Raw genomic sequence first — 57,671 nt, forward strand, 5'->3', positions numbered from 1 at the left:
TGTATTTTCTCCCCACAAATTTCTCGGCGGCCCCGGAACAAGCGGTGTTCTCATTATGGATTCGAAACTAAGCCTCAACCATGCCCCGGATCAGCCAGGAGGCGGTACGGTAAGCTGGACCAATCCTTGGGGTGGGTACGAATATAAAGACAATATCGAAGCACGCGAGGATGGGGGGACTCCTGCTTTTCTACAGGCCATACGAACGGCGCTCTGCATTCAACTGAAAGAACAGATGGGCCAAAACCGCATTTTGGAGCGCGAAAAGGAGTTAACGTCATCACTCTTAAAAGGGTTGAAAGGAATACCACACTTGCACGTTTTAGGTGGAAGAAGCCAAGAACGACTCGGAATCGTTTCTTTCGTTGTCGACCATATCCACTACAATCTGATCGTAAAATTACTGAATGATCGGTTCGGAATTCAGGTCCGCGGCGGTTGCTCCTGTGCAGGAACGTATGGACACTATTTGCTGGGCATCGATCAACAAACCTCTAATGAGATGTCAGACCTCATCCATGCGGGAGACTTATCGAGAAAACCCGGCTGGGTGCGCCTGTCCCTCCATCCCATGATGACGAATCAGGAAGTCTCCTATCTTACCTCTTCCATACGAGCGGTTGTAGGAAATATCATAGCGTGGCAAAAGGATTATACGTATCAGCCCGAATCCAACGAGTGGCGATATAGGTATGAACATAAAAAAATAGATGTCAGCAAATGGTTCAATTTTAGCGATTAAGAAACCTTTGTCCAATCCCTTCTCTTAAGTGCCCTTTGTTGAATACTCGATAACTCTCAAAAAAGAAAGGAGCCACCTTGTACCAAAGGCCTGCTCCTTTCTTATTTATCCATCCATTTAGAAGAAAAACGTTTATTTACTCTCAGCTTCCCACTTGGATATCTCTTCGCGCACCCGTGGCGCTACCTCTGTTCCCAATAACTCAATGGCTCTCATGACATCCTCGTGCGGCATCGTGCCTACAGGTACGTGCAACAGAAAGCGTGTAATGCCTACCTGCTTACGCAGGTGAATGATTTTCTGAGCAACCGTATCGGGATCGCCTACATACAATGCACCTTCAAAGCTGCGTGCGGCATCGAAGCTGGAACGGGTGTAAGGACCCCATCCACGCTCACGCCCAAGGACGTTCATGCTTTGCTGGGTGGAAGGGAAAAACTTTTCCGCTGCAAGCTCGGTACTTTCCGCAATAAAACCATGCGAGTGGGATGCAACCGGAAGTAATGATGCATCATGACCTGCGTGCGTAGCGGCTTTTTTATACAGCTCCACAAGCGGCGCAAACTGCACAGGACTACCGCCAATGATCGCCAGAACCAATGGTAACCCGAGCAAGCCCGCGCGAACCACAGATTCCTGATTGCCTCCGCTACCAATCCATACGGGCAACGGGTCCTGAACCGGACGTGGATACACGCCCAGATTATTGATCGCAGGCCGATGTCCACCTTTCCAGGTGACTTTTTCAGAATCCCGTATTTTCAATAACAGTTCGAGTTTTTCATCAAACAGTTCGTCATAGTTATCCAAATCATAGCCAAACAACGGGAACGATTCGATAAAAGAACCCCGGCCTGCCATAATCTCAGCTCGTCCATTCGAGATGCCGTCCAATGTGGCAAAATCCTGAAATACACGTACCGGATCATCCGAGGAAAGCACCGTAACCGCGCTGGTCAGCCGAATCCGCTGGGTCTGTGAAGCAGCAGCAGCTAGTATTACCGCAGGAGCAGATGCCGCATAGTCTTTACGATGATGCTCTCCCACGCCATATACATCCAGTCCTACCCGATCTGCAAGCACAATCTCCTCGACAACTTCACGTATTCGTTGTGCATGACTGATGACCTCACCCGTCTGTGTATCCGGCGTTGTTTCTACAAATGTGCTGATACCTATCTCCACTTGCCCTACCCCCTGCTTCAATGTCTCGTTCTCATCGGCTGCTTTGTGAGCAAACCATTTTAAAAACCGATATCTTTATTTTGAACCTTTTCCGCGTTTTTTTCAAGCTCTGCTTTCTAAATATGGAATCGGCTTAAGAGAACCTGAGGATTTTCCGCAGGAAACGAAATCTTTCTGTCGAATATTTTATGGAATAAAAGAGATTTCAATCCTCACAGCGTGAATACAACAAGGGGGCTCATACATCCATGGCTTTTGTCATCAATAACCTAAAGGATAACAGCAATGTTGCCATCGCAGACCAATTAGGTGGATTTACCGTATTGGAATACATATCGGATTTAAGCTGCACCTCGGTTGCGGCTGCGGAAGCCAATTACTATATGAGCAAAAGTAACATGCGCCGCAAGCAGCTCATGATCGAAATCAACAATAGTGAAATTATGATGAAGGCGGGCGCCATGCAATATACGGTGGGCAGTATGGAGATGACTACCGGCGTAAAAGGCGTAGGGGGCTTAATGCGAAATTTGGTGTCCGGTGCTGTAACGGGAACAAGTGCCATCAAACCTCTCTATAAAGGCACGGGTACGATTATGCTGGAACCTACTTATAGTTACATTTGGCTCATTGATGTCGATAATGATCACATTGCTATCGAAGACGGCTTATTTTTAGCTTGTGAAACTACGCTGGACATATCCGTTGTTGCCCGTAGCAACCTTTCCTCGGCCGCTCTGGGTGGAGAAGGATTATTTAATTTAAGCGCTCGGGGAAAAGGAGTTCTTGCCCTGCAAGCGCCTATCCCTTCCGAGGAAGCGGTCGTTATAGAATTGCAAAACGATGTGCTGAAGGTGGATGGTAACTTTGCCCTCATGTGGTCCAATACCTTACAGTTCACCGTCGAGAAATCCGGGAAAACCAAAATGGGCTCGGCTGCTTCCGGCGAAGGGCTGGTCAATGTGTACAGGGGAACCGGAACCGTTTGGCTGGCACCGCTGTAAACGATGTATAATCCAAGGAGAAGCGCCTAGCTTCTCCTTTTCTAAATCCTCATTGAACTGAAAAGTGTCTCTGAAATACGTTGAGATAAACAGCATATTTCTTTTTCCAATTCAAGTTTCAGGGCTGTTGCTGTTGGTCCATCTATGACTATGATTCTACCTCCTGAAGCTGTCCGAATATAAAGAAAAACCCCTCTTATATCAAAGGGTTTTTCCAGTACAAACTCCAAACTCGTTGGGTTGCATTAACATAGCTTTTAGTTCTTTTTCACAAACTCCGATTTTAATTTCATCGCTCCGAAGCCATCAATTTTGCAATCAATATCATGATCGCCTTCCACCAGACGGATATTCTTTACTTTTGTGCCGATTTTCAGGACGGATGAGCTTCCTTTGACTTTAAGGTCTTTAATGACGGTTACAGAATCACCGTCCTGCAGAACGTTACCATTGGCATCTTTGATGACTTTTACATCTTCATTGTTTGCTGCTTCTGATTCGGAAGACCACTCATGAGCGCATTCCGGGCAAATGAAAAGACTCCGATCCTCGTACGTGTATTCTGAATTACATTCCGGGCAATTTGGCAAATTAGACATATTTGTATGTACTCCATTCATTATCAATTCTACACCTGTGATCGTCCTATGAAACAAACCTTGCTCCAAGCCCTCCTTGGAGTTCCTTACAAGTATATTGGATAATCAGCAACGATTCCACTAATAGAGGAAATTAGTTTAGGATTTCCCTTTCCTTTTGAAATGATTATGATGATTAAAAAAGGATGCCCGCCTTGTTAGGGTAGCATCCTTCATCATGAGCAGAATCATATTTTGAAAATGTGCTCTACGGCGATTTTATGCCTTTGTTTGCTCAACCAGCTCACGAATTCCTTGGCTAAGCGGCGTAAGCGGGCGTTTCAGAAGCTTCTCGAAATCGTTGCTTACAACATCCAAAGCTCCTTCACGAATCGCTTTTTGAATACCGACCACAATAGGGATTGCGGCTTCCGGTACGCCCGCACCAAGCATAATGTCGGCATACGCAGTATCGTCTACCTGCTGTACAGGCACATCCTTACCCAGCACCTCAGCAAGAATCGCCGCAAACTCTTCTTGGGTAATCGGCTTGCCTGAAAGCTCGTATATCGTATTCTCATGCCCTTCGCTGGACAAAACGACTGCCGCCGCTTGCGCATAATCTGCACGGGCAGCCCAACCTACTTTACCGGAACCTGCTGAGGTCAGCCAAGGAGCCCCGGCCAGCACGGATTGAATCGTGCCTGCTTCATTCTCAAGATACCAGTTATTACGCAGGAAGGAGTAAGGAATGCCCGATTCGCGAATGAACTCCTCCGTTATACGATGTACAGGTGCAAGGAACAGAGTGCTGTCAGCCGCATTGGCAGCGCTGGTATAAGCGATGAAGCCTACTCCCGCACGTACAGCAGCATCCACAGCAGCCTTATGCTGGCGGATTCTCGTATCATTATCGCCGTCTGCGGATATAATCAGCAATCGGTCTACACCAGTAAACGCTTGGTCCAGCGTCTCCGGTTTATCAAAATCGCCAAGACGAACGTCAACGCCACGGGCACGCAAGTTTTCTGCTTTTTCCGGATTTCTCACGCTAACAATAAGGTCTTCTGCCGATACGGATGCAAGCAACGCCTCTACCACGATGGAACCCAGTTGCCCGGTTGCTCCTGTTAATGCGATTTTCATATGAAATCCTCCATTCAGATTTTATTTACCTTTCTATAGTAGCTATAAATATGATGCTTGTCTAATTTGGAGTTGATGAAAACACAGCTGCTGTCAGCGAATTAAATGTTAGGCAGATTGATGCATTAAAGCGAATTGTTAAAGAGGTACGCGGGGCGTTTGAATAAAAGGGGCGCTCGCGGCTCTCCAGCTTAGGATTGAGGCTCGTAGTCACTCAATTTTCCTTCATAAATCAAATGCAGTCGGTCGCTTTGCCGAAAATCGTCCGGCGTAATAAGAGCGGGCAACTTGTTCCATATTTTTATGCCGGATCGCTGTAAAATTTCTGCAACGAATTGCGAACAAAAATAGGAATTACTGAACTCGACGGGTTCTTTGAGTGCAATACCAATCAAACCCAGTAAGTTATACATATATTTTTGACGACTTCTGATAAAGACGTGTAGGACCCGTTTCATTTTCTCGACTTCACGCTCGGTTACTTGAAGCTCGTAGATGACACATGTTGTATTCGGAAATCTGCTGTATGTACCTGTCTTAATATCCTCTTTCACGAAACCACCATCCAGAGGGTTATTAGGGGTCTTTCTCCCGAAGCTGTATAACTCCGAAAGTTCCCGGTTGAAGGAAATGGAGGCGTGATTGTATGGTGCCCTCGTATAGCTCTTAATGACTCTCGTAAGAAACGTTCCCATATTCGTAAGTAAGATAAAGACGGATTGATCAGCTACCATTTACAAAATTTCTCCTTATCAAGTTTGGGTTATTCCTTCATAATAACATAGGAATCCTATAATGGACTCCTACCTCGCGATAAGTTGGTGATTGGCAATGGACAGCTCGCTATTAACGTTAATCCTTATTTTCACAGCCTTATTGGCTATCCAATTGATTTATGTTGTGATCGTCAAAACACAGCCCAACAAAGACTATGCAGCCATCGGACTTCGCATCAAAACCTGGTGGGGCATGTTCTTTATCTTTTGCTTGGCAACTCTTTTTAATCCGATTGTTTCACTGCTTTCCCTGATGGCACTCACTTTCTTTGCGCTGAAAGAATATTTCTCCATGATCAAATCCAGAAAAGCCGATCGCAGACTTTTTTTGTGGGCGTACTTGGCGATTCCTGTGCAGTTTTATTGGATTTATATCGGGTGGTACGGGATGTTTATTGTCTTTATCCCTATTTATGTATTCTTGCTCCTGCCGCTCCCGCGATTGATTAACAAAGGAACGGTCGGTTTTCTGCGCAGTGTCAGCTCAACCCAGTGGGGGCTTATGCTGATGGTTTTCGGGCTTAGTCACTTGGCCTACTTTCAATTCGCTACACCGCAATACGGGGCGAAACTCGTACTTTTTCTAGTGGTATTGACACAACTCAATGATGTTGCACACTATCTGGCATCTCTCTATTTCGGTAAGCGGAAAGTCGTCCCAACCTCCAACCCGAATTTAACTTGGGAAGGCTTTGCATTCGCGTTTATCGTGACGATAGGAGCTTCGTATCTGATCTATCCCTACCTGACGCCATTTGACCTGAAATTTGGAATTATTTTCGGCATGCTGATCAGCTTGAGCGGTTTCTTCGGCAGCTTAACGGTTTCCGTGCTGAAGCGGGATTTATTAATCGGCGATGATGACAAGTTCGATGCTTTGAAAAAAAGCTACTTAAGCCGGGTCGATAGTTTGACCTACACCTCGCCCGTCTTTTTTCATGTAATCCGTTATTTTTTTGACTTTATGTAGCAATTACATTGCTCAAACCTCGTATGAATAGTGATCATGGAACACGATATCTTGCTATGAAAAGGGCATCCTATCCTCACTTAAGGATAGGATGCTTTTGCGTGTACTACCGTTGCAGGGCATTCCTAATCCTGCTAACCCCTTCACGAATTTCGTTTTCCTTTAGATGCCCGTAGCCCATTAGCAGTCGGTTTCCTTCGAGCTGTGCTGCAAATACATTTTCGCTACGGAGATGTTCTAGCAGATTCTCTCGGAGTGGGAACTGAAACTCTGCTACCAAATGTAAACCAGCTGATCGGCCACATACCCGGTATTGCCCTGTAAAATGCTGCTCCAGGCTATCAAGCAGGACCTGACGACGCTTGGCGTACACTTTTTTCATCTTATGTACATGCTTATGAAGGAGTCGCTTCCTGATATACCGACTCAACACAATTTGCTCCAAGCTCGCCGTCTGGTAATCCGCCAGTTGCTTTAAACGGATAAAATCAGCGACTCGTGATGGGGGAAGAACAATATAGCCGATCCGCAGTGCGGGGAACAAAATTTTGCTAAACGTCCCGACATATAGCACCCGGTCTGGGTCCAGACTCTGCAAGGAGTGGACAGGCGCCCCATCATACCGGAACTCACTGTCATAATCATCTTCGAGCAGAAGGCATCCTGTCCGGGCTGCATACTGGATAAGCTCGATCCGCCTTTGGATCGGCAAGATACCTCCCAGCGGGAACTGGTGCGAGGGTGTAAGATATGCCAGCTTGGGGTGTTTCTTTTGCGGCAGATCGGCTGTTATAACTCCCGAATCATCAACAGGCATGCTCCGCAGTGTGGCCCCTGTAGCCGACAGAATGCTTTTTAAATCTTCATTTGTCGGTTCCTCTACCAGAGCTTCGTCCCCAACTGACAGCAACAGACGGGTGACAAGCTGAATCGCTTGTACTGCTCCGCTAGTGATTACAATATGTTCCGGTCTGGCTTTCACTCCCCTGGTGTGAACCAAATAGTCGGCCAGCTCCCTTCGTAACTCAGGCTCTCCAGCAGGGTCGCCATAACCCAGTGCCAGATCAGGAGCCTCTTTGCATACGCTCTGAAGCAAGTCGGCCCATGATTTGCGCGGAAATAATTCCAATGCGGGGAGGCCTGTCCGGAAGGAAATTACCGACACCTCATTTGAATATGGAGTATCCATTGCAGACACAGACGCCTCGATAGGCGGTGCGGATACATAACCTGGAAGAACGGCCCCCTCGGCTACATAGGTACCTGAACCCGGGCGCGCAATGGCTAAGCCTTCGGCTAGCAGCATTTCATAAGCTTCGAGAATAACATTCCGGGAAACGTTCAACTGTAAGGCCAGCACCCGGGTCGAAGGAAGTTTATATCCTGCTTGCAGTTCTCCGGCTAAAATACGGTCCCGTATCGCTTGATACACCTGACGCAGCATCGGAACTGTCACATTCTTATCGATAGATACCCACATAGGCTGCCCCCTCAAGCGGTACTGTCAAAAACCTCTTCAACTGGATCTACAAGTGCCCAGTTTCTATTGGTACAGTATATATCAATATCTGTACAAGAGGTGAGATGAAATGAACAAACCAACCTTTTCGACTTACATGGAATTAGTGATCGCAACCTCCATTGTCGGCAGTTCTGTGGTAGTCGGTAAACTGGTCGTGATGCGGCTGCCTGTTTTTTTATCGCAATCTGCCAGTCTGGCCGTTGCCCTTCTGTTCTTGATACCCATTGTATTCATCAAGAAATATTCACTAAGGATCAGCAAACGGGATGCATTAATCCTGTTCATTCAGGCTCTGATCGGCATGTTTCTCTTCCGCGTCCTAATGCTGTACGGGCTGGCCTACGCCTCTGCTTCCGAAAGTGGAATTTTAACAAGCTTGACCCCAGCTATCGTTGCACTTCTTTCGTATGTACTGCTGAGAGAAAAGATTACGCTACGCCCCGGTCTCGGGATCGCCTGTTCACTGCTCGGTGTTTTGGCACTGCAAGTACCTCACATATCGGCGCTCTGGTTCAATGCTCCCAACGCAACCTCGTTCATTGGCCTGCTGCTTGTTCTGTCTGCTGTGTTTGGAGAAGCGGCACTGACAGTGTTACGCAAGATGCTATCCAGCCATGTCTCTTCCCTGCTTGGAACCATGTATATAACACTCTTTTCATTCTTCATGTTTCTGGCTTGTTCCTTTGGGGAGGCCCAACAGTTCAACTTTAACCACGTTGGTGCAGGGGAGATTGGGCTAGTCTTATATTATGGTATCTTTGTCACAGCATTAGCCTACGTATTATGGTTTCGGGGCGTGTCAAGAGTACCGGCTAGTACAGCAGCTGTATACACGGGTTGTATTCCCGTCAGCACACTGCTGCTGTCCTATATCATCCTCCGTGAATCCTTCTCATTTGCTCATCTAGCTGGTGCAGGCTTTGTATTTCTGGGCATCATGCTCATGTCACGCGGTGAACGCCGCTGACTCACGCAATGACCTTCTCAAAAAAGAGGCTCCCGACTGAAACTTCGGGAGTCTCTCTTCTTTGATTCAAGTTCTTAGCGCATTGAATTAATGCACCTGATCCAGCAATTGATATACTTCTTCCTTCGTTGTAGCTGCCAGAAGCGACTCCTTACTTGAAAAACATAATCAGAAGATTCAACAAGAAATTTCCAGGCTTATGGAAACCCAAAAAATTATTGAATATAAGCTCAACCATTATCGTGACATCTCTGCAAATCCCGATCTTGGCGACACGAATTGCACCCCTACAACACCCAGCACCAATCCCCTTTTTTAAGGGGTTATTTTCATTTTCAGTGGGAGATTGATGGAGCCCCCTTAATTCCCTATAATCCAAATATAGCATGAATTTCTAGGGGGGAATAACGGTGATCACCTATATGAGATGCAATGACGTCAGCATGGAACACATTTTTCAAGCATTTTCGCTTGGGTTCTCGGATTATTCCATTCGCCTGACCACGGATCAGGACGATTTCGCAGCACGTTTTTTTGGTCCAGAGGGTAATAAACGGAATCACTCTTTCCTTGCCATGGATGAGGATCAACCGATCGGCTTAATTCTCGGCGGTGTCCGGCAGTTCGACGGGTACAAGACCATGCGTTGCGGCACGCTATGCATCGCTCCGGCTTATCGTGGTCAGGGGATTAGCAACAAGTTGCTGGAATTACATAAACAAACAGGCATCTCCGCGGACTGCCAGCAGCTATGGCTCGAAGTCATCAAGGATAATCATCGGGCAGTCAAATTATATGAAAAGCAAGGCTACCAGGCACGCTATACGCTGAAATACTACAACGGCACTCTGCCCTCCACCCCAGCCGCTGCCCCCTCATCTTCGTATATTCTTAAGGAAGTTACATTTGATGACGTCGCAGCTTTTCGTAAGACCCTCACCGACTGTCACATCCATTGGCAAAGTGACACACCTTATTACGCCACCAGTACACAGGAAGCTTTTCTTGGCATCTACGAAGTGAATCAAACGTGCCTCCTATTTAGCCCCTATTTGAACTTGGACAGTACACCCCTTACTCCGATACAATAATATTGAGGCGGAGGGGAACGAAATGAAGAAGAAACAGTATGATCTAAATTTCAAGAAGATGGTGGTTGCCAAGGGGAAGGAAATCGGCAACATGACCGCTATATCAAGACAACATGAGCTTGATCCAAAGATGGTATTGCGATGGGCCAGAGAATTAAATCGTAAGGATCTAGATACACTGGATGGTTCTAGTATTAAGCAAGCGAAATTTGTACCGACTTCAGAAGATTATGCAGAGCTTGTGAAAGAGAATGAGAAACTTAAGAAGCTCTTTGCAGAGCAAGCCTTAGAGAGGGATATTCTCAAAGACCTACTAAAAAAACGAACCCGTACTTGCGGATAAAATAGAAATCGCCCAGAAGTATATTACACGAGGGCATAGCATCAGCTTTGTACTGCGTGTGCTAGAGGTAGAACGCTCAACGTATTATGCATACGTGAATAGGCCAGAGCAAGCCCAAGAAACAATCCACAGGGCCGGTCGCCCTGCACCTGGTTTATCTTATACACAAGATGGTGAGCCAATCAGTGATGAGCAGATTTGTGAATGGATCATGGAGTTCTTAGCAGGCGAAGGCGCGAACTACGGCTATCGTAAACTGACCGTGCTTTTAAGCCGCCGCCATCAACTGAAAATTAACAAGAAGAAAGTTTACCGTCTATGCAAGCGGATGGATGTGCTTCGTCCACAGCGGAAACTCAAGATTAAGCATCCCAAGCGACTTGCCAACAATCGCGTCATAACGGCCTCTAATCAACTGTGGGAGACTGACATTAAGTATGGATGGGTCCAAGGCGAGCAACGGTTCTTCTTCCTAATGAGCATCTTAGATGTGTTTGATCGCGCCGTAGTTACTTATCACATTGGATTGACGTGCGAAGCGAAGCATCTCGTTCAGATCATGCAGGAAGCACTGATGAAACGTCAGCTCTTTGACAAGGCAGAAAAGCCCGTCATTCGTTCGGACAATGGTCCGCAATTTATTAGCAACCTGTTTGAGGAAGCTTGTAACGAGTTTGTCATGATTCACGAGCGCATCCCGCCAAAAACGCCGAATAAAAACGCGCATATCGAATCGTATCATTCGATCATAGAGGCGGAGTGCTATCAGCGGCATGAGTTTGAAACATATCCACAGGCCTATGAAGTCGTAAGTCAGTTTATACAAGATTATAATCGTATCCGCATCCACGGCAGCATTTACGATTTGTCCCCGTATGAATATATGGAAGCGGTGAAACAAGGCACTGTGAAGCCAAAGCAGATTAAGGTTTAATCTTAAGCCGCTATAAGTAAAGAAAGGAGCAACACGCATGAACGAGTACAGCCAACAACTACAAGACGGAATCGACGAGATGGAAGCAACCATCGAACGTCTGCGTGAAGAGATTCAACACCTTAAAGAGCAACGCGATGCCCTAGAGAAGGGCAATTTAGAACTTTATCGAAATCTAACCGAGCCTGACTTTTGATTGCGGGTCTCCCCCGAAGTGTGGAGAAGAACGTCAATTCGGGCGAAAAACAAAGCAAATTAACGAAATTCTACATCTGATATCGAATAAGAGGTGTATTGTCCTGTCCAGCCTGTCCATAGCGATGGCGAAACCAGGAGGGGCCACAATTGTCGCGAAGTCCGATTTCTGAGTTTCTCTGCCGCGCGGTGATTCGGCTGTGACCGTCTTCCGTCTTTCCCCATCTCTCCTTAGGCATGTCCGAGTCATCCTGAGCGAGAGCCTTTATAAACGGCCAGCTCGCTGAGATGATAGCGATTCCCATCACCAGGCCACGCATCATTTTCTCCTGAAGTCGGCAGGGCACAAATGCTGGCGCGAGCTATCTATGCAGAATCGGAGCGCTCTCGCTTGCTGTACGTTAGGTGAGGCTCCGTCACAACGCAATCCCGCGCCTTGTGTCGCGCGCGCCAATGTCCCGTCCGGGTCCGACAGCGGCTATGGGCGGGCTTCGCAAGTTTCCGACAGAAATGTAATCCAGTGTAACTGTTACGCAACAGTTTAGCCTAGGCGACATGCTGAGCCGACTTTCGCCCCCGATGTGAAGGCGAGCTTCCGGTGTCGGCCAGGAGCGGCCAATCGATCGAGTGCGGTAATGACCTTCGAGTGTCGGCTCCAGTCAGCTTTCCGCCGTCTGGTTCGAATCCCCGGGGCTTCCCTGGTAGGAAAGTATGCGTCGGCAAATCTGATTCAACACGTTGCCTTCTTGACACCGTTGCTAGGCCGATTTATCAGGATGGCGCTCGTAATAACGTGAAAGAGATGATCCCCCCGTGGCGCGAATCCGGGCTGGCCGACGAGCCAGCCGAGCGCCGACATCAGGGCGAACAGGTCGACCCCATCCATATCGGCGCGCGCAGTTCCCTCGGCCTGAGCGCGGAGCAGTAGTCGCGCGCCCGCTGACCGCACCGCTGAGCTTGAAGCGTGAAGCGCGGAGTCCGGGTCCGCGTGGGCGCTCGCCAACAAGGCGCAAACGCCGCTATAGCTATGAACGAATGCCACCCCTTCGCGAAACCAGGACACCAGCGCTTCGTCAGGTGGATTCGACGTTTCGAGTTCGGCTGCCTGCTGCATCAGTGCGTCCACATTCATACGCAGCAACGCTTCGAACAAGGCTTCTCGCGTCGGGAAATGGCGAAGCAGTGTGGCCAACCCGACGTCGGCCCGGCGGGCGATATCTCGCATGGACGCGTCGGCACCATGCTCGGTGACGACGTCACGCGCGACTGCAAGTAGATGGCTGTAATTTTTTCTGGCGTCGGCTCGCATAAATCGCCTTGACAATGGCTGCTCGGTAATCTCGCCCAGTGGGCCGGCTTCGCCCGTGACAGCGCTCGCTCGGAAATATTTTCTAGAATCTGAGTACTGGCCGCTGTATTCTTCGTTAATGCGACCTAATAAAAAGTCTATAGAAACCCCAAAAAGAGTGGCAATCTTATCGATCGTTTCCTTCCTTGGTGTTCTGCCTTTTTTGTCAGACTCGTATCCAGCTATGGTAGATCTAGATATTTTCAATCGTTCTGCAGCTTGCTCCTGCGTCCATCCTCGCTCTTCACGAAGCATTTTAAATCTCTCGGCGAATGTAGCCACCTAAATCACCCCTATTAATATATTACATTATAAATGTTCCTTTTGGAAACATTCTATCAAATATTATTGCTAATGTTCCGAAAGGGAACTATAATCAAATTGGATGTAATTTTTTATGGCGTAGTCTCGCATAAATCGCCTTGACAATGGATCACTGATCCATATATGATGAACCTGTATCTGAATCAGTGATCCACAAGATACAGCACATTTGTGCAAATGGGAACCGAGACACTGTCGGACATCACGAAAGGGGAAAGAAGTCATGGGAAAACTTGAAGGTAAGGTTGCAGTCATCACGGGTGGATCGAGCGGCATGGCGCTGGCGAGCGCCATGCGGTTCGTTGAAGAAGGCGCCTATGTTTTCATCACGGGCCGGAGGCAGGAGGCGCTCGACGAGGCCGTCAAGCTGATTGGCCGGAACGTGACCGGCGTGCGCGGCGACTCGGCCAATCTCGACGACCTCGACCGCCTGTTCGATACAGTAAAGCGGGAAAAGGGCAAGATCGATGTCCTATTCGCGAGCGCTGGCACGGGCGAAGCCGGCCCACTGGGCGAGATTAGCGAGCAGCACTTCGATGCGACCTTCGGCCTGAATACGCGCGGAACGCTGTTTGCGGTCCAGAAGGCGTTGCCGCTGTTCAACGATGGCGGATCGATCATCATGACCGGGTCAGTTACTTCGGTGAAAGGTTTTCCTGGTTTCGGCGTGTATGCGGCGAGCAAGGCGGCGTTGCGCTCATTCGCACGCACTTGGCTCAACGAACTGAAGGGCAGGAATATCCGGGTGAACGTGCTGAGCCCGGGGCCGATCGCCACACCGATGCAGGACCAAGCTATCGACGAGGAGACGAAGCGGATGTTCGAATCCCTGATCCCGCGGGGAAAGATGGGCCGTCCTGAGGAAATTGCGACGGCCGCGCTGTTTCTTGCTTCAGACGATTCGAGCTTCGTGAATGGGGTGGATTTGTCTGTCGACGGCGGCTTATCAGCCATCTGAGATCACGCCGAAAAGCGTGTGGGGGGTCTGTCAACTTGACGAAGATGATCCGAGTTGTGTCGATAAGTATGGAATCCTGATTAATAAGCGGGATTTATTTCGGTGATTGTCCAGCGGGTATTGTCTCGCGTGGCGCATCGCGGGCAACGGTCCCTCACGCCCGGTTACCAATTAACATGGGTCCGTGGTTGATCAAAACGTCCCCTGAATGGAGAGTTAACATGAGCTATTCGATTATTGGCTTTGGCGCGGTAGGCCAAGCACTCGCCCGAGCATTTGCAAGAAAGAACATCGATGTGACCGTCGCCAGCCGGCGCCCTCCCGTGACGTTGATACAGCAGGCACGAGCGATCGGCCCCACCGTTGTCCCTAGGACGCTGCAGGATGCAATCGCGTCCGACACGATCTTCCTGGCGATTCCGTTTTGGGAACATCGCGAAGTCGCGAAGCAGATCACAACCTGGCAGGGCAAGACGATCATCGACGCGACAAATACAAATGCTCCCGTTGAAGACCTGGATGGTCAGCCGTCGTCCGCAGTTGTCGCCAAAGCGTTTACCGGCGCCAGGTTCGTAAAGGGCTTTAACCATCTGCCCGCTGCCGTTCTGGCCGCTGATCCGAGCGTGAATGGCGGCAGCCGCGTCGTGTTTTTGTCAAGCGACGACGAAAATGCGGTGGCGCCGGTCGCGGTTCTGGCCGAACAACTCGGTTTCGCGCCGATTGCGCTAGGACCGCTCAAGGATGGCGGCTCGCTCGTCCAGGCCAGGGGCAATACCTGGGCTGAACTGATCTTCCAGGATCTCGTCAAGTTCAAATAGCGGCGCGTAACAACAAAGTCACAGCCGCCACGCGCATAGCCAAACGCGTGCTGGTGATCTGACCGAGATTCAGTTAGTGCTTCTGCGCGGGTGCATCATGGCCGCTAGACTCGCCGGATACCACTCGAAATATGTATCATGTAATAATGCTTAACGATTGTTCGTTCAACATGAAGGACTATTCAATGACAATAGGTGCATAAAAAGGCGTGCCATTAAGCCAATGTCATTAAGTATGGCGCAAGGCTAAAAATCAAGAAAAAGAGCAGGTTATCGAAAAGATAGCCCGCTCTTTTTTTGGTGTCTATTTAGCCCCTATTTGAACTTGGACAGTACACCCCTTACTCCGATACAATAATATTGAGGCGGAGGGGAACGAAATGAAGAAGAAACAGTATGATCTAAATTTCAAGAAGATGATGGTTGCCAAGGGGAAGGAAATCGGCAACATGACCGCTATAGCAAGACAACATGAGCTTGATCCAAAGATGGTATTGCGATGGGCCAGAGAATTTAATCTTGAGTTTCCGCTGTGGACGAAGCACATCCATCCGCTTGCATAGACGGTAAACTTTCTTCTTGTTAATTTTCAGTTGATGGCGGCGGCTTAAAAGCACGGTCAGTTTACGATAGCCGTAGTTCGCGCCTTCGCCTGCTAAGAACTCCATGATCCATTCACAAATCTGCTCATCACTGATTGGCTCACCATCTTGTGTATAAGATAAACCAGGTGCAGGGCGGCGAGAAACAAAGCAAATTAACGAAATTCTACATCTGATATCGAATAAGAGGTGTATTGTCCTGAATTAGGGTGTTTAACCGCCTCGGCATGGTGAGCATGAGTGCTCAGGGTAAAATCAACTTTCTTTGGGTCCGATCCTAAGCATCGCAACCAAGGATTAGGATGCACCCTCCTTCATAGAGCAGCAGAGATCCAAAAGATTGAGAAGGTGTACATTTGTCTGTCCGACAATGACTCTCTTGAAGGCTTTATCCAAAAAATAGGTCTCTCGAAAGACCCCATTGAGCAATATGAAATGTGTATGCCGCTTCAACGATAATGGTTCACCACATTTAAATCAAAAAGAAGGTCGATCATGTTGTACAATGACCAACCTTCTTCCTATCCATGCTCCCCCGCTTGATCCACCTACATCTATCATTTCTGAGAACGATTGATATACTCTGATTTGACCAATGCGCACATGTAAAGATCATCATATTTCCCGGACGTAAATTCATATTGGGAGAGGAGCCCTTCTTGCCGAAAGCCCGTCTTTTCAAGCAAACGCAAGGATTGTGCATTCTCTGGCTCTACTAGCGCCTGAATGCGGTTCAATGAGAGGGTATTAAACCCATAGTCGATTACAGCTGCAAGTACCTCCGACATTAACCCTTGGCCCCAATAGGCTCTGGACAATTCATAGCCCATTTCTGCCCGGTGATGACGTTGATCCCAGTTATGAAATCCGCAAGAACCGATGATTTTACCTTCATTTGTTTGAATAGCCCAGCGGATTCCCTGATCTGTCTCAAAAATCCGATCATACCAACTGATCTCATCCAGTGCATCCTGTTCAGACTCAAACGGGCTCAGTCCATAAAACTTCATAACCTGCTCATCTGAAAAGTATTCCAACATGTCCTTGCTGTCCGTCACTACCATTTTTCGTAATAAGAGACGTTCGGTCGTTATAACCGGAAACTCACCTTTCACATTCTCACCTCTTGCCGCCTTGTTCACTTTTGCCAGTTTTTCTTGCATACCTATGCTTCCTGAGTCTATCGTTACTTTCTTCTTCCAATTATAGAGTAAATGAGAGGAAGGGATATTTATAGTGATTTCTTTGTTTATAGAATGTTTTCCTAAACATGGATTGTAAAATGACCGTTAATATAAGGAGTATGTTTTTAATTATTAAGAAGAGGTGTATTTTTTGGACGAACAGCACGTATCACACAATCCGCAGGAAACTGCAAGACAGATGTACATTCGGCATGGTCAAAATTATGGGGCAGACACCAACAGGATGGCCGAAATATCAAAAACGTACGGGAATTCTACTCTGTATAGACGGTGGGGAGCAACGGTTTTTGATTTCATATTTTTTTTATTCGGGTATATTTGTTTTTTTATTTCTGTCATTCAAATAACGGATAGATGGTTTTTGCCTTTAGCGATTGCATCCCGTTGTATTCTCCTTATTGCTTTCTTCAGCTATTATTTGCTTTTGGAAGGTTACACAGGCTATACGCTTGGTAAGTTCGTTTTTCGTATTAAGGTGGTTAACGGGGAAGGAAAGCCTCCTGGTTTTCTTAAATCACTCATTCGTACGCTGCTCAGGCTAATAGACACCAATCCGTTGCTAATGGGTGGGATACCTGCTGGTATCAGCGTGTTAGTGACTGCATCAAGACAACGAATTGGTGATTTAGCTGCAGGTACATATGTTGTAAAGGTACGGGATTTAGAGTCGATTAGCAAAAAGACAATGAAACGTTCGCTATTTATATTTTTTACCGCAATGGTGATCTTGGGAGCCTCGTTTGTAAATGCTATTTTTATACTGGCAAATAGCTATGTGCCTCCTGAAGCCCTGGTGAGCAAGAAAGAGCAAAGCTATGTAAGTAAAGATGGACGGTTTCAAATCACGGCCCCACTGGACTGGTCAACAGACCCGGACCGTGAAGGAAAAGCAGGGATTGCGATATTCAATCCGTACATTCAAAAGTCCGTTGTGGTACTATCCCACTCAAAAAAGCAATTGGGCAATATAACTCTTCAACAGTATGGTAAGAAAGCTGAAAATAACTTAACCAAAGAGTGGAACCTGTCCAGTGTAGGACCTGTCTCTAACACAACCATTCATGGATATCCTGCCCTTGAGTTCACGATTAAAGGCAAGAAAGATGTGGACAAATATGTCACCCATGTAGCGATTATTAAGACCGAAAAGAATTACTACCAGGTGCTTGGATATGCACCAGCGTCTAAAGACGGCCGTTTAAAGAAAGAACTGCACGACATTACCTATAGCTTCCGCGAGGTTCATCATTAGACTGCGTGGCTGGCAATAAAAAGGGTAGGACAGAAAAAGCAGGTTACTCCTTAAGAGCAGCCTGCTTTTTGGTGCTTGTTACCTGATATATAAACTAAACTTTAAAAATCACATGGGAAACTGAGCAGGTGCGATAAGTACTGAATGAGGTTGACGTTTCACTTAAAATTAAAATTAAATATTGGTAATCCGTGCGCATAATCAACTTCTATAAATACACTTTCAAAATCGACTATATATTTCAAATCTTTTTTTAAGGTTTCTTTTGTTGGGCGTTCTAATTCTAATGCATAGGAGAAAAGCTCTAAAAAATCTGCATCTAAACCATGACCATTCGATTTATATTTTATATGATCTACATCTTCCTTTTTAACAAGTATAAAATCTGAATTATTGATAGTCTCTACAATACGTTTTTTTTCTACATGGTTAACTAAATTATCCTCATCTCCTTGAAAAGATAAAACCTGCGTATTTCCATTAAAATCTTTATAAAGCGTCTCTAAGTTTAAGTCTTGCTTATTTCGCACTATTTTCTTCGCAAAATAGTCAAATTCATAAACAAACGTTGAATTTCCCATAGTCTTATATAAAACTCTAATATCGGATAAATATGCCGGCTCTATCCAAGCCGAGTTGTCTATCAAATATGAAAACAAAGTAGGTGCTAACCTATTGCTTAAGTGTAATAGGTATGCCCCATGAGAGTGTCCGTATCCAATAATTCTATTGGACTTAAATGTTAAACCATTTCCATTTAGTATGATTTTAACCGACTCTACAGCGCTGATAATATCTACTGCCTGCATATAACTCATATCATTAAATTCCTCTATGCTTTCATCTATATCAGCAATCACAGAAACTAGAATATTTTTTTCAGACAATATATTTAGTAAAATAGAAGAGTCTTTATTTATTCTCTCCATTTCATCTATCGTAAGTACACTTCGTAAAATCTGAGGATTTTTAAACTTGTAGTTTACTGATGATTGCATATATGAACTACCAAAATAATTACACTGAATCGTTACCATATTGTATTTGTCAGCAAATAGTTCCCTCATTTTCATGTAAACTTTAGAATCAATATTACCGCCGAACCCAGGGACGAAAATAATCAATCCCGTGTTTTCATTAACTCCATTTTGTGGGATAGAAAAGTCAATTCGTAGTTCTCGATTAGACTTACCTGTGTATATATTATGATGTGCTGGAATATTAATACTATGTTGTTCTGACATACTTATTTATTCCCCCATTTAAATATTAAAGGCTCATTTCATCAAATAATTTCGACCAATAGGTACATCAGCATATCAAGACAAAGATTTTCTGATTAAATCCCCATTTCGTATTCTTCTAATATTTTGATTAAAACACAAAAGGCCCACAAGCGGGTCATCTTTTTTTCAAAATGTCCTTTTTGTGGGCACGGTTATACTTTTGCCTACAACTATACTCTCCTCCGTAGATTACAACTCAATACTAAAATATATAACATCGTCTAATGGATTATCATAATACGCTGCAATTTCACATCTATGATAAAATTGACTGACATGTTCAGCGACCTGCCTTATCATATTGTTCAGATGCACAATAAATTGGAAACCCTTTCATAAAGGTAGTGTATTAAAATATACTATATCACTATAGATAAAGGAGGAATCGCAGACTGTTCCAGCTCTCCGAAAAACAAGCCCAAGACATCGTAGACAAAATGATGAAGGATATTCCATACAATATCAATATTATGAATGAACGAGGCATCATCATTGGCAGCGGCGAAAGCGAACGGGTTGGAACTGTTCACCAAGGAGCTGTTCATGCGCTCGAAACCGGGAAAATGATTGAAGTATGGCAGGACGGCCACTATGAGAAAAAGGGGACCAATGAGCCCATCGTCATTCATCATGAACGAGTCGGTGTTATTGGCATTACGGGCAATCCCGATGAAGTGCGGCCTTTTTGCAATATCGTCAAAACCACGGTATCGCTCCTGATCGAGCAGCGAATCTCTCTGGAGCATCTGGCCCACGAAGCTAACCGTAAAAAATCCGTGCTGGAAATGCTGTTGAATCATCAGGGAGCCTATACCCTAAAAATAAAAAAAGAAGCGACTCAATATCACATTGATTTGCTTCTAAAAACTTCGGCGGTATATGTAAAGTATCTTCCTGACGACCCGGCTAATTTAGCCGAACTGTCCAATATATTCATGCAGCATCCGTCCTTTCGTATGGAGGAGAACAGCTATCTCATCCTGATGCAAAATCAGGAGGTGACAGACAAGCTGCTGGAGCCGCTTGTGCGTAGCCACCCCCATGTGCTGATTGCCGTCAGCAGACAAGAGCATAACATTGCGGATTGTTATTTGCAGGCCAAGTCAGCCATGAATGTTTTACTGGCTCTGCGCCCGCCCGTGCAGATAATCTCTTTTGCAGAAGTCGAATTTTGGGTCAAACTGAGCCAATCTAACCTGACGAACACGATCCATCTGGTCACTAAACTGGAAGACACCGTGGATTTGCTGGATACGCTGCGAAGCTTTATTAACCATAACGGCAGTGTGTCCCTCACCGCAGACGAATTAAATATTCACCGGAACACGCTGCAATACCGCCTGAAGCGCATCCATACCTTAACGGGTAAAGATCCCCGAAATCTCCTTCAACTTTTTGAGCTTACGCACGGCTTATTGGCACTGTATCAATGAACTGCTGTATTATGCCAGATCATTTTTCGGTAAAAATAACATATTTCCGCTCGCCGTCACTCCCGAATTTCTCAGCCAATCTCCTTTGGCTAAGATCGGGATTGCAGGCGAGCACTCGTATTATATCGTATTTGTATTATGCCGTTTTATGTTACCTCGCTTATCGATTGTTCATTTCTCGCCGAATTGAAGCACCCTTGCGATATTCTCACACGTACGCTCTACGTTTTGCGGCCCTTCTACCAACAGCTTATCCAGCTCCGAGGCTCCCGGCACGATGCCGAACACCGCATCTATTCCTTCCTTGTACAACGTATCGATCCCTTCCCCGATATAGCCAGCGACTGCAATGACCTTTTTGCCGGATTGTTTGGCAGCCTGAGCTACCCCATATGGAGTTTTCCCGAATTTGGTCTGAAAATCAATGCCGCCTTCCCCCGTAAAAACGATATCCGCCTTCGCCAGCTTTTGCTTTAACCCGGTGTATTCGATCACAATTTCAATGCCTTTTTGCAGCGCTGCCTGAGTAAAAATCAACAGTCCCGCACCCAATCCACCTGCTGCTCCCGCGCCAGGAAGATCGCGCACATCCTTGCCCAGCTGTCGCTTCACCACCTCCGCGTAATGAGCAAGATTGGCATCCAATTGCTGCGCCATCTCCGGTGTTGCCCCTTTTTGCGGACCGAATACATGAGATGCTCCATGCGCTCCGCACAACGGATTCGTCACATCGCAGGCTACAATCAATTGTACCTGCTGCAAGCGGTCATCCAGAGATGAAATATTAATACTGGCCAGTTCTCCCAGACTGCCCCCGCCGCGTGGAAGAGTGTTCCCTTTTGCATCAAGAAATCTGGCACCCAGCGCTTCCGCCATTCCTGTACCGCCGTCATTCGTCGCGCTTCCACCAATACCAATAATAATCTTTCGAATCCCCTGATTCAGACACTCACGGATTAGCTCACCCGTACCGTAAGTTGTTGTCTTTAGCGGATTTTTGTTATCCTTATTGACCAGATGAATTCCGCTGGCGGATGCCATCTCAATTGCTGCAGTGGTGCCGTCTCCCAGCAAGCCGTATGCAGCAGTTACAGGTTCTCCAAGCGGTCCGGTCACCTCGATATAACGAATCTGCCCGCCTGTCGCATCCACCAATGACTGTACCGTTCCTTCACCGCCGTCCGCCATAGGGACGTGGACATAATTTGCGGCCGGATAGACCTTGCGCAGTCCTTTTTCCATCGCGATACACACTTCTTTGGCTGTCATACTTTCTTTAAAGGAATCCGGTGCCAGCACAAATGTCTTCTCTCTCATCTTCTCACCTCATCATCAATGTTAAAGTAAAAATCCATATATCAATGTCGCCACAATCGTCATCGTTCCACCCACAATAGCTTCATAAGGGATGAGTCCCATCCGTTGTTTAATACTCATTTTCATGCTGTCTGCCGTGACGTGAAAATAGTTGCCTTGTGGCAAGGAGTCGATGACCGTAGCCCCTGTATGCACCATCACAGCTGCGGCCAACGGGGCCGTCCCCATGTTCAGAATAGCTTCCCCAAACGAGCCTGTCGCCAAAATAACTCCCGTTGAGGTCGACGCTGTGGCAGCCGCCATCAGAATACCTGCAAGCGGTGCCAAAAATGTGCCAGAAACTCCCGAGGCTTCAATCAAGCCAACCACCTGAGTAGACAAGTTGGAAGCAGAGATCAGACCCGCAATCCCGCCTGCACCGATCAAAATCAGCACGGTCGCCGTCATTTTATTCAAACCGGAGGCCGAATATTTTAAAATATTGCGTCCTTGCCCCATTGCCAGCATACCCACAATCCCGGCAATCGGCAAAATGTACATCGCGTCCACCTTGAAACTCGACAGCGCTTCAATACCGGAAATGGAACCAATCGGATTAATCATCAGCAAAATAACAGCTACCAACGGAGCTACAATTGCCCGTCCCAGCGCCGGGTACTTCGTAGTATCGACATCACTGTCCATCGTATCCTGGTCGGATACCTTCACACCTTTGGTTTTCAACATAGACGCAACCAGAACGGTCACGATTAAACCACATATCGCAGGAACCACATCTGCCAGCATAACATGGCTTAAATCCAGATTGAATCCACGTGCCGCCGCAATCGTATTGGGATTCGGTGAGATGATGTTACCCGCCTTTCCGCCTCCCGATAAGGCCAGCAGGAGCGCCAGCTTGGAAATCCCCATTTTGTTCCCGACCGACAACGCAATAGGTGCCACGATCAGCACTGCGACCGGAATAAATACGCCTACCGCCGTAATAATCATCGTTGCCAAGGCTAGTGCAAGAATTGCTTTGCTACCGCCGAACTTTTTTACAATAGCCTGCGCAATCGTCTCCGCCGCCCCGGACTCCATCATCACACCTGCCAATACCCCTGCGGCGAGCACACGAATGACCGTCCCCATCACACTTTGCGTACCGCTAATCAACACACTAATGGTCTGCTCTAAATTGGCTCCGCCCAATAAAGCGCCTACAATGGCTCCCAAAAACAAAGCGTAAACCGGATTCAGCTTTCTTAATATCAGAATAATCGCAATAGCCAGCCCTGCCAGAGCTCCTATCCAACTAATCGTCAACCCTTCCATCTGCCTAACCCCCCGGGCAATTTTTGATTACGCTTTCATTATATCGATTACGGAGGGTGAAAAATATTGAAGAACGGACGAAATTGATTGTGCATTTGCACATACAAAAAGCCCATATCCCCTTTCAGGAATCTGGACTTTGAATACCCTTCAAAAAAAGACTGGTTTGCATATGTTCTACTTGGACCACTATATATTTTATCTCACTTTTGAACGATTGAGCTAACTGTTTCTGTTGTACCTTTTGCCTCACCATGTCCTGCACCAAACAGGTTCAGCACCACCACGCCAATAACAATTAAAGAAATGCCTACGATACTTCCTGTATTGATTTTTTCTTTCCAAATCAATACTGAAATAAGCGTTGTAGCAACAGCTCCTACACCTGACCAGATTGCATAAGTCATATTTAAAGGGAGCGTTTTGAGAACCAAAGAGAGAAAAAAGAAGGAAATAAAAAACGCGACAAATGTAAATAAAGTCGGGTACAGTCTGGTAAAGCCTTCTGAAGCTTTAAGCATTGAAGTTCCAATAAGCTCACCAATAATAGAGATTACCAAGAAAAGATAGGCCATTATTCATTCTCCTTTCAGCATTTTGCATCATTCGATTCCCAACGCTTATGGGATTTATGCAAAATGCTCCTTTATATATGTCTTTAATTCTTCCGTAATTTTCTTCCGTAGTTCTTCATTCGGAGGAGCTAACCCGAACATTTCCGCAAACCACAAACCGTCTATAACTAATCGGACCATTGTAGAACGAATCGGATCCAATTCATCGTTTTCGATTTTATTTTGGATATTAGCATACTCGTCCTGAAGTAGTTTTAGCATTTGAGGGTTAGTAAAATGAGCGGCAGAGAGAGCTGTATACAGGTCACTTACGTCCCGATCTCCAGAAAATGATGAATTCATATAAGCGCGAGTCCATCTTCCTTTAGAATGCATATCACTTTCTGCTCTCTCATTAAATTCGGTTACAAAGCTGCTCGACAGTTGCTCGACCATGCCCAGAATCAATTCATCTTTATTCGGAAAATGATAAAGTAATCCTCCCTTACTTATTCCCGCCTTCTTGGCAACCGCTTCTAAAGTTAATTTCTCTACTCCTTCTTCGTGTACAATTATGGAAGCCGCTTTAAGAATTAATTCTTTTTTTAATGCTGTTTTAGTTGTATTCATTTTTATCACCACCCATTTTATTATACCGTCCAGACGGTTTTATTTCAATTAGATTAAAGTTTTGCATTTAGTAATAGCCAAGTTTGCTCTATGTATTCGTACATATAGGTTAAGAAGAAAAAAGCCTTGGGAGCACATCATTTCACCCAAGGCTTAAGCTTTAAAGTCGCTCAAAGCATTCTACAAAAGACTTAGTCAAGTAAACGTCACCCCCATCCCAGACGCTCAGCAAAAGTCCCACATCTGTTTTTTTTGCATCGCCATTGGACTAGCTGCCCAGATATTGTCTCAGCCATTGGAGCGCGGGACGTTCCGAACCGTTCGAGTTCAGCAGATGTGTATTCGATATCCAGGTTTGCCCCTGGATGTATCCCCAGAGCGTAACTCCCTTCACCGCGGAATGCTGCCATAATACCGGGAATTTCTCCTTGTATCTGGCAAGCTGGGTGTTGTCGTCGCCAGTCATATCCAGCTCCGACACATAGATTGGCAATCCTGTTGCCGATAGCTTGTTCAGTACAGTGTTCATCGTGTTAACTGAGACGGTGTCCATACTGAACTGGTGGCATTGAATTCCAATTCCGTCAATTAAGCCTCTACTCTTGAGCTGATTAATAATATTGACGTATTGGTCGGTTAATGAAGGATCGTTGATAATTCCATATTCATTTATAAGTAGCTTGGCATTCGGAAAAGCTTGTCTGGCCTGTTGGAACGACCATATTACCCAATCCCATCCGGTCGACCCGTCACCACCAATGGCATTGCGGAAGGACGGCTTTTGATGCAGTGGCTCATTCACCACATCTACAAACGCCGCATTCGGATAGCGCTGACCGGCAGCTTGAATCCACTGGGTCACTTCCACCTTCTGATCAGCAGCCGACAATCCGCCAATCCATCCTGGCTCCTGGGCGCCCCATACCAAGGTGTGAAACTTGAATGGGAAGCCATTATTACGGGCATAATTGTAGGCGGTATCCGCCTGCGACCAGTTCATATTGTTACGGCTGCCTTCAACCGAGCCCCACTTGGTTGAATTCTCCGGCGTCACCTGATTCCAGTACGTTCCGTAACTAGGAGGGACACTCCCAGCAATGACATTCCCGAGGAATTTGCTTCCCTTCGCCAGACCAGCATCAGCCTGATTCACCAGAACAGACGATAACAACACACCTGCCAACGCCAAACTGCTCACCAATTTGCCTGCTTTAAACCTCAACATCAAATCTCCTCCTTACACGTATTAGGTTTAATATCTTCAAATAAATAAAACGCTTACATTCCCAATTATAATAATGAGTGGTTATTTTCTGCTACGTGTGAAAATAAAGACTTAACCCGAAAAACTTTACATCATTGCGGGACAGCCAAACATCTGCAATCCTTTGCTATACATCGTTTCAATTAAATCTAAGCGAAAAATTGCTTTTGTAGTCTGTAACGGCAAGATTGGGGAATATTCGATATGTATTAGAGTGAGTCTGGATATAGAGTATACTATATAAGTATAAGTTAGATGCACGATGACATTCTATATGTATAGGTATTCCAAATACAGCGCAGAAGAGGTTGAAAATGAGTCAGAAGCATTTTTCAGATTATCCATTAAGTGAAGAAATCGTGAGAGCGCTGGATAGTCTAGGCTATGAGACGCCAACAGAAGTTCAGACGAAAGTCATTCCAGTTGCGCTTGAGAAGAAGGATCTTGTTGCCAAATCACAAACAGGTAGCGGCAAAACAGCATCGTATGGTATTCCACTCTGTGAACTAGTAGATTGGAATGAAAATAAGCCCCAAGCTTTAATCCTGACGCCAACCCGTGAACTCGCGCTACAGGTCACCGAAGACATCACGAATATTGGACGCTTTAAGCGGATAAAAGCAACGCCCCTTTATGGGAAACATCCTTTTCATATACAAAAGGCCGAGTTAAAACAAAGAACACATATGGCTGTAGGTACGCCAGGACGTGTACTGGACCATATTGAACGAGGCACGCTATCGTTAGATCGGATGGCCTATCTCGTTATTGATGAGGCTGATGAAATGCTGAATATGGGCTTTATCGAGCAAGTTCAGTCGATCATTCAGGCCCTGCCTAGTGACCGGGTTACGATGTTATTCTCCGCTACTTTTCCTGAGGATGTAGCCAGACTGTCACACAAGTATATGAACGATCCTGTTGAAATTGAAATAAAAGCAGCCGGTATAACTACAGCTACAATTGATCACTCTTTGATTCAGGTGGCGGAGGCGGACAAGCTGGTATTACTTCAAAATCTGCTCATTGTTGAGAATCCTGAGAGCTGCATTATTTTCTGCCGTACGCAGGAAAATGTAGATAAACTATTCAGAGCCTTGGCTGATCTGGAGTATCCGTGTGATCGTATTCATGGGGGGATGGAGCAGGAGGAGCGTTTCGAGGTGATGAATGCGTTCAGAAGGGGACAATTTCGTTACTTGATTGCGACTGATGTAGCTGCTAGAGGTATTGATATCACGAATATCACCCATGTCATTAACTATGATATTCCCCTTGAGAAGGAAAGCTATGTTCATCGTACAGGACGTACGGGACGTGCAGGCAAGACGGGGAAAGCCATTACCTTAGTTACGCCTAAGGATGACAGACGATTAGCCGATATTGAAGCATACATTGGATTCGCGATTCCGAAAGTAAAGGCTCCCTCAGAAGAGGCTGTTGATCGCCGTAGAGAAGATTTTGAACAGAAGCTACATGTCAGAACTGTACTTAAAAAAGACAAGCGCGAGCAATTAAACCAACAGATTATGAAGTTGAATTTTAATGGTGGCAAAAAAAGAAACTTAGAGCCGTAGACTTTGTTGGAACCATTGCTAAGCTTGACGGGGTAACCGCAGACGATATCGGGATCATTACGATTCTTGATCATGTAACCGATGTTGAGATTTTGAATGGTAAGGGTCCACTTGTAATGGAGATTATGAAGAATACGACCGTAAAAGGTAAACTGTTAAAGGTACGCAAGGGAAATAAGTAGAGACTACACGGTATAAAAGAGGGCTAGGAGAAAGGCGCTATAGACGCACCTTTCCTCTAGCCATTTTAATTAACGAGGTCAATTGTTCCTGCTCACGCATACCAAATATTCCCTAATTTCCTGTTCTATCCGGGATCTTATCTGATCTACAAGGTGGACATCCATCGTCGCCGCATAGATTTCCTTTAACTCATCCCGTAAGGACTTAGCTTGTGTCAGATGCTGTATGGATTGCTTCATGGCTTTAGAGTATCGCTCTTTAATGTCGGCAATAGCATCCGAATGCGCTTCATCTGTGCCGGTCTGTATACATCGCGAATACATATCAACGATTTCATCGGTGGCGTGGACGGGCTCGTACTCATGCGGTGCCGTGCTGTCGAAAATAGCAAACCCAAGCTCTCGCACGATAATCATATCGAGACTGTTCGGATCGAAGCCACAATGGTAGATTTCGATATCAAAGCCACGTTGTATTCCTTCATCCGCTAATTTCTTTAACAGAGTAGATTTACCGGACCCAGCACGGCCTTTAACCAGATACCTCTTTAAGCCCGCGGTCAAATTAGGGACGTAATCAACAGCCCCCTTCGGCGTAGTCGCACCTAGAAAACGACGGTCTATCCGACTTACTCTCTCCAGTTTCCGATCACCATAGAGGAGTTCAATATACTCCTGGGTCAGTTCATCAGCTAATTGAAAATTCATGCTGGCTATATATATGGTTTCCCATTCGTCGTGAATACGAAGTGCTTCGGCAAAGCCGGAATAGGCTTGGTTATGTGCTTGCGTGATCTGTTCGGTCAAGCTGTCTATTTCTTGCTTTTGCAGATTTAACTGAAGCCTATCGGCTGCCTGCTCTACATCCACGTGTACGATGACTGTCTCAGGCAGTTCGGGCTCAATGACATGTGGTGCCGTTCCATCCACGATTCCTGCTTTTAACTTGGGTATAATTACTCCGTCCAACGAATCGTTATCCGCTGCGCAATGGAGAATCCATATCTCATAGCCTTGCTGTGCCATATGCTCTCCAATTTCTCGAATAAGCCTTGATTTCCCCGTTCCAGGGCCTCCTTTTAAGACAAACAAACGTGTTAATCCTTGAAGTGACGAATTATACAGGTTAGCAAATCCTTCAGCCGTATTGCCGCTGGCATAGAAATTAAGGATCGTTCCGTCCATAATCACTCACCTTTCTGGGCTAATGTCATGCTTCATGCTCCATTGTATTAATTTTCTACGGAAAAGGTGCCTTTCATTCCCTACCATCTTTGATAACTGAGGAATTTGCAAAAATCCTGAACTGTGTATTACAAAGGAGCTATCTCCCAAGTCGTTTCAGACCTTTGGAGACAGCCCCTGGATTATTTAAGGATTAAGCGCTCTTGCAATGGCGTCCACATAACTTTGGCTGGCGCGCTGGCTTACTTCCGCTTGCGGAACCATCCCTTCAAAGCTGTGGAATGTGCCGGGATACAGATGAAATTCGACGTCTACACCCGCTTGAGCAAGACGTGCCACATATTCGATCGTCTCATCTCGGAACAGATCGAGCTGGCCTACGCACGTATAGGTCGGCGGTAGCCCCGCCAAGCTTTCCGCTCTCGACGGGACCGCATGTGGGGACACCTCGTTATCTTCGGTACGATCGCCCAAGTACATGTTCCAGGCCGCCAAATTGTTCGTCCGGTTCCATGTTGCATTATCGGCCGTAATTTCATGGCTTGACGCCGTAATATTGCGGTCGTCGATCATCGGATACAGCGGCATTTGGAAGACGAGGGCTGGCCCGCCTTTGTCGCGAACCATTAAAGCAAGCGCTGCGGTCAAACCGCCGCCCCCGCTTGCACCGGCAATCGCGATCCGATCCAAGTCGATGCCCAGCAGCTCAGCTTCGCCCGTCATCCACGTCAAGCCGGCATAACAGTCATCGATGGCAGCTGGGTAGGGGTGCTCGGGAGCAAGTCGATAATCGACCGATACGACGACGCATTTAGCCGCCTGCACGAAGCGTTCGCACAAAGCCGTCCATATCAGGATGCCCCATCACATAGCCTCCCCCGTGAACCCACAGCATGGCCGGAAGCTTAGCGTTAGTGCGCTGGGCAGGTTCGTAGATTTTGACCAATATTTCGCCTGCTACGCTTGGAATCATCCGGCTTGTCGTATGTACGTGCTCCGACTTCTCAATGGGAGGACTCGACAAATAGCTTCTGCTCAGTTCTAAATTTTCCTCCAGTTGAAAACCAGGAAATTGTGCTAATATCGGCCTTAATTCTGGCAATACCCGACTTTCAAAATTCATTTGAATCACTCCTATAATTGAATTATGATCTTTTTTCTGTCTCGGCTTCCCACTTGGCTATTTCTTCCCGAACTCGGGGTGCTACCTCTGTTCCTAGCTGCTCAATGGCTCTCATCACCTCGGCATGCGGCATCGTGCTTAACGGAACATACAGCATAAAGCGTGTAACGCCTACATTTTTGCGAAGATGAATGATCTTCTGGGCAACAGTCTCGGGATCGCCAACATACAGTGCACCTTCAAAACTGCGCGCGGCATCGTAGCTAGAACGATCATAATGTGCCCAGCCCCGCTCCTTACCCAATCTATTCATACCTGCCATGGTAGAAGGAAAAAATGTATCGGCAGCTCGTTCAGTATTCTCTCCAACAAATCCTATCGAGTGCGATCCAACCTTAAGCCGCGATTCATCATGACCAGCGTGCGCTGCTGCTTTCTTATAAAGCTGCACAAGCGGTGCAAAATCCGTCGGTTTTCCACCAATGATCGCCAGCATCAGTGGCAGTCCTAACAGACCTGCACGGATAGCAGAATTCTGTCTGCCCCCGCTGCCAACCCATATCGGTAACGGATTCTGAACGGGCCGTGGATACACGCCCAAATTGTTAATCGCTGGCCGATGCCCACCCTTCCAGGTTACTTTTTCGGACTCACGTATTTTAAGGAGCAATGCCAAATGTTCTTCAAACAGCTCATCGTAGTCGTCCAAGTCATAGCCAAACAGTGGAAAAGATTCTATAAAGGAGCCCCGGCCAGCCATAATCTCCGCACGTCCATTCGAAATACCATCCAGCGTAGCAAAATCCTGAAAAACGCGCACCGGATCAGCTGAAGAAAGCACCGTCACTGCACTGGTCAGCCGAATCCGTTTCGTCTGCGATGCAGCCGCAGACAGCACAACTGCTGGTGAAGATGCCGAATAATCCTTCCGATGATGCTCACCTACGCCAAACACATCAAGTCCTACTTGATCAGCAAGGACAATTTCCTCGACAACTTCACGCAATCGCTGTGCGTGACTCATCACTTCACCTGTCTGAACGTCCGGTTTCGTTTCTACAAACGAAGTAATACCTATTTCCATGATCAATCTCTCCTATACTAATAGCTTTCTCTGTCAGCAGCTTCAAACTATTATTCCGGTTCTTTTCAAGCAGGTTGATGTGTAGCTCAGATTGATGCTGCCCCCCTATCTCCATTGATTTTAAATACGGCAAAAAATATCATACTGATCGGTACGATAATTTTCCCAGTAAATATAACTCATAGAAACGAATAATGTCAATAAATCAACTTCCCTTGTTAGGATAAACTAACCTTCATTTGACAATATAAACGGCTAATTATAAGATAATAACATACTATTTGGTACGCAAAAAAAGACTGCTGACAATTACACATGATCAGAGTCATTGAGCAATTAAAATAAAATCAAGAGTAACGAGAGGTATTGATTATGGGACGAACCCGCGAATTTGACGAAGAACAAGTATTAGATGCAGCTATGCAACTATTTTGGGAGAAGGGATATGAGGCTACCTCATTAAGTGATTTAACTTCCAGAATGGCAATTCAACGCCCCAGTATATACTCAGCTTTTGGGGGCAAAAAAGAATTGTTCGAAGTCGCGCTACGCAAATACATGATGTCCCGTGCTTCTCTGGTCCGAACCAGACTTCAAAGCAACCCATCTGTAAAAGAAGCATTTCGCACTTTTTTTGAAGGTGTGGTCGATGAGGAATATACAGGAGATCCTAGAAAAGGATGCTTTTGCATCAATACAATGGTCGAACTTGCGCCTCATGATGAGAAATTTGAAATTCTTACAAGGGAACATCAAATGTACCTATCGGTCATATTTCAAGAAACCATTGAACGAGGTATACAATCAGGTGAACTTGAGATTGGGCTAGATGCGAAGGCTGTATCACAGGCGCTAATCGTATCGTTAATTGGACTAACCGTAATGATGAAGTCTCGTCCAGAGCGATCATTTATTGATAATACGATAGAGGTGACACTTACATTGCTTAAATAATTCGGAATAAGTTCAATTTTAACGAATGGGAATCACGATTGGGTCATTCATTTATGATACGGTTCAGCTTAACTGGTTTATCGGCTAAAAACGACCTATAATTGATAGGGATTAAGCCATCTAGGCCTGTATAAACCTATTGGAGTAAAAACAACCATCAACGACATGGAACGTCGGCAATGGTTGTTAGGATGCGCTGTCCACATTCTCACAGTACACGCCCATTTGAATATTTATACTTAATATAGTATAATAATTCAAAATTAATGAAAAAGGAGTATATCTAATGTCATTTGTAGTAAGAAACGCTGCGCCTGATGATTTAAACAGTTTGACCGAGTTAATGTATGAGTACATCGTTGGTTTTTATCAAAACCCTAGGCCACCTGTCGAAAAAATTCATAATTTGATTCAAACCCTTTTTGATCAGCAAAACGGTATACAATTTGTGGCAGAACAAGATGGAAAGCTAGTCGGCTTTGCTACATTATTCTTTACATTTAGCACGATGAAAGCAGACAAAATTACAGTTATGAACGACCTCTTTGTAATGGAACCATTTAGAGATACGGAAGTGGAATCACAGCTTTTTTTAGAATGTCAAAAATATTCACAAAATCATGGATATGCTAGTATGACCTGGATAACTTCTACTGAGAATAAACGGGCTCAAATTTTCTTTAAAAAGATGGGAGCTGCCCAAGGGAAAGATTGGGTTCACTTTTCATCATAACAAAGCCAGGCTTTGACGTACTTGTCTCTCGAGACTGGCTCGAATCGAGCGCATGATCATTCCCGATCTTCTCGAAGACAAGACGTCTCCTTTGACTGCCGGATCGATCCCATCGATATGATATTCAGCACACACAAATACGTTTTCTGCCAAATCTCTGATTGAAAGTTATTATAGAGTTGTAAATTTTTCGAGAATGCGGTTCAGCGGAACGATAGCAAGGCAAAAAAAAGAGCCTGAACGAATCAGACTCCTCATTTATTCTTTTTCCAGCCCGCGAATAAAGGCCTCGAAATTGGGCGCAAGCTGCGTAATCTTGTAGTTATTCTCTTTATCCACATAGACAACCTCCGGTTCGCCGTCATTGCCGGATTCACGGTAATCCAGCATGACCACCTCAGACTCGGCAGGGCAATCACAAATGACCACGCCAATTTCAGGATATCCCCCATTCTCAATTCTGAAACGGCTGCCTGATTCACCGCACAGCGAGTGTCTCTTTTCCCGTCCAATTCCCAGAATGCCTAAAATTCTGATATGCTCTTGCGACCCGGAGACCGATCCACCTATAGAGAAGCATCTGTTCTGAGGAACTCCCCCGTTATGCAGCTTCATCATATGAATATAGAAGGCCGGCAACCTGAATACCAATTCCTCTTCTAAGGAGGCGATTAGCTCATCAGTGGGCGGATCATCCATAACATATTGTTCTAACGCATGTTCACTGTCATCCCAAAAGTCCGTGAAATCGAAATCCACAACGGTATCAACCTCGGCATTGGACACCTCCACTACCTTCTGAAGGACTTTGCTCCGAGCCAAATCCAGGAACTCCAAGGTATCCTCATCCCCAGGGTCTAACTGATCTGCGGTTTCAAATGCGCGCAAGGCCTCCTCATATTGATCTAGGTAGTAATAGGCAAAACCTATGCGGTAATGCCACAGCGGATCGCCTTTCCCCTCCTCTTCAATGGATAGGAACTGTTCAACCGCCTCTTCGTAACGCTCGAGATTGTTCAGCGCTCTGCCCAAATGACTGACCAACACATAATCCCTGTCCTCCACAGGAAACTCCATAATGGCATTTACGATTTCTTCGAATTCATCTTCCTCGTGCCACGCTTCCAGCTGTGGCAACAGATTGTCCCGCATCAGCTCTGCCTCCTACTTTTCGCCTTTTTTTTAATTCTAACATTCCCAGCACCGCTCTCTCCAGCTTGCCAGACACGTACAATGGGTTACTATTATCCATCATACAATAAAATACACATGGCTATATGAATATGATATGGAGACTCAGATGTTTACACCGCCAGGAACCAATCCATTGAAGATTACTTGTGATACAGTTAACTGTAATGTGTGTAAATGAGGTTATTAATACTTATTTGATTATTAAATGATTTTATTTTTGCAAAATTCCAAAAAATCTTTAAACGAGCATATATTAACTTCGTATTCATTATCATAAGTTCCCTCTAAAAAATGTGGAAATTTATGAGCCAAAAATAAATGAATTTCATTAAATTCTCCCCCAAGAACTTCTTCCATTAATTTTTTATTTTGATAGATTTATTTCTAAGTTTTTTTAATCTAATTAAATATTTTTTTGTATTTTTAATACTTTTACTTATTTCATGTAAATTTTTCTGAAGGTCTTTATTTTTTAATTCCATAATGTATAACTTTTTATCTTTTATAAAATAGCAGTCTATTTCTTGAGGAACTTCTTTTTTGTTCTCAAATAAATGCTTACATTTCAATTGCTGATTTAATTGATAATTAATTTCATAATGAATGCTCCCCTTTTCAAAATTATCTCTTAGTTTTTCTATATCTATTTCATCAAAATTTTCCTTCACCAAATTCTTTGTCTTTCTGGCTAATTTGTTATCTAATTCATTTTTAAGTATTCTATACCTAAAATAAGTTGCAGATTCTATAAGAATAAAGAATGAAATTAAAAAATAATTAGAGATTTTTATTAATGGTGTACGGAAAAGTCTATTATCATTGCTAAAAGTTATAGTATAAATATCGTTCTCATCAATAGGTTTTAAAGATAAATCTTTCAACATATTATTTATTGCCAGTTTAGATTGCTTAGTCTTTGAACATATATCTTCAATTAGAGCCTCTTCTTCAATTAGTGTTGCTAAAGTTCTTGTTTCTAAAAACTCTTCATCAAAGTTATACAAATACTCTTCTAATAAAAATGGAGAATACTCTCTTTTTTTCTCAAATTCATTGTAAATCTCTCTTACTTTCTCACTTTGCATGTTGATTATATTTTCATTATTCATATTAAAATAACTATAAATCTTATCATTTAATGATCCTTCAACTAATATTTGATTATTCTCTATTTTTACCGTCCCGCCTATTCCGTATATATACGAGAGGTTTTTTCGTAATTGTTCTGTACTAATAAATAATCTAGTAACTTTTAATATTTCTTTTATTTCTCTTGTTTCATTATTTCTTTTTGAAAAATTCATTTGACTATTTAAGAGAAAATGAATTAAATACTCAAAAGATTTTTTTTCACTACCAAAAAAATTATTAACCATATTTTTGTTTTTTTCATGTATAGTGGAAAATGTTTCTGAAATCAAGTTGATATAACTGATATTCGTCCTTGTTTCTATATTAATATTTGGTTTCCAATAATAAGCTTGGGCAGAGATATAACTCACAATACTAGCATTCATATAAAAGCTTTTTAACAGATCTTCTCTAGAATGAGATGAAAGTAAGTTTACTAATTCTGTTTTATATTTATTGCAGAGACTATTTAAAATAGCATACAAATTTTCTTTCATAGAACAATTTATATGTTCAGGAATAGATAAAGATTTAATCATTTTGGATTCTATCGAATTAATTTCACCTTGAAGATCAATCATTTCTAATGTATGACTACAAGTACTATATTTTTCAGCAATAAAACATATCTGAAACAAAAGCTCATTAGTTTCTCCAGAAAAATAGAGTGCATTTGAATATAAATAATCAAAGTATTTATCTACATTGATTTTCATCGTTGAATTATATTGGTCATAATGATTTTTATTGTTAGACCATTTAATAACTCCATCTTGAAGTTTATCAATCGATATTATAGAAGAAAAATCCATTTTAATTCATCCTTTTGGCTAAATGCTTATAACGAAAATATTATTATAATTAAGAACCAAATGTTTATATAAAAGAACTTTATAGATAATTACTAATAATCTTACCAAATAAACCTCACTTACTTATGATACAGTTCGCTGCGCTATCTTTAACGGCAAGTTTTAACCAAAAAGCCATCCCGCAAAGGACGGCTCTTTCTTAGAGAAGAATTTGGCTCAATCGCGGATGAAATCTTCGCTATTCACCACAAATCATCAACTTGTTTCCGTCTGGATCTTTCACAACGAACCAATGATCATGTTCAATTTCTGTTACGAGTTCCACACCGATCTTTTTCATATAGTCAAGCGCACTTCTTAGATCTTCTGTCATTAGCATAAAGGCCGGAGTTTTGATAGAAGGGGCACCTCCCGGTTGGTCGCCGCCCCACTTAGGCATCGTATCAAGAATAATTCCGGTTCCCTCCATTGGCAGATGGCATAAGTGACCATTCATGATATTGCAGTCATCTTCATTCAGCCCTAAAACCTGACAATACCAACTGCGTGACTTCTCAATATCCTTCACGGGGACAAAAATGCTTCCGACTTTGTTCTTGATCGGACTGGCCTGAGTATTGCTTTCTTTGGCATGCTGTCGTTCGTTCATCAATCTACCTCCATTACTTCAATAGTCTTTATTTCAAATACCATCTAATCGCATTCTTATATAAAACTTTTTCATTAAAGCATCTGGGTTTACCGAAATAATGGAACGGAGAGCTTGTTCTACATCAAGTTCAACCCTACCAAAGCCCGTTGCTTTGACTCTAACCCCTTTATTGACTAAAGATAGAAGAGTATTAAATCCTTCTTTTGATATACCCAAATGGTCTATCGAAACAGCAGGAAGTGTCGCCACTGTTGATGCAATTTCAGTTAAAGAAGTAGAATCAATATATAATTCTGAGTGCCAGCCTACTAACTCATAGACTCTTCTTGCGAAGTAATCTAAACTAGATATATCTTCTGAACCGCCTCGCTTGACGTTAAAACGTATAGCTCTCACACCACAGCCATGAAGTCGTATCATTTCTTCATCTGGTGTATCATGCGGTAATTGATCATGCACATGATTTAGATAGTCTTGGCAGGTAAAAGCATTAGTCAAAAATCCTTGGTTTTCAACTAAGGGAAAGCGAGGGTCAATGATATGCAAATGAGCATCAAATACTGTACGCATAAACTCACCTTTCTGCTATCCATAAGCTGTAGTAGCGAACACATTTCTTTCTATTCCATTAGGTGAAGCTTAGTTTCTCGTTATATATACATATTATAAACCTACCTGCCATCATTACAAAGATTGAGATCTTCTACATCAACGAAAAGGAAGTGGAGAATCACAATGATCGTAAAGTTCAGAAAAGGTTCGTATAAACTATCTGCCGCCGCAATAATTCTGGTTCTTGTCTTAAGTGGCGTAATCCTCACTATTACATTAAAGATCAGTAAGAACACCGAATCAGCTGTAGATCCAAACATAGGTTCCATGAAGGAAACTTTTTCTTCATGGAAGGTAGAACGTCTTAATGATTGGGCAAAATGGTTTCCTAATCTGGCAAGGGCAAACGACTTTTCCGGTTTTGGGTTCAAAGTACCCGATTATCTACCTCCTGGTTATCAACTTCAAAATGTCGAAGTGCTTGAGAAATATGTCAATCGTATCGATAATCAAGTTACCATTACTTTTGTATCAAACTTTGGAAAACCGGATGAAAAAAAATTCGAGCTGCTCGCCTCCAAGGGAAATTTACTCCAAACATACAGTCGATCGGGGGCGGGGGATGTCAGGAGTATTGCTCCGGCAGCTTGGGGGAATGCACAAGTCCGTTCCTACAAACAAGATGAGGTTACATATGCTGGCATCAAAGGCACATTAGTAACCCAAATTCAAAATTATGAACATCATCAACCGGAAAGGGAAAAAAGCTTCGTTTGGCAGGATGAGGGAGTCTGGTATGCAATGAATTACTATAGCGAAAATCATTCCAGAGAAGGACACCCTGAGCTTTGGGCGAATATCTCGCAAGACGAGCTGGAGAAATTCTTGCTATCCTTTACATTCCCCCAACAAATCCAAAATGTCAGCTACGATGGAAAAGGAAATTCGTTTCCTCTATATGATGAAAAGGATTTGCTGGAAGCAAAAAAAATTCTGGGTTTTAAGGTGAAGTTCCCAATTGACCTGTCGAATAACCAACTTAAGCTTATTGACTCGATACTGCTCCAGGCAGGAGATCAAAACACGGGTTACGATTTTAGACCAGACGTGGATTCAATTAAAAATATATACCATGCAGAATACAATTCTAAAATATATGAAATAAATGATGAACTCGCCCTCTATCAGAGCAAAGTTCCCATTGTTAATGCTGCAAAACTATCCGTAATTCGCACATTAGACATGAACGGCATCGACATTTCCGTTGGTGAGGACAACAATAACGTCTACAATGAATATGGACGCGGCACAACAAACAAGAAGGACACCAGAAGTCAAACCTATTACTTATGGAAGCAGAACGATATTTACTATACCGCCATCTTTTTGGGTTTGGACAAAAACCAGGAAGAAATGGTTAAGACATTGGTACTTGCACCCCTCCAATAAATTAGGATTATCCAAGAAGATCGGCATTACTATTTTCAGGAAATTCAAAAAATGGACCATTCTTCCTATTCCAAATTATCAAGAACCTCCTCAATAAATTTTCGAGGAGGTTCTTTAACGGATTCTCTTGTTGCGACAGGCCAGGCCTTTTGGGGAATCACCGACCGAATGTGATCCAGACATGCAGGCAGGAAATGCAGATAAGTTTGGCTTACCAGTATATCCTAGCGAATCCGGGTTGTTGCTGCGGCAATGTCCCCGAAAGCCCAATGTCCGACCGGGACATCTGACCACCTGGACGAGTTAGTGAAGGATACTGGCTCTCTCTTCCATACCCGATTGAACAAAGTGACCGCCTCTGCCCGGCTCAGAGTCTGGTCCGGCTGGAAGCTGCCGTCCGGCATGCCATGCATATAGTCGGCTTGCTGTACCCGTGCAATATCATCTTTCGCCCAGTGTCCGGTCGTATCCGGGAAGGTTGCCGAAGCTGCTCCGCTCAGATTCTTCCAGCGTGCCAGCACTGTCGCCATCTCTGCTCTAGTGATCGGACGCTCCGGTGCGAAAGTGCTGCTGCTGTATCCCTTCATCCATCCGGCCGTTGTCACGGTATCAATCGCTTCGGCAGCCCAGTTCTGCCCAGCAACATCCGTATAGTTAGGGCGATTCTGCGATGCTGACGATTCCACCAACGGCTGCTCCGATCGGTCAACAGCCAGACGAAACAGAATCTCTGCCAGCTCCGCCCGTGTCATCCTACGCGCCGGCTGGAATGTCCCATTCGGATAGCCTTGCATATACGGTTGCGAACGCTCACTCTCCTGCTCTCCGCCTATGCTCGCGATCTGCTTGTTCAGATGCAGTACCGTAAAGGTGCTGAACTTGTTTACACTAAAACTGAGTCCTGCCGGGTGGTTACCGTCCCACAGCAGCGTCGGCTGCACCAGCTCTCTGGTGCCGTCGCCATGCTCCACATACACAGCCAGATTGCTCAGGAAAGCCTGGCGTTCTTCGGCAGAGTTCGGCAGCGATTGCTGCGGCAGTGGCAGCACCATTTCTACCGACTGCCCCTGCAGATTCGTCTCGATCATCACCGGTCGGCCAATAACGCGAACTTCACCCTGTCCGGCGGCTTCTTGCACGAGGCTATTCTGTTTTGCCCGTTCCGCTACCGCCTGGATTGCCGCTTCACTCTTTACCGGACTGAGCGTAAACTGACGGTTCCCGTCCATCGAAGCGAGCGTTGATGGGGACAGGATCAGACGGGCATGGTTAGTGTATACTTCCAGACCGACCCCCGCATCCGCCAGCGTCTTCGCCGTATCCTTTGGCAGAGCGAATTCAAGCTCGGAGACTTCATCCTTTGAATCAGGCATCACCAGCCGGACGCTGGAACGTCCTTCGGCCTTCACGCTGCTCAATGCCTCCCGTGCCTGAGCAGCTCCATAGCTGACCCGGTCTTTTTTCGACCCGTCGGACAGCGTTGTCCGCTGAATGACGACATTGGAGAGCATAGTACTGCTGTTCTTGCCGCCGTCCACACTGACTGTCACATTCTCGCTCTGTACGGCAGATATACTGCCGCCACCAGTAGACGAATTTTTGGAGGAATCTTTGCCCGGTGCTGCCTCTACATCCCGGACGAACGTCAGATAGAAATCATCCAGCGATCCCCACGCCCCGCCGTCTGCCTGGATGGAAGCACCCACCGTCAGCTTGCCGTCGGTTACCCGTATATCGCGAATGACCGGCTGATTCCACTGTACCCAGCCATTTACACCAGTATCTACCTTATCCTCCTTACCGCCGGTCGCGGCAAACAATTTCATTTGCGCGTTCTTCGCATCGCCGCCCTGAATCGACATCGAGAGGTCGTAGTAGCCGGGCTTCAAACCGTAGACCGCCTGTTCCACCTGGAAATGGACCGCATCCGCCGAATAGAAATGCAGCGAATACTGGCCCGACTTCGCATCAGAGGCTTTGTTCTGGTAGTCAGTGTGCGGTGTGCTTTCGGCACCGTAAGTAATCTTCCACATGCTTAGATCGCTCTGTTCAAAGCTTCCGTTCACCAGCAGATTCGGCCGACGAATCTCCAGCACCGCCTGCGCCGGATAACCTCCTTTGGCTGTCCCGTTAATCACGTAACTGCCCGCCCCCTGGCTCACCGCTTGCGCTAAGACCGCCTGATCCCACTCCACAGCAAGTGTTCCGGTGCTGCCGTCGTTATACATCACGGTGACCGAATCCGGCAGCGAAATGTTATCGCCCGCATTGGCCGTTAACGTGACCGCTTGGACTGCATCCACTTTGATCGCAGCAACTGCTCCAGTGTTGACGTAGTTAAACACATTCAGCGAAGGAAGTGGATGACCCGTAAAATCAAACAACGCCTGGTTGTCTACCGCGCTGCCGCCATACCATTTGCCCGCATCGTCAGGGTCATATTCCGCAGCATAGCTCGCCGCCCAGCCGGAACCATATTGTTCCCACAGCTGCTTGTTCTGCTCGACATCGGCTCTTGGTCCTACCGGCAGCCAGGCTGGCTCCCAATAAAATACACCAATGCCTGCATCGCCTACATTGGACACCGCTTCAATGACATTACGGACCGACGTGGCCTGCCCCTGAGCACTGATCGGATAGTCCAGCGTCTGTCCCGAGCTTCTCGGGGCGGTATTCTCATGCCCATCGCCATCTTCAGATGTATACGCATAGGACGTTTCCGCCACCATCACTTTTTTACCATACGTATCTGCTACCTGCTTCAGTACTGCTGTGAGATTGCTCAGTGAACCGTGCCAGAACGGATAATACGAGCTGGCAAAGACATCATAGTCCACGCGGTTGTCTGACAGCGCCTTCGCATAGGAAGCATAGCGGCCCGGCGTCTCCGGATTGGTAAAATGCAGTGCCACGAGAATATTCGGATCCACGGCACGCACCGCCTGGCTTCCCTTATTAAATAAAGCACTAATCTTCGTCCAATCTTTCTCCCCGATAAACGACTGGTTCGTCTCATTGCCGACCTGCACCATCCCCACATCTATACCCTGATCGAGCAGCTGCTGCAGGCTGTCCCGGGTATAGTCGTACACCGCCTGTTCCTTGTCAGCAAAGCTCAGATTCTGCCAGGCCTTCGGCACATGCTGCTTGCCCGGATCGGCCCAGAAATCGGAATAGTGGAAATCCACCAGCAGCTTCAGCCCGTTGTTGGTCGCCCGCTTGCCGATTTCGATCGCTTTGGCCAGATCGTTGTTCCCGCCGCCATAGCCGTTACCTTTCACATCATACGGGTTATTCCACACACGCACCCGGACATAGTTTACGCCGGATTCCTTCAGCGTCTGGAATATATCCTGCTCTGTGCCTTGCTCGTTATAGAAGCGTACTCCACTCTGCTCCAGAGAAAGAATGCTGGATATATCGACACCTTTGATAAAATCAGACTTCAATCCTTCGACCTTCTTCACGAAAATATCCGCTGCCACCGGGTGGGTCGTATCCGTGCTGGCCTGCTTTAAGGTAAAGCGGTCCAGATAGCCCCACGCAGCCGCAGCGCCGCTGATCCTCGCCCCAATGACCAGATCGGAAGTCTGCTCGGTCAGCACGAATTTCAAGGTCACGCTTCCCCATTGGTTATAGCCTGACGTTGCCACCTCACCGCTCTGATCGGTACCTGCGAATACCTGTACATGTCCCGCTTCGGCATCGGCGCCGCCCATCGATTGCACCGACAGCTCATAACTGCCTGGCTGCAGCGTCGAAAGCTTCTGGCTGACCGTGACCTGCTGGTCCGTCGGCGCCGCGTCGTTGATCCAATACTTGAGTGCATACGTATCTTCAGACGGCGTAATAAAAGGATCACTGGCATAGGCATAATGCTGAATATCCATCTGATTCCAATCCGATGCTTCCACCTGCCACGATTGATCACTCCAGAAGTCCGTCTCGAATCCCCCGTTTACGACTGCCGAAACACCAGCCGATGCGGCCGCCGCCGCTGGTGTCAGCCGCATCGGCCACGAACTGAACATAATCGCCACCACCAGCAACAACCATGCCTGTCTCTTTCTTCTCATCTCTCTGTCCCCTTTCTTCAACCCCGAATACCCATAAACGATTCCGTTTTATGTGAAGCGCTTACATAATTACTGTGATCACTATATCAGACACCTATGATCGGAAACATGGGAGGATTGCAACATTTTGTATTCTTATGCAAGCATTTTAGCGGTGGGGAATATTCCCCACCGCTTGACGTTGTTGTTTATGCGATTTTAATACATATCGTAAGATTAATGTGCATTTTATCAAAAAAGGTAATTCTCTCAAGTGAGTTGAGCCTGGGGCTAGGTTCTACATCCAAAAATTAACCATGGATCGGTTCCTTTTCGCCCAGACCAAGCGTCTGCGTTGTAGAATCATGAATTTCTTGGAAAAGCTCCGGGTTTTCTGCTAGTGACACACCATAAGAAGGAATCATTTCTTTTATCTTCGGTTCCCACTCTTTCATATGTTGTGGGAAACATCTTTCTAATACTTCCAGCATAACGTTAACAGCAGTAGAAGCACCCGGAGAAGCACCGAGCAATGCAGCTACCGAGCCATCAGCGGCACTAACCACTTCCGTACCAAATTGAAGGGTTCCTTTACCAGCCTCTGTATCTTTGATCACCTGCACACGTTGGCCCGCTATCACGATCTCCCAGTCCTCGACTTTGGCGTTCGGAATAAACTCGCGTAATTCTTCCAGACGCTTTTCATTCGATAACATCACTTGCTGGATCAGGTATTTGGTCAATGCCATCTCTTTTGCACCTGCCGCCAACATCGTGAAGAGGTTATTGGGTTTGACAGAACAGATCAAATCCAAATTTGAACCCGTTTTCAAAAACTTTGGTGAGAAGCCGGCAAACGGTCCAAACAACAGTGCTTTTTTGTTGCCAATGTATCTTGTATCCAGATGCGGAACAGACATGGGAGGAGCACCAAGCTTAGCTTTACCGTATACTTTTGCATGATGCTGCTCGACAACTTTAGGATTGTTACATACCATAAACAGTCCACTTACCGGAAATCCTCCGATATGTTTGGACTCAGGAATACCGGTTCTTTGTAGTAAAGGCAGACTTCCGCCACCACCACCGATAAAGATAAATTTGGCAGTATGGTATTCGATTTTACCGCTTTCAAGATTATGCACTTTGACTTCCCACGAGCCGTCGCTCGTACGTTTAATATTCTTAATACTATGCTTGTATTTGATCTCGACGTTTTTACTTTGTAAATGGTCAAACAACATGCGTGTTAAAGCACCAAAGTTGACATCTGTTCCGGAGTCGATTTTGGTTGCCGCGATCGGTTCATTCGATGTACGACCTTCCATGATCAGCGGAATCCATTCCTTCAGCTTTTCAGGGTCATCAGAAAATTCCATTCCTTGGAACAGAGGGACGTTTGATAGCGCTTTAAATCGCTTATTCAAAAAAGATACGTCTTGTTCCCCTATTACCAAACTCATATGAGGTATTGGCTTGATAAAGTCCTGCGGATTACGAATCAAATTGCTGTCTACAAGAAAAGACCAAAACTGTCTTGAGAGCTGAAACTGCTCATTAATGTTTACAGCTTTACTAATATCTATAGATCCGTCAGCTTTTTCGGATGTATAGTTCAGCTCACACAGTGCAGCATGACCCGTACCCGCATTATTCCATTCGTTAGAGCTTTCTTCTCCTGCGTTTGCGAGTTTCTCAAACACTTTAATTTCCCATTCCGGTGCTAACTCTTTCAGCAATGATCCCAGAGTCGCACTCATGACTCCGGCACCAATTAAGATAACGTCTGTTTTTTTCTGTATGCTACTCATAAAAACCTTCCTTATCTCTTATTTTGCAAAAAAGAGCAGGCCCTCCTGCTTAGGTGATACAAGAAGCAAGGCTCCACTCAGGAACATACCTTTTCTATCTCTATTATAACTAAAATATAGTCTATTAAAAATTATATCGACTATTATCTGATAATTATAAACCATTTGAATATGGAAAAAAAAGTGATAAGTTGTCCACAGGGCTCCAAGAATATAAAATCTAGGCCTTAACTCAGCTTTTTGCAAGGGTTATGGCTTGGATTGGCCGTTACTTGTGGTATCGTTCTCCACTTCACTTTCTCGAAATTATTGAACAAATAAGCATAAAATAGACTAAAGATGCGGCTTCTTCTTGTTATCTACATGCAATAATAAACTTTATATATTGACGCAGCATATATCTAACTGATATATTGTAATCGTGATATACAAATATTCCTAAATTGCAAGGAGGTCCTATTTTGAACAGTCAGGATGTTATTTTAGGCATGCTTATGAAAGAATCGTTGACTGGATACGAAATAAAACAGTTATTGGAGGATGTATTCTCTAATTTCTATAGTTCAAGTTATGGAACGATTTATCCCACACTTACTCGAATGGAGAAGGAGGAATTGATAACTAAGGAATTTGTGCTCCAGGAAGGTAAGCCTAACAAGAATGTTTTAAATATAACGGCTAAAGGACGAGATTGTTTTAACGCCTATTTACAAGCGCCACTAGAGGGAGACAGTATTAAGAAATCTGATTTTATGATGAGGCTTTATTTCGGTGAATTTGTTGGGTATGACAAGGTGATTATTTGGTTGAAGCAAGTACAAGAGGAATCACAAAAAAAGTTAGATCAATTATTTGAGCAATATTCGCTTTATAAAGATGAAATGCATCCAGCACAGATCATCTGCATCCAAATTGGGATAGAAGAATATAAAGCTAAACTCACAACCATTGCCCAGGGATTGTTAAGCATGGAGCAGTTAGTGCAAGAGAAGAGCAGAATTTAGTGAATTCAAATGCTTACGAAGTAAGTTTTGTACAAACATGTTGAAGATGTAACGCTCACAAAACTTTTAGGAGGAATTGTTAATGAAAACAATTTTTATTACGGGTGCTTCATCGGGCATTGGGAGAGCTACGGTAAAACATTTTGCTGAAAGAGGATGGAACGTAGTAGCCACGATGCGTTCACCTGAACAAGAAACTGAATTCATTACACTAGATAATGTGTTGGTGCTAAGGCTTGATGTTGAGAAAGAAGATACTATTCAATCTGCGTTAGCGGAAGCGATTCAACGGTTTGATAAAATTGACGTTCTTCTCAATAATGCTGGATATGGAACAATGGGTCTTATAGAAGTAGCTACGGATGAGCAGATTAGAAGACAGTTTGAAGTGAACGTTTTTGGTCTTATCCGTATGACTAAAGCTATGTTGCCACATTTTAGATCTAATCAAGAAGGTTTGCTGATCAATATCTCTTCTATGGGAGGGAAAGTGACCTTTCCTACGATGTCTCTGTATCATTCATCTAAATTCGCGGTAGAAGGTTTTTCTGAATCCGTATCTTATGAATTAGCATCACAAAACATCAAAGTAAAGTTGATTGAACCAGGTGCTATTAATACGGACTTTGGTGGAAGATCGATGGAGTTCTTTTTTAATGATGCATTAACGGACTATAAGCCGTTTACTACTGCATTTCTGGGTAAATTGGGTGAAATGGAAAAACACCCAGCATACGCTTCGCCTCCAGATATTGTTGCCGAAACAATATATCAAGCGGCCACAGACGGTACAAATCAATTCCGATATGTAGTTGGAGAAGATGCAAAGATGCTCATTCATATGAAAGAAAATACGGATGAAGAAGAGTATCTAGCAAATATAGCTCAGCATTTTTCTTGAAAAGAGAAAATTTGAAATCATCGTTCATATAGTATAAAAAAATAGAACCAGATCAGCGTGGCACCCTGTGCTTTTTTTCTCATCGCTCCGCATTATTTTTCGGATGCTCCGGTACATTAACAACTGGCCAGCAGATACGCGAGTTCACATTTTACATGTCTGCATGGTGTGTCTAAGAACCTGTAAGCGTGATATACTAATGATGAATTATCCATTCTTGCCCAACGGCCAATACTACAAAAAATAGAATCCAAAGAAAGCATAAGGACCCTAGAATCTGTAGCGGAAATCCTTATGCTTATTCTTTACTTAGCAATGTGCGGCAATAAGCTGACATTACCTCCAAATTATGAACCGCCGGTTTGCCTATTAACCTTAGGGCACGCTGGCTTGAATTTATGGCGGGAACGTAAGTTATAATAAATTTCATACAATTGGAGGTAAACATGAATCTAAAAAGGATGAAATATTTTATAGATCTCGTTGAATGTAGAAATTTTACAGAAACAGCAAAGAAAAATTTTGTATCGCAGACTACGATTAGCCAACAAATTGCCGCAATTGAAAATGAGTTCAACATTCAGTTGATTGACAGAAAACAAATTCCGATTGAGCCTACAAAAGCGGGGTGGCTGTTTTATGCAGACGCCGTCGTGCTCTGGAAGCAATATAATCATATGCAAACAAGCATGGAAAATTTTCAGAAAAACAATACTCAATTATTGAGTATCGAATATGCTGCGTTCACAGATATCCAAAGCTTGTTGAAATTCATTCCTTCATTTAAAGAAAATCATCCAAAAATTAAACTTGAATTAAATAAAGTATTGCTAAAGGATATCGCTGAGTATCTGCAAAAAGGAATATATGACGTGGCCGTTGCCTTTGACTCAGAGTTTAAAGGGAAAGAGGAAATCCTAACCCATACATTATATAGCGGACGATACTACGCGGCTGTAAGTAAACAACATCCCCTCTTCTGTTGTGAATCCATCTCAAAGGATGAATTATATAAGTATCCGCTTGTCATGCTGAATCCAATGGTTATTGGAGACTCCTATTATTTAATGATTCAACATGCCATGGAAGATGGTTACCAGCCCAACATCCTTCGAACCGCAGATGATGTCGAAACCAAGCTGTTTTATATCATTACAGAGAATTTAATTGGCTTTTTTCCAGATAACTATGATCTTGCTGACCTGAAGGAAGAGGTCCGATTCATTCCCATACATGATTCACACCATACTTTTAAAATCGAAATAGGCTACTTAAAAAATAATTCAAATCCGGCATTGTACTCATTCCTGCATCAAATACAAAATTCGATTTAGCAATAGTCCATAAGTTTTTTGTGTTATACATTGTTCTTTTTTTCACATAATATATAAGTGTAGATCATTTCAGCAAGGAGTGACGACAAGCATGGGTAAATTATTATTAACAGGTGTAGATGGCAATCTGGGCAGACAAGCGGCTGAATATTTATTGAAATTAGTGGAAAAAGACCAAATTATTTTTTGTGCATATGATCCGGCATCTTTACAAGAATATGCAGAACAAGGTATTGAAACGCATGTGACCAATTTCAATAAAATAGACGGTCTTGCAAAAGCTTTTGCTAATGCAGATCAGCTTGCTTTAATCTCCATGCCTTTTGTAGGGATAAAACGCCAAAATGCACACAAAAACGTGGTCGATGCGGCGAAAGAAGCTGGAGTAAAACAAATCATCTATACTTCATTGGTTAACGCGGCTGATGAATCCAATCCAAGTGTTGAAAAACTGGACCATGTGTATACGGAAGATTATATCAAAAGTGTCGGGTTAGATTATATTTTCCTGCGTAATTCGCAATATGCGGAAGCTATGGTTACCAATTACTTCACCTTTGTGAAGTCTGACGGCGTGTTGAAAAATAACCAGGGTGACGGCAAGATGGCCTATATCTCACGGAAAGATTGTGCAAAGGCTGTCGCTTATGCATTAGCAGCAGACAACTATCATGAGGCAATATTAAATATAAATGGTCCTGAATTAATAACAATGTCCGACTTTATCGAGATTGCAAATGAAGTAACGGGTCATCATGTAACCTACAAGCAGATCACGGATGAAGAAAATTACGGCGTATTTGATGCAATGGGAGTTCCCAGAACAACGGATGGCAAATTTGCAGAAGATTCCGAAGCCCCCTTCTCTTCTGAAGGTATGGTTACCTTTGGACAAGCAATTCGCTTAGGGAAAATGGATATATTTACGGACGACTTCAAGAAGCTGACGGGCCAAGATCCCGTAACGGTGAAATATATGTTTGAACATGAGAATGAGTACCAAGTGGGGGAACGACACTCCAAAGATAATTAATCCAAGTCATGACCATGCTTGCGGAGAGATCGGAAGCCGATTTATGACCGAAAAATGGGGCCGCACGGCTCCCTGCATACCATCAACAAAGCGAAACTCTGGGTACCTGCACCAAGGAACCCAGAGTTTTTCGAATTTTCATAGTTACTTACGTGAATATGAGTTTCTATAATTCCTTGTATGATATGAGTATCCTTCCTTTTTACTCTGGAATTCTGCAAATTCGATCCGATTGCGTCCATTTTGCTTGGCTTGGTAAAGTGCCTTATCTACTGCAGCAAAAAGTTGGATTAAATACTCTTCTGGATTGTCCAGTACATGTTCATGATCAAAATCCTCAATGGATAAAATCCCTATACTTATCGTAATGGAAACCTGTTCGATCTCATGCTCCACTACAATGTGGTTCGACTCTACCGATAATCTCACTCGTTCCGCTAATTGTTTGGCTAACTGGCGTTCTGTATGCGGAAGGTAGATCATGAATTCCTCCCCGCCATATCGAGTTAGAATATCGGTACTACGAATGGATTGTTTGACTGCTTGAGCAGTACGATAAAGAACTTCATCCCCTTTTACATGTCCATAGCGGTCATTGATAGCTTTAAAGAAATCAATATCGAAGAGTATGAGTGAAAACGGGGTTTTATAATGAATATTGGTAATCACCTCATGAGTCAGGTGCTGGGTCAAATAACGGCGATTGTAGCAGTTTGTTAAACTGTCAGTAAGGACTAATTCTTCAAGTTGTCGATTGGCTTGGGATAACTCATGACGAATGCGATCAAGTGAATGATTTCGTTCCTGAAGGATCTCATTCTGCCGATTCATTTCTTTAACAAGATAGCGCTCTTGTGAGACATCCTGAAACGTAAGGATATGACCGATTTGCATACGGTAAGAATCAACAATCGGAGAAGCTTGTAGTATAAAATGACGCGCGCTGTCGCGCTCAACGATGATTTCCATTGGAGACAAGGTATTTTCTTTTTGCTTATAATGATCCAGAAACCTCTTGCTACTGCCCTCTACACGAACAGACCCCAGAAACGCCTCCATATCAAAATGATCGCCCACATGTAGATCTATAAAGGATTGTAAAGCTTTGTTGACTTCAACAATGGATTCATTTTCATCTAGCACAAGTATTCCATATGGAATCGTATTGATCACATCCTCATGAGCGATGTAAACAAGATCAAACACATTGTATTTTTTTATGACATATACGAAAAATAGATCTGAAAGAAAAATCCCCAGAGAAGTCAATCCTGGAATGATCGGCAACCACTCGCTTAGGACCACATTAAGAAGGGCATCGCTACCTGCAAAAGCGAACAGCACGAATATTCCCCACAGCGTTATTTTTACTTGTTTTTTAATCGTTGGTGACGTTTGGGAGGAATGCAATGTCCGAAACAAAACAGAGAGGGAAGCAAAAAAGTAGCTGACCAGAATAACGATCACAATCCAGAACCATGGGCCATATGCTCTATCGATGTAACCGCCCTCCAGCGGAGCTACAAACAGACTAAACGGGTTCATGACCACACCAACTACTGCAATAACCGCTGGCGCAAACAACAGGAATAATCTTTTTTTTCCTAATTTATCAGCATTTCCGGTAAGAAAAACGGTAAGAAGAAGCCAACCGCTCCCCAACATGGAGAGTGAGACAAAGGACATGGTCACATAAAACAACTGCAACCGCCGATCATGAGCCATATCTGTAGCAAATTGACACAATGGCCAAAGCATCATTAAAAAATGAAATAAGAAGTAAACCTTATGTAAGTTTGTAATCCTAACGGTAGCAAAAACATAAACATATAAAGCAAACAATAGGAGGAATAAAACGAGATCATACCATACTGATGGGCTCACAAATCTTCTCCTTTTTTGATTCGACAACTACGATTCATTGAAATACAGGATTCTGCAAAATCCTCAAATAGTATATTCCTTTACTATTGCGTTCAGTTAAATTAACTACATCTTATCATATAGCAAAAAGAGTGATCTAGCTTACATAATCGCAGTCTAATCTCTGACGGTTCACCGAGTTGTCTGTAACGGCAAATTTTTAGGGCCATCCGTTACCGGACGGCCCTTTCATAATCCATATTAATGATCCAAGGGAAGATTATCCGAGAACAAATCCGGATTGTCCTTGAGCATTTCCGTGATGACGTCCGCCACCATCGCCGCATCACAAACCCTTACAATCGCATCGCCAAGCTGTCCCTTATACATTGCACCTTTACGTTCAAGGACCTCATCTACTTTCCAAAAATGCTCCGACCACGACAACCCACAATGTCTGCGGGAAGGTACAGGGATTTCCGTTCCATCAGGTAGAACCGTGTAAAGCAGCTCATGCTCATCCGTTAGCCTGCCCTGGATGTCCACCCATTCTTCAACTCCATGGATAAATGTGTTGCGTTTTAAATCGACCCCCACCAACAAGATGGTCGCCTTTCGATCGAGCAGCTTCCCCCAGGCGGAGCCTCTTGCACATGGCGTATCATAACAATGATCGTCGTTGGTGAAAGCTATGGAATCCTGACCTAATGCTGCCACCGAATGGGTGGGGTGTAACGAACGTACCACGCCAGGCCGCTTGCGAAAAAGTTCAGGTAGGATACCGACGCAGCAAGCTGACTGCTCCACGTAAAATCTCGGATTATCGGCATTGATGTAGGACCACGTATGGGTAGGTAACACCAGCAGCCCGTCCTTCATATACTCTGTAAACGCATCCAAGACTGTGTCCGCACCCCCCTCGACCGGACCCATACTTTTCATCGAGGAATGGACCAACAATGTCCCTTTGCTGTCAATACTCAATTGCTCTAATTGCTTCATTAAGCTCTCTATCGTGTGCATGTTCTTCTCCCTCCCAGATTATTATACCAAAGCTTTCTATTATTTATAATACAGTTCACCGTGCTGTCTGAAACAGCAACGAAAAGACTGGTTGTCAAAGACGACCAGTCCTTCGAGGTCACGTTAGCTTCCTTTTTTAGAAAAGGATAGGGTATAGGCCGTGCCGCCATTATCCCTTGATCCGCGCAGAATATGCGTCCGCACCTATCGCGAATAGCCCCCTTTGACAGATATACGATTATTCGTTATCCGACGCGACCGGGGTCATCAAGCCTTGAACTGCGCCGAAGAACGGGCGAATGGACTTGATCATGCCGTAGCCCATCTTCACGACCGGAACAAATTTCTGGATCATGCCGAACAGCCGCAGGCCGCCACCGAGCGCACCGCCGAGCGCTCCTGCGCCCGCAGTGGCGCCGCCCAGGCCACCGAGCAGCGAGCCCATCATCGGCAGGAATGCCGACACCTTGGCGTCCGGCTTGCGGGAGCGCGAACGGACGGACGGTTTGCGCGCGCCGCTTCTCCGATTGCCGAGACGGACGCCCGGGGCATGCGAACTGGCTCTGCGTTTGGGAGATCGGGAGCCTTGCTTCCCGGAAGAAGCGCGTGGGGGGGCTCCAGCGCTGGCAAGTACCAACCCGCCGCAATTAACGTCGGTGATGTAGCCGACGTAAGTCTCTCCGCTATGCAGGGTGACGCAGACCGGACGGCCCTGAAACTTCTTAGCCCGTGCGCGCATCTCTTTCGATTGTGCCATGGAAGTTCACCTCGCTCACTGATTATAATTCAGTTTACGCCAGGGGCGGGCGGGCTGCTTGTGCGAATGGGGCATGCGCACGCCCAAAATCGCTTGATGGGCTCGCCGTCACCGGGGCATTAGTCTGCTCCAAACGTTGGAAGCAAAACTAAAGGAATCATTTTTCCATGAAAAAACAGGTTATAAATGTAGGCTTCAAGCCAGTAAAACTATAACCTACCCTGGATCAGCTCGGTCAACTATCTGAAAAACTCACTTCGCCTCTGTAAAGATGAACTCTCGATTCCAGATTTCTACGCCCCCAGAAAGTGAAAGGAATGCATCGTACATTTACTCACTGTGTTGAAAAAACTTGCAGGAGCCTATTTACGCATCATTCCGATCAGAGTCTGACCCAACCTGCTCCTATGGTCGGCATGATGTAATACAAGCTGCTGCGAGTTTTTCTCTAAAAAGCTTGCCGTTACTTATGGTAAGGCTCACCGCGATGGCTGTAACGGCAAAATTTAGGGCCATCCTTTTGTGGGATAGCCCTTTCTTTGATCTCGCATCTTTTTTACAAATAGAAAAAGTGGATGGATTTCTCCAATTGCGCTTTTGCTTACTTTAATATTCTCCTTTAATTACAAAAAACGAACCCCGAATTGTTCCAGCTAGTTTTGACTTCTGCCTAGCAAACTTAAACTTCCCTTCTAACTCCTTTGGTACCTCCATCCCCTCAGAAAGCTTAAAACCAACGGCCCGCTTCTTAGTATCATCAACCGTATACATGACGTTGACCTCAAGACCATCCTCATAAAAGACGTAAGCAAATTTAATATTTTCCACTTGAAAACGTGACGTTTCTAAAGGTTTGGCCTCAAACTCAATATCACGCTCTTTCAAAACTCGGTTCACATAATCAAGGGTCTCCTGACTTTCACTAGCTGGCACAACCGTAAATTCATGCTTGTATTTGTTCATAAAGTAACGGGCTTCATTAGCACGCAAACCAGCAAGCGCTTCTACTACAGGTGAAGACTCTAAACCAACCGTAGACACATTATTAAAATCAACGATATAGGGCATTTCCATCTCTCCTTTTAACTCATTATTTCCAAAAAAAATTGCCGCTACTCAATAGTCTCAAATCTACTAACGGGATCATTTCTGCCTAAAAGTTTATTTTTTAGAATCAAGAATAAACATAGATGCATCATGTCCCATGAATATTTTATTTCCGTTAAAAAAAGTTTTGGACTGAATATCTCTGTATCCTATTTTAGTCATAATGTCAGTCAGCTCTTCTTGACTAAATCCGTTATGAACTATATCTGAAACTACTTTTTCATTTTTATTAAAATCTACGATTAATAAATGTCCTCCTTCATTTAGAACATCAAATAATCTGGATAAAACGAATTCAACATCATGAATATGGAGCAGAACCTGAGCCATAAAAATATAGTCAGCATGAAGATCCGATAGACCTTCCTTTTCAAAATCAAAGCATATTGTATCTGCATTATGAATATTAAAATCAGTAATTTTTTGCTTTATTTGATTAATCATGTTTTGTGAAGTATCCAGAAAAAGCATAGAATTAAAATCGTTTAACAAGTTCATTCCGACGAGACCCGTTCCACACCCGAAATCAATAGCATTCTTACTATTAGCGTCAACTACATATTCACGAATGGCATCAGATGATGCCTTTGCAATCTGAATTCTTTCAGAAGTGTCATATACATTAGCTATCATTTCAAACTTATCCGTATTTCCCATGATTACCTCTCCAATCTGTATTATAAAATCCTGAATACAACAATATAGAATGATATTCTATCGAAGCATTTGCATTAGTCCACATTCTTATTCGGTTCGTCCTTATGGAAAACAAAACCTCTGTATGAATGGAGGAGACAACCTTGGGGTGATTCAGGTACACCTTTCTCACGATTCGTCTTTGTCGAAATAATCATCTGGCAGATGTAGTTCTCGCAAACAACCCATAAATTTTTCTCTGAATTTCGGATCTTTTTGATATTTCGGCCATACCGCCTTATAGTAAGGCAGCAGCTTCTCATGTGGAATAATGCCCCAGTACAAAATCAAGTTATTCAGAACCTGCGGGCCGCCCCCCATCAACATCTGTTCAATGATCTGCCAGCTTCCCAGCTTGTTTTCGCAACTGCGCGCGGCATAGATGGCCGTGGTTTGCATTTTCGGGTCGGCGTGACACAAGAAAGGCGCAAAGTTATGGAGAGTAATTGCACCGTAATCTTCCAAGATATACCCTGCATAACGCAACGTTTCCGGGTCGTGAATCCTGTCAAGCCTTTGCAAGATCACTGGAATAAATTCCGTTAAATCCGCAGTTTTACTGGAAGCATGTAGAATCTGTAAAGCTTGCAGAAAATCCTCATGCCCATCCGATTGCAACAGCTCCAGAAGATATTTTCTACCCGCGTCAAAAGAAGTTTTGCAGATTAGCCAAATGGCTGTGGTCCGATTTATTGGGCTTTGCTCCGCAATAATCTTCAAAAAAACAAGGGTTGGCTGAAAGAGTTTCTTAAACTTGAACATTCCATCAAGCGCTTTTGCTTGGATTTCTTCGTTTGGAGCGCTCTGATAAATCTGGATCAGCGCATTCTCATCACCCGGCATTCGACTGCCAAACCACCCGATATCATAATCCAGAATAATTTCATCCAGCCAGCGCTCGTACCAGTCCAGAAAGCTGTCTTCATAGACAAAGAAAAAAGGATGATCGGGATGAAAATCGGAGGTGTACACAATTCTCCCCCTGTATTTCCCTTCAAGTACGAGATACATGTCGTATTCGCAGCCTTGGGTGCCTATGCACAACATGCCGCCCAGCACCTTATTACAGGCTTCGTCGTATTCCTCATCGGGAATGTCCTCATCCTTGGTCAGGGGCTCAATCAGATGGTTCCATTCCTCTTTGGTCATCCCGGGATGCAGAACGGATTTTGCAAGGAGTGCCTGGCGCTCGGTATAGGAAGCTGCCTTTTCAATCGGATAAATTCCATAATAGGGTCCGGCGCCTCCGTTGCCGACTTTCGTTAAAAACTGCGCGTAAGGCTCAGGAAGTGTGACCTGATTGTGGGCTTGCCAGTCCGCCAGCTCTTTTGCTGTAAGCTTCTCTTTAACCTTGTATTGATGTGAGGATGCTCCAAACACCGAGAAAGCCGTGTCTTTGCGCATGGCTTGATTCAGTTTGTTTTTTATTCGATCCAGTTGCGTTTCTTTCTTTCCAAACCACATATTGAACCCTCCTGTTGACTATAGCCAGGTTTCCTCTATTTGCTTACCCAGCAATTTTATTATTTTTTCTAAGGGTCTTACCTCTTTAGAACTATATGTATCTTTAAGTAGGTTTTCAGCAGTATACAACCGGTGCAGCAAACAGCTTTCTTTGTTCATCCGTAACGTTTAGTTTGAGCGCATTGAAACCAATTTTTCATTGTATCTTCTCTTAAGGTCACCACTGAACCACCTTAGAGTACCACACAAAAAATGCATATTAATGGAATCTATATGTGGATTAGACTATAATCACCTTTTTCTGGATCATGCCGAACAGCGCTCCCACCATCGGCAGAAATGCAGACACCTTGCGTCCGGCTTGTGGAAGCGCGAACGGCCAGACGGTTTACTCGCGCCGCTTCTTCGGTTGCCGAGACGGACGCCCGGGGTATACACACCAGCTCTGCGTTTGAGAGATCGGGAGTCTTGCTTCCCGGAAGAAGCGCGTGGGGGAGCTCCAGAACTGGCAAGTACCAACTCGCCGTAATTAACGTCGGTGATGTAGCCGACGTAAGTCTCTCCGCTGTGCAGGGTGACGTAGACCGGACGATCCTGAAACTTCTTAGCCCGTGCGCGCATTTCATTCGATTGTGCCATGGAAGTTCACCTCGCTCACTGATTATAATTCAGTTTACGCCAAGGGCATGCGCACGCCAAAAATCGCTTGATAGGCTCTTCTCCATCGGAGCTTTAGCCTGCTTAAAACGTTGGAAGCAAAACTAGTTGTTGCCGGTAGTTCGATAGGTTATTGCTGCGTTCTTTTTCCTATTCATGCAACACTTCAAATATCGAACTCAGTGTCATTCCATATTCCGTGATCTTATAACAGACTTTAGCCGGTATTTCTGGATATACCGTCCGTTCAACGAGACTGTCAGTAACCAATTCTTTCAACGCTTCTGACAGCACCTTATCCAGACGTGCAATGCAATATTCTCCCTATCTTCATGCTTTTTAGACATAAAATGCAAAACCTCCATGAGTCTTTGCACCGAACTAGGTAGAACATATTTAAGTGCTTTTTATTGTGGGTAACGAATTTTCTTTACCATCACTTGTGGTACGGTTCAGCTTAACAGGTCTATCGGCGAAAAATCCAGTGCGACGAAACACTCTGTCGACATCCTAGCCGCATACAAAATAGCAGATAAAGTATGACCAGTACCTGCCGAATTCAACTCTATTCTTATATTCTAAATCTAGCGAATAATCAAGACTGGCATTCATCATGCGTAGGATCATGAGTTAATTGCACACCTGTGCGCGAATCCGAATCTCTTTAGGTGTTATTTTTCAAAAATGTTTCTCTGGTCAAGCTCAAAAAGGCTTCGATTGCAGGCGAAATCCACTTCTCTTCATGCCACATCATTTGGGTTGCAAACGATGTGGCGGTCAGATCCCAAGGCAACGGAACCAGTTCTCCCCGATTCACTTCTCCGATCACGGCCATTTCAGGCAGTATGGCAATGCCCATTCCTATTTTCGCACATTGTTTAATAGCCTCAGCACTGTAAAACTCCAATTCGGTAATTCCCCCCATGCCCTTCTGTGACAGACTTCGATCAAAAAAAGTGCGATAGGAGCATCCCTTCTCCGTCAACAAAAAGGTCTCGCCATGAAAATCTTCAATGGCCAATGCAGGATGTGCTGCCAAAGGATGATCCGGTGATACCAATAGATAAAAGGGCTCATCCAGCATTTTTTCACCGCAAAATCCGGTCTCGCCCTTGTCCTCATCCAGCGTAAAAATAATGTCAGCGTCCCCTTCACGCAAGCTCTGTTTGAGGTTCGAATTAGGCAGCGGTCGGAACATTAACCGAACCCCTGGATAGCTCAACCGAAACTGGCGCAATACAGCCGGCAGCCGGTACGTACACAACGTTTCATCGGCACTTATGATTACCGTACCCGTCAATTCGCCGGATTGCTTGACGGCATGCTGTGCTTCTTCAACCACACTCAATATGTTATCTGCATAGCGCAGGAACGTTCTCCCTGCATCGGTCAAAGTCACATTTTTACCCAATCTGTCCACCAGCTTGACACCCAATTCTTCCTCTAAGGCCTTCATTTGCATCGTAACCGTGGAAGGGACATAGTTCTGCACTTCGGCAGCTCGGGTAAAGTTGAGTGTGGAAGCAAGCGTATAAAAGGTTTTTAATTGGCGCAATTCCATGGAGTTCCGCTCCTTA

The 57,671-nt window shown here is 44.6% G+C and carries 49 protein-coding genes and 5 pseudogenes (1 of these 54 running past the window's edge); 21 read left to right on the forward strand and 33 right to left on the reverse strand.

Annotated elements, in window-relative coordinates; translation table 11 throughout:
* Positions 1-742, forward strand: the final stretch of a protein-coding gene (locus QMK20_RS26155; RefSeq protein WP_283653927.1) for an aminotransferase class V-fold PLP-dependent enzyme. Its footprint begins 767 nt before the window's first position; only the last 742 of its 1,509 coding nucleotides appear in the window; the start codon falls outside the window, past its left edge; the stop codon is at positions 740-742.
* Between the two features lie 132 nt (positions 743-874).
* Here the strand turns inward: QMK20_RS26155 and QMK20_RS26160 are convergent, their stop codons facing one another.
* A complete protein-coding gene (locus QMK20_RS26160; protein WP_283653928.1) occupies positions 875-1,927 on the reverse strand; it encodes an LLM class flavin-dependent oxidoreductase in 1,053 nt (350 codons plus the stop codon).
* 248 nt (positions 1,928-2,175) lie between these two features.
* Here QMK20_RS26160 and QMK20_RS26165 point away from each other — a divergent pair, with 248 nt between their 5' ends.
* Entirely contained in the window at positions 2,176-2,931 is a 756-nt protein-coding gene (locus QMK20_RS26165; protein ID WP_044648815.1) for an AIM24 family protein, read from the forward strand.
* Positions 2,932-3,188: 257 nt separating this feature from the next.
* Here the strand turns inward: QMK20_RS26165 and QMK20_RS26170 are convergent, their stop codons facing one another.
* From QMK20_RS26170 to QMK20_RS26180, 3 genes are all read right to left on the reverse strand, one after another.
* A complete protein-coding gene (locus QMK20_RS26170) occupies positions 3,189-3,530 on the reverse strand; it encodes a zinc ribbon domain-containing protein YjdM (protein ID WP_283656353.1) in 342 nt (113 codons plus the stop codon).
* A 258-nt stretch (positions 3,531-3,788) separates the two neighbouring features.
* A complete protein-coding gene (locus QMK20_RS26175) occupies positions 3,789-4,655 on the reverse strand; it encodes an SDR family oxidoreductase (RefSeq protein ID WP_283653929.1) in 867 nt (288 codons plus the stop codon).
* Positions 4,656-4,846: 191 nt separating this feature from the next.
* Complete coding sequence (locus tag QMK20_RS26180; protein ID WP_283653930.1) at positions 4,847-5,389, reverse strand: C40 family peptidase; 543 nt, start codon at positions 5,387-5,389, stop codon at positions 4,847-4,849.
* Positions 5,390-5,486: 97 nt separating this feature from the next.
* Here QMK20_RS26180 and QMK20_RS26185 point away from each other — a divergent pair, with 97 nt between their 5' ends.
* Positions 5,487-6,401 (forward strand): phosphatidate cytidylyltransferase, encoded by a 915-nt coding sequence (locus QMK20_RS26185; RefSeq protein ID WP_283653931.1) that lies wholly within the window; start codon positions 5,487-5,489, stop codon positions 6,399-6,401.
* A 106-nt stretch (positions 6,402-6,507) separates the two neighbouring features.
* Here the strand turns inward: QMK20_RS26185 and pdxR are convergent, their stop codons facing one another.
* Complete coding sequence (gene pdxR / locus QMK20_RS26190; RefSeq protein ID WP_283653932.1) at positions 6,508-7,881, reverse strand: MocR-like pyridoxine biosynthesis transcription factor PdxR; 1,374 nt, start codon at positions 7,879-7,881, stop codon at positions 6,508-6,510.
* A 109-nt stretch (positions 7,882-7,990) separates the two neighbouring features.
* On the opposite strand from pdxR, the gene QMK20_RS26195 reads away from it, so the two are divergent.
* From QMK20_RS26195 to QMK20_RS26215, 5 genes are all read left to right on the forward strand, one after another.
* Positions 7,991-8,890 carry a DMT family transporter gene (locus QMK20_RS26195; protein WP_283653933.1) on the forward strand — a complete coding sequence of 300 codons (900 nt, stop codon included), beginning with the start codon at positions 7,991-7,993 and terminating at the stop codon, positions 8,888-8,890.
* A gap of 410 nt (positions 8,891-9,300) precedes the next feature.
* Positions 9,301-9,981: a GNAT family N-acetyltransferase gene (locus QMK20_RS26200; RefSeq protein ID WP_283653934.1), complete on the forward strand. Its 681-nt coding sequence runs from the start codon at positions 9,301-9,303 to the stop codon at positions 9,979-9,981.
* A gap of 22 nt (positions 9,982-10,003) precedes the next feature.
* Positions 10,004-10,324, forward strand: a complete 321-nt coding sequence (locus tag QMK20_RS26205) for a hypothetical protein (protein WP_283653935.1) — start codon at positions 10,004-10,006, stop codon at positions 10,322-10,324.
* Positions 10,325-10,364: 40 nt separating this feature from the next.
* A complete protein-coding gene (locus tag QMK20_RS26210; RefSeq protein WP_283656303.1) occupies positions 10,365-11,258 on the forward strand; it encodes an IS3 family transposase in 894 nt (297 codons plus the stop codon).
* 37 nt (positions 11,259-11,295) lie between these two features.
* The gene (locus tag QMK20_RS26215) at positions 11,296-11,454 is read left to right on the forward strand and encodes a hypothetical protein (protein ID WP_014279385.1); all 159 of its coding nucleotides are present in this window, start codon (positions 11,296-11,298) and stop codon (positions 11,452-11,454) included.
* 70 nt (positions 11,455-11,524) lie between these two features.
* Here QMK20_RS26215 and QMK20_RS26220 read toward each other — a convergent pair whose 3' ends face one another.
* Positions 11,525-11,692 (reverse strand): hypothetical protein, encoded by a 168-nt coding sequence (locus QMK20_RS26220; RefSeq protein ID WP_283652676.1) that lies wholly within the window; start codon positions 11,690-11,692, stop codon positions 11,525-11,527.
* A gap of 491 nt (positions 11,693-12,183) precedes the next feature.
* Complete coding sequence (locus QMK20_RS26225) at positions 12,184-13,083, reverse strand: SbtR family transcriptional regulator (protein ID WP_283652675.1); 900 nt, start codon at positions 13,081-13,083, stop codon at positions 12,184-12,186.
* A gap of 265 nt (positions 13,084-13,348) precedes the next feature.
* Between QMK20_RS26225 and QMK20_RS26230 the strand changes: the two genes are divergently transcribed.
* From QMK20_RS26230 to QMK20_RS26240, 3 genes are all read left to right on the forward strand, one after another.
* A complete protein-coding gene (locus QMK20_RS26230) occupies positions 13,349-14,083 on the forward strand; it encodes an SDR family NAD(P)-dependent oxidoreductase (protein WP_209942310.1) in 735 nt (244 codons plus the stop codon).
* 221 nt (positions 14,084-14,304) lie between these two features.
* Positions 14,305-14,901: an NADPH-dependent F420 reductase gene (locus QMK20_RS26235; RefSeq protein ID WP_283653936.1), complete on the forward strand. Its 597-nt coding sequence runs from the start codon at positions 14,305-14,307 to the stop codon at positions 14,899-14,901.
* Positions 14,902-15,281: 380 nt separating this feature from the next.
* Positions 15,282-15,464 (forward strand): hypothetical protein, encoded by a 183-nt coding sequence (locus tag QMK20_RS26240; RefSeq protein ID WP_283652673.1) that lies wholly within the window; start codon positions 15,282-15,284, stop codon positions 15,462-15,464.
* Here QMK20_RS26240 and QMK20_RS26245 read toward each other — a convergent pair.
* Together QMK20_RS26245 and QMK20_RS26250 are read right to left on the reverse strand one after the other, a co-directional pair.
* Positions 15,420-15,641: pseudogene (locus tag QMK20_RS26245) on the reverse strand (helix-turn-helix domain-containing protein); the annotation flags it as partial. The gene QMK20_RS26240 and the pseudogene QMK20_RS26245 overlap by 45 nt on opposite strands.
* A 419-nt stretch (positions 15,642-16,060) precedes the next feature.
* Positions 16,061-16,618, reverse strand: a complete 558-nt coding sequence (locus tag QMK20_RS26250; protein WP_283656354.1) for a GNAT family N-acetyltransferase — start codon at positions 16,616-16,618, stop codon at positions 16,061-16,063.
* A 211-nt stretch (positions 16,619-16,829) separates the two neighbouring features.
* Here QMK20_RS26250 and QMK20_RS26255 point away from each other — a divergent pair, with 211 nt between their 5' ends.
* Positions 16,830-17,960, forward strand: coding sequence for an RDD family protein (locus QMK20_RS26255; protein ID WP_283653937.1), 1,131 nt, complete (start codon positions 16,830-16,832; stop codon positions 17,958-17,960).
* A 158-nt stretch (positions 17,961-18,118) separates the two neighbouring features.
* Here the strand turns inward: QMK20_RS26255 and QMK20_RS26260 are convergent, their stop codons facing one another.
* The gene (locus QMK20_RS26260) at positions 18,119-19,204 is read right to left on the reverse strand and encodes a DUF2920 family protein (RefSeq protein WP_283653938.1); all 1,086 of its coding nucleotides are present in this window, start codon (positions 19,202-19,204) and stop codon (positions 18,119-18,121) included.
* 479 nt (positions 19,205-19,683) lie between these two features.
* On the opposite strand from QMK20_RS26260, the gene QMK20_RS26265 reads away from it, so the two are divergent.
* Complete coding sequence (locus QMK20_RS26265; protein ID WP_283653939.1) at positions 19,684-20,679, forward strand: CdaR family transcriptional regulator; 996 nt, start codon at positions 19,684-19,686, stop codon at positions 20,677-20,679.
* 171 nt (positions 20,680-20,850) lie between these two features.
* Here the strand turns inward: QMK20_RS26265 and QMK20_RS26270 are convergent, their stop codons facing one another.
* The 5 genes from QMK20_RS26270 to QMK20_RS26290 form a co-directional block, all read right to left on the reverse strand.
* Positions 20,851-21,996, reverse strand: a complete 1,146-nt coding sequence (locus QMK20_RS26270; RefSeq protein ID WP_283653940.1) for a glycerate kinase family protein — start codon at positions 21,994-21,996, stop codon at positions 20,851-20,853.
* Between the two features lie 21 nt (positions 21,997-22,017).
* A complete protein-coding gene (locus QMK20_RS26275; protein WP_283653941.1) occupies positions 22,018-23,313 on the reverse strand; it encodes a GntP family permease in 1,296 nt (431 codons plus the stop codon).
* A gap of 203 nt (positions 23,314-23,516) precedes the next feature.
* A complete protein-coding gene (locus tag QMK20_RS26280; protein WP_283653942.1) occupies positions 23,517-23,888 on the reverse strand; it encodes a DMT family transporter in 372 nt (123 codons plus the stop codon).
* A gap of 54 nt (positions 23,889-23,942) precedes the next feature.
* A complete protein-coding gene (locus QMK20_RS26285; RefSeq protein WP_283653943.1) occupies positions 23,943-24,497 on the reverse strand; it encodes a TetR/AcrR family transcriptional regulator in 555 nt (184 codons plus the stop codon).
* 268 nt (positions 24,498-24,765) lie between these two features.
* Entirely contained in the window at positions 24,766-25,722 is a 957-nt protein-coding gene (locus QMK20_RS26290; RefSeq protein WP_283653944.1) for an endo-1,4-beta-xylanase, read from the reverse strand.
* Between the two features lie 353 nt (positions 25,723-26,075).
* Here QMK20_RS26290 and QMK20_RS26295 point away from each other — a divergent pair.
* A pseudogene (locus tag QMK20_RS26295) lies at positions 26,076-27,520 on the forward strand (DEAD/DEAH box helicase).
* Positions 27,521-27,598: 78 nt separating this feature from the next.
* Here the strand turns inward: QMK20_RS26295 and QMK20_RS26300 are convergent.
* The 3 genes and pseudogenes from QMK20_RS26300 to QMK20_RS26310 form a co-directional block, all read right to left on the reverse strand.
* The gene (locus QMK20_RS26300) at positions 27,599-28,705 is read right to left on the reverse strand and encodes a PRK06851 family protein (protein WP_283653945.1); all 1,107 of its coding nucleotides are present in this window, start codon (positions 28,703-28,705) and stop codon (positions 27,599-27,601) included.
* 186 nt (positions 28,706-28,891) lie between these two features.
* Positions 28,892-29,828: pseudogene (locus QMK20_RS26305) on the reverse strand (alpha/beta hydrolase).
* 22 nt (positions 29,829-29,850) lie between these two features.
* Positions 29,851-30,912 (reverse strand): LLM class flavin-dependent oxidoreductase, encoded by a 1,062-nt coding sequence (locus tag QMK20_RS26310; protein WP_283653946.1) that lies wholly within the window; start codon positions 30,910-30,912, stop codon positions 29,851-29,853.
* Positions 30,913-31,284: 372 nt separating this feature from the next.
* Here QMK20_RS26310 and QMK20_RS26315 point away from each other — a divergent pair, with 372 nt between their 5' ends.
* Positions 31,285-31,866, forward strand: a complete 582-nt coding sequence (locus QMK20_RS26315; RefSeq protein ID WP_283653947.1) for a TetR/AcrR family transcriptional regulator — start codon at positions 31,285-31,287, stop codon at positions 31,864-31,866.
* A 286-nt stretch (positions 31,867-32,152) separates the two neighbouring features.
* Positions 32,153-32,599 carry a GNAT family N-acetyltransferase gene (locus QMK20_RS26320; RefSeq protein WP_283653948.1) on the forward strand — a complete coding sequence of 149 codons (447 nt, stop codon included), beginning with the start codon at positions 32,153-32,155 and terminating at the stop codon, positions 32,597-32,599.
* Between the two features lie 258 nt (positions 32,600-32,857).
* Here QMK20_RS26320 and QMK20_RS26325 read toward each other — a convergent pair whose 3' ends face one another.
* From QMK20_RS26325 to QMK20_RS26340, 4 genes and pseudogenes are all read right to left on the reverse strand, one after another.
* The gene (locus QMK20_RS26325; protein WP_283653949.1) at positions 32,858-33,751 is read right to left on the reverse strand and encodes an SMI1/KNR4 family protein; all 894 of its coding nucleotides are present in this window, start codon (positions 33,749-33,751) and stop codon (positions 32,858-32,860) included.
* Positions 33,752-34,149: 398 nt separating this feature from the next.
* Positions 34,150-35,736: a hypothetical protein gene (locus tag QMK20_RS26330; RefSeq protein WP_283653950.1), complete on the reverse strand. Its 1,587-nt coding sequence runs from the start codon at positions 35,734-35,736 to the stop codon at positions 34,150-34,152.
* Positions 35,737-35,974: 238 nt separating this feature from the next.
* Positions 35,975-36,385: a VOC family protein gene (locus tag QMK20_RS26335; protein ID WP_283653951.1), complete on the reverse strand. Its 411-nt coding sequence runs from the start codon at positions 36,383-36,385 to the stop codon at positions 35,975-35,977.
* 72 nt (positions 36,386-36,457) lie between these two features.
* Positions 36,458-36,958, reverse strand: a pseudogene (locus tag QMK20_RS26340) (amidohydrolase family protein); the annotation flags it as partial.
* 165 nt (positions 36,959-37,123) lie between these two features.
* On the opposite strand from QMK20_RS26340, the gene QMK20_RS26345 reads away from it, so the two are divergent.
* Positions 37,124-38,389, forward strand: coding sequence for a peptidase M56 (locus QMK20_RS26345; protein ID WP_283653953.1), 1,266 nt, complete (start codon positions 37,124-37,126; stop codon positions 38,387-38,389).
* Between the two features lie 224 nt (positions 38,390-38,613).
* On the opposite strand, the gene QMK20_RS26350 is transcribed toward QMK20_RS26345, so the two are convergent.
* Positions 38,614-42,465 carry a glycosyl hydrolase 53 family protein gene (locus QMK20_RS26350; protein ID WP_283653954.1) on the reverse strand — a complete coding sequence of 1,284 codons (3,852 nt, stop codon included), beginning with the start codon at positions 42,463-42,465 and terminating at the stop codon, positions 38,614-38,616.
* 290 nt (positions 42,466-42,755) lie between these two features.
* A complete protein-coding gene (locus tag QMK20_RS26355) occupies positions 42,756-44,255 on the reverse strand; it encodes a malate:quinone oxidoreductase (protein ID WP_283653955.1) in 1,500 nt (499 codons plus the stop codon).
* Positions 44,256-44,716: 461 nt separating this feature from the next.
* Here QMK20_RS26355 and QMK20_RS26360 point away from each other — a divergent pair, with 461 nt between their 5' ends.
* The 4 genes from QMK20_RS26360 (at position 44,717) to QMK20_RS26375 (ending at position 48,527) form a co-directional block, all read left to right on the forward strand.
* The gene (locus tag QMK20_RS26360; RefSeq protein WP_283653956.1) at positions 44,717-45,259 is read left to right on the forward strand and encodes a PadR family transcriptional regulator; all 543 of its coding nucleotides are present in this window, start codon (positions 44,717-44,719) and stop codon (positions 45,257-45,259) included.
* A gap of 82 nt (positions 45,260-45,341) precedes the next feature.
* Positions 45,342-46,160 carry an SDR family oxidoreductase gene (locus tag QMK20_RS26365; RefSeq protein ID WP_283653957.1) on the forward strand — a complete coding sequence of 273 codons (819 nt, stop codon included), beginning with the start codon at positions 45,342-45,344 and terminating at the stop codon, positions 46,158-46,160.
* Positions 46,161-46,606: 446 nt separating this feature from the next.
* Positions 46,607-47,494: a LysR family transcriptional regulator gene (locus tag QMK20_RS26370; protein WP_283653958.1), complete on the forward strand. Its 888-nt coding sequence runs from the start codon at positions 46,607-46,609 to the stop codon at positions 47,492-47,494.
* A 91-nt stretch (positions 47,495-47,585) separates the two neighbouring features.
* On the forward strand, positions 47,586-48,527 hold the full coding sequence (locus QMK20_RS26375) for an NmrA family NAD(P)-binding protein (RefSeq protein WP_283653959.1): 942 nt from the start codon (positions 47,586-47,588) through the stop codon (positions 48,525-48,527).
* A 144-nt stretch (positions 48,528-48,671) separates the two neighbouring features.
* Here QMK20_RS26375 and QMK20_RS26380 read toward each other — a convergent pair whose 3' ends face one another.
* From QMK20_RS26380 to QMK20_RS26415, 9 genes and pseudogenes are all read right to left on the reverse strand, one after another.
* Complete coding sequence (locus QMK20_RS26380; protein ID WP_283653960.1) at positions 48,672-50,411, reverse strand: histidine kinase N-terminal 7TM domain-containing diguanylate cyclase; 1,740 nt, start codon at positions 50,409-50,411, stop codon at positions 48,672-48,674.
* 240 nt (positions 50,412-50,651) lie between these two features.
* Positions 50,652-51,413, reverse strand: coding sequence for an AAC(3) family N-acetyltransferase (locus QMK20_RS26385; protein WP_283653961.1), 762 nt, complete (start codon positions 51,411-51,413; stop codon positions 50,652-50,654).
* A 238-nt stretch (positions 51,414-51,651) separates the two neighbouring features.
* Positions 51,652-52,170 (reverse strand): hypothetical protein, encoded by a 519-nt coding sequence (locus QMK20_RS26390; protein WP_283653962.1) that lies wholly within the window; start codon positions 52,168-52,170, stop codon positions 51,652-51,654.
* 606 nt (positions 52,171-52,776) lie between these two features.
* On the reverse strand, positions 52,777-53,238 hold the full coding sequence (locus QMK20_RS26395) for a DUF8821 family protein (RefSeq protein ID WP_283653963.1): 462 nt from the start codon (positions 53,236-53,238) through the stop codon (positions 52,777-52,779).
* Between the two features lie 93 nt (positions 53,239-53,331).
* Positions 53,332-53,934, reverse strand: a complete 603-nt coding sequence (locus tag QMK20_RS26400; protein WP_283653964.1) for a class I SAM-dependent methyltransferase — start codon at positions 53,932-53,934, stop codon at positions 53,332-53,334.
* Between the two features lie 168 nt (positions 53,935-54,102).
* On the reverse strand, positions 54,103-55,437 hold the full coding sequence (locus QMK20_RS26405; protein WP_283653965.1) for an SMI1/KNR4 family protein: 1,335 nt from the start codon (positions 55,435-55,437) through the stop codon (positions 54,103-54,105).
* 310 nt (positions 55,438-55,747) lie between these two features.
* Positions 55,748-56,076 (reverse strand): annotated as a pseudogene (locus QMK20_RS26410) (hypothetical protein); the annotation flags it as partial.
* Between the two features lie 168 nt (positions 56,077-56,244).
* A complete protein-coding gene (locus tag QMK20_RS27835; RefSeq protein ID WP_404520635.1) occupies positions 56,245-56,388 on the reverse strand; it encodes a winged helix-turn-helix transcriptional regulator in 144 nt (47 codons plus the stop codon).
* A gap of 370 nt (positions 56,389-56,758) precedes the next feature.
* Positions 56,759-57,655, reverse strand: coding sequence for a LysR family transcriptional regulator (locus tag QMK20_RS26415; protein ID WP_283653966.1), 897 nt, complete (start codon positions 57,653-57,655; stop codon positions 56,759-56,761).
* Positions 57,656-57,671 lie beyond the last annotated feature (16 nt).

The organism is Paenibacillus sp. RC334 (genome assembly GCF_030034735.1).
GTDB lineage: Bacteria > Bacillota > Bacilli > Paenibacillales > Paenibacillaceae > Paenibacillus > Paenibacillus terrae_A.

Bases quoted from the DNA above. Each gene is read 5' to 3' on its own strand.
- QMK20_RS26320 (WP_283653948.1), top strand. From the start codon at position 32,153: ATGTCATTTGTAGTAAGAAACGCTGCGCCTGATGATTTAAACAGTTTG.
- QMK20_RS26170 (WP_283656353.1), bottom strand. From the start codon at position 3,530: ATGTCTAATTTGCCAAATTGCCCGGAATGTAATTCAGAATACACGTAC.
- QMK20_RS26400 (WP_283653964.1), bottom strand. From the start codon at position 53,934: ATGGGAAATACGGATAAGTTTGAAATGATAGCTAATGTATATGACACT.
- pdxR (WP_283653932.1), bottom strand. From the start codon at position 7,881: ATGTGGGTATCTATCGATAAGAATGTGACAGTTCCGATGCTGCGTCAG.
- QMK20_RS26235 (WP_283653936.1), top strand. From the start codon at position 14,305: ATGAGCTATTCGATTATTGGCTTTGGCGCGGTAGGCCAAGCACTCGCC.
- QMK20_RS26285 (WP_283653943.1), bottom strand. From the start codon at position 24,497: ATGAATACAACTAAAACAGCATTAAAAAAAGAATTAATTCTTAAAGCG.
- QMK20_RS26185 (WP_283653931.1), top strand. From the start codon at position 5,487: ATGGACAGCTCGCTATTAACGTTAATCCTTATTTTCACAGCCTTATTG.
- QMK20_RS26240 (WP_283652673.1), top strand. From the start codon at position 15,282: ATGAAGAAGAAACAGTATGATCTAAATTTCAAGAAGATGATGGTTGCC.
- QMK20_RS26375 (WP_283653959.1), top strand. From the start codon at position 47,586: ATGGGTAAATTATTATTAACAGGTGTAGATGGCAATCTGGGCAGACAA.
- QMK20_RS26395 (WP_283653963.1), bottom strand. From the start codon at position 53,238: ATGCCCTATATCGTTGATTTTAATAATGTGTCTACGGTTGGTTTAGAG.
- QMK20_RS26415 (WP_283653966.1), bottom strand. From the start codon at position 57,655: ATGGAATTGCGCCAATTAAAAACCTTTTATACGCTTGCTTCCACACTC.
- QMK20_RS26280 (WP_283653942.1), bottom strand. From the start codon at position 23,888: ATGGCCTATCTTTTCTTGGTAATCTCTATTATTGGTGAGCTTATTGGA.
- QMK20_RS26355 (WP_283653955.1), bottom strand. From the start codon at position 44,255: ATGAGTAGCATACAGAAAAAAACAGACGTTATCTTAATTGGTGCCGGA.
- QMK20_RS26370 (WP_283653958.1), top strand. From the start codon at position 46,607: ATGAATCTAAAAAGGATGAAATATTTTATAGATCTCGTTGAATGTAGA.
- QMK20_RS26345 (WP_283653953.1), top strand. From the start codon at position 37,124: ATGATCGTAAAGTTCAGAAAAGGTTCGTATAAACTATCTGCCGCCGCA.
- QMK20_RS26290 (WP_283653944.1), bottom strand. From the start codon at position 25,722: ATGTTGAGGTTTAAAGCAGGCAAATTGGTGAGCAGTTTGGCGTTGGCA.
- QMK20_RS26330 (WP_283653950.1), bottom strand. From the start codon at position 35,736: ATGGATTTTTCTTCTATAATATCGATTGATAAACTTCAAGATGGAGTT.
- QMK20_RS26385 (WP_283653961.1), bottom strand. From the start codon at position 51,413: ATGCACACGATAGAGAGCTTAATGAAGCAATTAGAGCAATTGAGTATT.
- QMK20_RS26350 (WP_283653954.1), bottom strand. From the start codon at position 42,465: ATGAGAAGAAAGAGACAGGCATGGTTGTTGCTGGTGGTGGCGATTATG.
- QMK20_RS26275 (WP_283653941.1), bottom strand. From the start codon at position 23,313: ATGGAAGGGTTGACGATTAGTTGGATAGGAGCTCTGGCAGGGCTGGCT.
- QMK20_RS26265 (WP_283653939.1), top strand. From the start codon at position 19,684: ATGATGAAGGATATTCCATACAATATCAATATTATGAATGAACGAGGC.
- QMK20_RS26325 (WP_283653949.1), bottom strand. From the start codon at position 33,751: ATGCGGGACAATCTGTTGCCACAGCTGGAAGCGTGGCACGAGGAAGAT.
- QMK20_RS26180 (WP_283653930.1), bottom strand. From the start codon at position 5,389: ATGGTAGCTGATCAATCCGTCTTTATCTTACTTACGAATATGGGAACG.
- QMK20_RS26335 (WP_283653951.1), bottom strand. From the start codon at position 36,385: ATGAACGAACGACAGCATGCCAAAGAAAGCAATACTCAGGCCAGTCCG.
- QMK20_RS26220 (WP_283652676.1), bottom strand. From the start codon at position 11,692: ATGCCTAAGGAGAGATGGGGAAAGACGGAAGACGGTCACAGCCGAATC.
- QMK20_RS26205 (WP_283653935.1), top strand. From the start codon at position 10,004: ATGAAGAAGAAACAGTATGATCTAAATTTCAAGAAGATGGTGGTTGCC.
- QMK20_RS26270 (WP_283653940.1), bottom strand. From the start codon at position 21,996: ATGAGAGAGAAGACATTTGTGCTGGCACCGGATTCCTTTAAAGAAAGT.
- QMK20_RS26390 (WP_283653962.1), bottom strand. From the start codon at position 52,170: ATGGCACAATCGAAAGAGATGCGCGCACGGGCTAAGAAGTTTCAGGGC.
- QMK20_RS26300 (WP_283653945.1), bottom strand. From the start codon at position 28,705: ATGGACGGAACGATCCTTAATTTCTATGCCAGCGGCAATACGGCTGAA.
- QMK20_RS26165 (WP_044648815.1), top strand. From the start codon at position 2,176: ATGGCTTTTGTCATCAATAACCTAAAGGATAACAGCAATGTTGCCATC.
- QMK20_RS26230 (WP_209942310.1), top strand. From the start codon at position 13,349: ATGGGAAAACTTGAAGGTAAGGTTGCAGTCATCACGGGTGGATCGAGC.
- QMK20_RS26195 (WP_283653933.1), top strand. From the start codon at position 7,991: ATGAACAAACCAACCTTTTCGACTTACATGGAATTAGTGATCGCAACC.
- QMK20_RS26310 (WP_283653946.1), bottom strand. From the start codon at position 30,912: ATGGAAATAGGTATTACTTCGTTTGTAGAAACGAAACCGGACGTTCAG.
- QMK20_RS26315 (WP_283653947.1), top strand. From the start codon at position 31,285: ATGGGACGAACCCGCGAATTTGACGAAGAACAAGTATTAGATGCAGCT.
- QMK20_RS26365 (WP_283653957.1), top strand. From the start codon at position 45,342: ATGAAAACAATTTTTATTACGGGTGCTTCATCGGGCATTGGGAGAGCT.
- QMK20_RS26215 (WP_014279385.1), top strand. From the start codon at position 11,296: ATGAACGAGTACAGCCAACAACTACAAGACGGAATCGACGAGATGGAA.
- QMK20_RS26175 (WP_283653929.1), bottom strand. From the start codon at position 4,655: ATGAAAATCGCATTAACAGGAGCAACCGGGCAACTGGGTTCCATCGTG.
- QMK20_RS26405 (WP_283653965.1), bottom strand. From the start codon at position 55,437: ATGTGGTTTGGAAAGAAAGAAACGCAACTGGATCGAATAAAAAACAAA.
- QMK20_RS26260 (WP_283653938.1), bottom strand. From the start codon at position 19,204: ATGTCAGAACAACATAGTATTAATATTCCAGCACATCATAATATATAC.